Source organism: Marinicauda sp. Alg238-R41, from assembly GCF_947331485.1.
Taxonomy (GTDB): domain Bacteria; phylum Pseudomonadota; class Alphaproteobacteria; order Caulobacterales; family Maricaulaceae; genus Marinicauda; species Marinicauda pacifica.
The window spans coordinates 57,672-115,133 of sequence record NZ_CAMZOJ010000002.1; the positions used below are offsets into that span (position 1 = coordinate 57,672).

46 protein-coding genes and 1 tRNA gene (2 of these 47 running past the window's edge) are annotated in these 57,462 nt (G+C 63.7%); 23 read left to right on the plus strand and 24 right to left on the minus strand.

All coding sequences use genetic code 11. From position 1 onward, the window contains the following. A protein-coding gene (locus tag PGP17_RS08790) for a TonB-dependent receptor domain-containing protein (protein ID WP_270375048.1) crosses the window boundary here: on the plus strand, positions 1-1,133 show its end. 1,861 nt of this gene lie to the left of the window's left edge; 1,133 of the gene's 2,994 nt are visible here — the last part of the coding sequence; its start codon lies beyond the left edge, outside the window; it ends in the stop codon at positions 1,131-1,133. 1,030 nt (positions 1,134-2,163) lie between these two features. Here PGP17_RS08790 and PGP17_RS08795 read toward each other — a convergent pair. The 4 genes from PGP17_RS08795 to PGP17_RS08810 form a co-directional block, all read right to left on the minus strand. Next, positions 2,164-3,966 carry a hypothetical protein gene (locus PGP17_RS08795; protein ID WP_270375049.1) on the minus strand — a complete coding sequence of 601 codons (1,803 nt, stop codon included), beginning with the start codon at positions 3,964-3,966 and terminating at the stop codon, positions 2,164-2,166. Positions 3,967-4,224: 258 nt separating this feature from the next. After that, positions 4,225-4,301, minus strand: a tRNA-Arg gene (locus PGP17_RS08800). A gap of 76 nt (positions 4,302-4,377) precedes the next feature. Continuing rightward, positions 4,378-5,238, minus strand: coding sequence for an SAM-dependent methyltransferase (locus tag PGP17_RS08805; RefSeq protein ID WP_270375050.1), 861 nt, complete (start codon positions 5,236-5,238; stop codon positions 4,378-4,380). Further along, complete coding sequence (locus tag PGP17_RS08810; RefSeq protein WP_270375051.1) at positions 5,228-6,052, minus strand: glycine/sarcosine N-methyltransferase; 825 nt, start codon at positions 6,050-6,052, stop codon at positions 5,228-5,230. Before PGP17_RS08810 ends, PGP17_RS08805 begins: the two co-directional genes overlap by 11 nt. Positions 6,053-6,393: 341 nt before the next feature. Here PGP17_RS08810 and PGP17_RS08815 point away from each other — a divergent pair, with 341 nt between their 5' ends. Next, the gene (locus PGP17_RS08815) at positions 6,394-7,104 is read left to right on the plus strand and encodes a thermonuclease family protein (RefSeq protein ID WP_270375052.1); all 711 of its coding nucleotides are present in this window, start codon (positions 6,394-6,396) and stop codon (positions 7,102-7,104) included. A gap of 9 nt (positions 7,105-7,113) precedes the next feature. On the opposite strand, the gene PGP17_RS08820 is transcribed toward PGP17_RS08815, so the two are convergent. From PGP17_RS08820 to PGP17_RS08850, 7 genes are all read right to left on the minus strand, one after another. Next, positions 7,114-8,004, minus strand: a complete 891-nt coding sequence (locus PGP17_RS08820) for an RNA polymerase factor sigma-32 (RefSeq protein ID WP_270375053.1) — start codon at positions 8,002-8,004, stop codon at positions 7,114-7,116. Between the two features lie 168 nt (positions 8,005-8,172). After that, positions 8,173-8,691, minus strand: coding sequence for a CarD family transcriptional regulator (locus PGP17_RS08825; RefSeq protein WP_135944538.1), 519 nt, complete (start codon positions 8,689-8,691; stop codon positions 8,173-8,175). Between the two features lie 246 nt (positions 8,692-8,937). Beyond that, a complete protein-coding gene (gene fdxA / locus PGP17_RS08830; protein WP_135944536.1) occupies positions 8,938-9,276 on the minus strand; it encodes a ferredoxin FdxA in 339 nt (112 codons plus the stop codon). A 70-nt stretch (positions 9,277-9,346) separates the two neighbouring features. Then, positions 9,347-9,793 (minus strand): tellurite resistance TerB family protein, encoded by a 447-nt coding sequence (locus PGP17_RS08835; protein ID WP_270375054.1) that lies wholly within the window; start codon positions 9,791-9,793, stop codon positions 9,347-9,349. Positions 9,794-9,806: 13 nt separating this feature from the next. After that, positions 9,807-10,109: a S4 domain-containing protein gene (locus tag PGP17_RS08840; protein WP_270375055.1), complete on the minus strand. Its 303-nt coding sequence runs from the start codon at positions 10,107-10,109 to the stop codon at positions 9,807-9,809. Then, positions 10,106-12,805, minus strand: coding sequence for a helicase-related protein (locus PGP17_RS08845; RefSeq protein WP_270375056.1), 2,700 nt, complete (start codon positions 12,803-12,805; stop codon positions 10,106-10,108). Before PGP17_RS08845 ends, PGP17_RS08840 begins: the two co-directional genes overlap by 4 nt. A gap of 95 nt (positions 12,806-12,900) precedes the next feature. Beyond that, entirely contained in the window at positions 12,901-13,701 is an 801-nt protein-coding gene (locus PGP17_RS08850; protein ID WP_270375057.1) for a DUF3108 domain-containing protein, read from the minus strand. Between the two features lie 197 nt (positions 13,702-13,898). Between PGP17_RS08850 and rpmB the strand changes: the two genes are divergently transcribed. The 4 genes from rpmB to PGP17_RS08870 all read left to right on the plus strand — a co-directional run bounded on the left by rpmB (position 13,899) and on the right by PGP17_RS08870 (position 19,114). Then, a complete protein-coding gene (gene rpmB, locus PGP17_RS08855) occupies positions 13,899-14,189 on the plus strand; it encodes a 50S ribosomal protein L28 (protein ID WP_135944526.1) in 291 nt (96 codons plus the stop codon). A gap of 118 nt (positions 14,190-14,307) precedes the next feature. Beyond that, positions 14,308-15,999, plus strand: a complete 1,692-nt coding sequence (locus PGP17_RS08860) for an amidohydrolase (RefSeq protein ID WP_270375058.1) — start codon at positions 14,308-14,310, stop codon at positions 15,997-15,999. A 7-nt stretch (positions 16,000-16,006) separates the two neighbouring features. After that, positions 16,007-17,062, plus strand: a complete 1,056-nt coding sequence (locus PGP17_RS08865; RefSeq protein ID WP_270375059.1) for a histone deacetylase family protein — start codon at positions 16,007-16,009, stop codon at positions 17,060-17,062. A 576-nt stretch (positions 17,063-17,638) separates the two neighbouring features. Next, entirely contained in the window at positions 17,639-19,114 is a 1,476-nt protein-coding gene (locus PGP17_RS08870) for a sodium/proline symporter (protein ID WP_270375060.1), read from the plus strand. A 385-nt stretch (positions 19,115-19,499) separates the two neighbouring features. Here PGP17_RS08870 and PGP17_RS08875 read toward each other — a convergent pair whose 3' ends face one another. From PGP17_RS08875 to bfr, 3 genes are all read right to left on the minus strand, one after another. Further along, positions 19,500-20,021 carry a DUF3299 domain-containing protein gene (locus PGP17_RS08875; RefSeq protein WP_270375061.1) on the minus strand — a complete coding sequence of 174 codons (522 nt, stop codon included), beginning with the start codon at positions 20,019-20,021 and terminating at the stop codon, positions 19,500-19,502. Positions 20,022-20,068: 47 nt separating this feature from the next. Continuing rightward, positions 20,069-20,863: a ZIP family metal transporter gene (locus PGP17_RS08880; protein ID WP_270375062.1), complete on the minus strand. Its 795-nt coding sequence runs from the start codon at positions 20,861-20,863 to the stop codon at positions 20,069-20,071. A 137-nt stretch (positions 20,864-21,000) separates the two neighbouring features. After that, positions 21,001-21,480, minus strand: a complete 480-nt coding sequence (gene bfr, locus PGP17_RS08885) for a bacterioferritin (RefSeq protein WP_270375063.1) — start codon at positions 21,478-21,480, stop codon at positions 21,001-21,003. A gap of 134 nt (positions 21,481-21,614) precedes the next feature. On the opposite strand from bfr, the gene PGP17_RS08890 reads away from it, so the two are divergent. Next, positions 21,615-21,989 (plus strand): DUF4112 domain-containing protein, encoded by a 375-nt coding sequence (locus PGP17_RS08890; RefSeq protein ID WP_270375064.1) that lies wholly within the window; start codon positions 21,615-21,617, stop codon positions 21,987-21,989. A gap of 15 nt (positions 21,990-22,004) precedes the next feature. On the opposite strand, the gene PGP17_RS08895 is transcribed toward PGP17_RS08890, so the two are convergent. Continuing rightward, positions 22,005-22,196, minus strand: coding sequence for a (2Fe-2S)-binding protein (locus PGP17_RS08895; RefSeq protein ID WP_270375065.1), 192 nt, complete (start codon positions 22,194-22,196; stop codon positions 22,005-22,007). A gap of 183 nt (positions 22,197-22,379) precedes the next feature. Between PGP17_RS08895 and PGP17_RS08900 the strand changes: the two genes are divergently transcribed. The 3 genes from PGP17_RS08900 (at position 22,380) to PGP17_RS08910 (ending at position 25,854) form a co-directional block, all read left to right on the plus strand. Then, positions 22,380-23,108: a M48 family metallopeptidase gene (locus tag PGP17_RS08900; RefSeq protein ID WP_270375066.1), complete on the plus strand. Its 729-nt coding sequence runs from the start codon at positions 22,380-22,382 to the stop codon at positions 23,106-23,108. Positions 23,109-23,208: 100 nt separating this feature from the next. After that, a complete protein-coding gene (locus tag PGP17_RS08905) occupies positions 23,209-24,390 on the plus strand; it encodes an LL-diaminopimelate aminotransferase (protein ID WP_270375067.1) in 1,182 nt (393 codons plus the stop codon). 120 nt (positions 24,391-24,510) lie between these two features. Then, the gene (locus PGP17_RS08910; protein ID WP_270375068.1) at positions 24,511-25,854 is read left to right on the plus strand and encodes a TadE/TadG family type IV pilus assembly protein; all 1,344 of its coding nucleotides are present in this window, start codon (positions 24,511-24,513) and stop codon (positions 25,852-25,854) included. A gap of 93 nt (positions 25,855-25,947) precedes the next feature. Here the strand turns inward: PGP17_RS08910 and PGP17_RS08915 are convergent, their stop codons facing one another. After that, entirely contained in the window at positions 25,948-27,717 is a 1,770-nt protein-coding gene (locus PGP17_RS08915; RefSeq protein WP_270375069.1) for a M28 family metallopeptidase, read from the minus strand. A 162-nt stretch (positions 27,718-27,879) separates the two neighbouring features. Between PGP17_RS08915 and PGP17_RS08920 the strand changes: the two genes are divergently transcribed. Next, positions 27,880-28,815 (plus strand): bile acid:sodium symporter family protein, encoded by a 936-nt coding sequence (locus PGP17_RS08920; RefSeq protein ID WP_135944504.1) that lies wholly within the window; start codon positions 27,880-27,882, stop codon positions 28,813-28,815. Positions 28,816-28,883: 68 nt separating this feature from the next. Next, the gene (locus PGP17_RS08925) at positions 28,884-30,662 is read left to right on the plus strand and encodes an N-acyl-D-amino-acid deacylase family protein (protein ID WP_270375070.1); all 1,779 of its coding nucleotides are present in this window, start codon (positions 28,884-28,886) and stop codon (positions 30,660-30,662) included. 228 nt (positions 30,663-30,890) lie between these two features. Here PGP17_RS08925 and PGP17_RS08930 read toward each other — a convergent pair whose 3' ends face one another. The 3 genes from PGP17_RS08930 to PGP17_RS08940 all read right to left on the minus strand — a co-directional run bounded on the left by PGP17_RS08930 (position 30,891) and on the right by PGP17_RS08940 (position 34,919). Continuing rightward, positions 30,891-31,574 (minus strand): type 1 glutamine amidotransferase domain-containing protein, encoded by a 684-nt coding sequence (locus PGP17_RS08930; RefSeq protein WP_270375071.1) that lies wholly within the window; start codon positions 31,572-31,574, stop codon positions 30,891-30,893. A 235-nt stretch (positions 31,575-31,809) separates the two neighbouring features. After that, the gene (locus tag PGP17_RS08935) at positions 31,810-32,580 is read right to left on the minus strand and encodes an SDR family NAD(P)-dependent oxidoreductase (RefSeq protein WP_270375072.1); all 771 of its coding nucleotides are present in this window, start codon (positions 32,578-32,580) and stop codon (positions 31,810-31,812) included. Further along, the gene (locus tag PGP17_RS08940; RefSeq protein WP_270375073.1) at positions 32,577-34,919 is read right to left on the minus strand and encodes a penicillin acylase family protein; all 2,343 of its coding nucleotides are present in this window, start codon (positions 34,917-34,919) and stop codon (positions 32,577-32,579) included. Before PGP17_RS08940 ends, PGP17_RS08935 begins: the two co-directional genes overlap by 4 nt. 170 nt (positions 34,920-35,089) lie before the next feature. Between PGP17_RS08940 and PGP17_RS08945 the strand changes: the two genes are divergently transcribed. Continuing rightward, positions 35,090-35,845, plus strand: coding sequence for an EAL domain-containing protein (locus tag PGP17_RS08945; protein WP_270375074.1), 756 nt, complete (start codon positions 35,090-35,092; stop codon positions 35,843-35,845). On the opposite strand, the gene PGP17_RS08950 is transcribed toward PGP17_RS08945, so the two are convergent. The 3 genes from PGP17_RS08950 to PGP17_RS08960 are packed head-to-tail and all read right to left on the minus strand — an operon-like array spanning position 35,842 to position 40,218. Further along, positions 35,842-37,263 carry a coniferyl aldehyde dehydrogenase gene (locus tag PGP17_RS08950; RefSeq protein WP_270375075.1) on the minus strand — a complete coding sequence of 474 codons (1,422 nt, stop codon included), beginning with the start codon at positions 37,261-37,263 and terminating at the stop codon, positions 35,842-35,844. The two genes, PGP17_RS08945 and PGP17_RS08950, sit on opposite strands and share 4 nt — an antisense overlap. A gap of 13 nt (positions 37,264-37,276) precedes the next feature. Then, positions 37,277-38,884: a GMC family oxidoreductase gene (locus PGP17_RS08955; protein ID WP_270375076.1), complete on the minus strand. Its 1,608-nt coding sequence runs from the start codon at positions 38,882-38,884 to the stop codon at positions 37,277-37,279. Next, complete coding sequence (locus tag PGP17_RS08960; protein WP_135944489.1) at positions 38,881-40,218, minus strand: serine hydrolase domain-containing protein; 1,338 nt, start codon at positions 40,216-40,218, stop codon at positions 38,881-38,883. Before PGP17_RS08960 ends, PGP17_RS08955 begins: the two co-directional genes overlap by 4 nt. Before the next feature lie 305 nt (positions 40,219-40,523). Between PGP17_RS08960 and PGP17_RS08965 the strand changes: the two genes are divergently transcribed. From PGP17_RS08965 to PGP17_RS08985, 5 genes are all read left to right on the plus strand, one after another. After that, on the plus strand, positions 40,524-43,259 hold the full coding sequence (locus PGP17_RS08965) for a TonB-dependent receptor (protein ID WP_270375077.1): 2,736 nt from the start codon (positions 40,524-40,526) through the stop codon (positions 43,257-43,259). A 152-nt stretch (positions 43,260-43,411) separates the two neighbouring features. Continuing rightward, positions 43,412-43,867 (plus strand): hypothetical protein, encoded by a 456-nt coding sequence (locus tag PGP17_RS08970; protein WP_135944485.1) that lies wholly within the window; start codon positions 43,412-43,414, stop codon positions 43,865-43,867. Continuing rightward, on the plus strand, positions 43,851-44,804 hold the full coding sequence (locus PGP17_RS08975; RefSeq protein ID WP_270375078.1) for a sterol desaturase family protein: 954 nt from the start codon (positions 43,851-43,853) through the stop codon (positions 44,802-44,804). The genes PGP17_RS08970 and PGP17_RS08975 overlap by 17 nt, the downstream gene beginning before the upstream one ends. Positions 44,805-44,937: 133 nt before the next feature. Continuing rightward, positions 44,938-46,023, plus strand: a complete 1,086-nt coding sequence (locus tag PGP17_RS08980; protein ID WP_135944481.1) for a ferritin-like domain-containing protein — start codon at positions 44,938-44,940, stop codon at positions 46,021-46,023. Positions 46,024-46,112: 89 nt separating this feature from the next. Further along, positions 46,113-47,600, plus strand: coding sequence for a L,D-transpeptidase family protein (locus tag PGP17_RS08985; protein ID WP_270375079.1), 1,488 nt, complete (start codon positions 46,113-46,115; stop codon positions 47,598-47,600). Positions 47,601-47,773: 173 nt separating this feature from the next. Here PGP17_RS08985 and PGP17_RS08990 read toward each other — a convergent pair whose 3' ends face one another. Beyond that, entirely contained in the window at positions 47,774-48,355 is a 582-nt protein-coding gene (locus tag PGP17_RS08990) for a hypothetical protein (RefSeq protein ID WP_270375080.1), read from the minus strand. Between the two features lie 918 nt (positions 48,356-49,273). On the opposite strand from PGP17_RS08990, the gene PGP17_RS08995 reads away from it, so the two are divergent. The 4 genes from PGP17_RS08995 (at position 49,274) to msrA (ending at position 53,313) form a co-directional block, all read left to right on the plus strand. Next, positions 49,274-50,278: an N-acetylornithine carbamoyltransferase gene (locus PGP17_RS08995; protein WP_270375081.1), complete on the plus strand. Its 1,005-nt coding sequence runs from the start codon at positions 49,274-49,276 to the stop codon at positions 50,276-50,278. Between the two features lie 4 nt (positions 50,279-50,282). Beyond that, positions 50,283-51,647 carry an acetylglutamate kinase gene (locus PGP17_RS09000; RefSeq protein ID WP_270375082.1) on the plus strand — a complete coding sequence of 455 codons (1,365 nt, stop codon included), beginning with the start codon at positions 50,283-50,285 and terminating at the stop codon, positions 51,645-51,647. After that, positions 51,644-52,588: an N-acetyl-gamma-glutamyl-phosphate reductase gene (gene argC, locus PGP17_RS09005; protein WP_270375083.1), complete on the plus strand. Its 945-nt coding sequence runs from the start codon at positions 51,644-51,646 to the stop codon at positions 52,586-52,588. Before PGP17_RS09000 ends, argC begins: the two co-directional genes overlap by 4 nt. 83 nt (positions 52,589-52,671) lie before the next feature. Next, positions 52,672-53,313 carry a peptide-methionine (S)-S-oxide reductase MsrA gene (msrA, locus tag PGP17_RS09010; protein WP_174234995.1) on the plus strand — a complete coding sequence of 214 codons (642 nt, stop codon included), beginning with the start codon at positions 52,672-52,674 and terminating at the stop codon, positions 53,311-53,313. Here the strand turns inward: msrA and PGP17_RS09015 are convergent. Next, entirely contained in the window at positions 53,310-54,866 is a 1,557-nt protein-coding gene (locus PGP17_RS09015; RefSeq protein ID WP_270375084.1) for an ArnT family glycosyltransferase, read from the minus strand. The two genes, msrA and PGP17_RS09015, sit on opposite strands and share 4 nt — an antisense overlap. A 392-nt stretch (positions 54,867-55,258) precedes the next feature. On the opposite strand from PGP17_RS09015, the gene PGP17_RS09020 reads away from it, so the two are divergent. Then, positions 55,259-57,462 carry the 5' portion of a TonB-dependent receptor gene (locus tag PGP17_RS09020; protein ID WP_270375085.1) on the plus strand. The gene runs 1,051 nt beyond the window's last position, so 2,204 of the gene's 3,255 nt are visible here — the first part of the coding sequence; it begins with the start codon at positions 55,259-55,261; its stop codon lies off the right edge, out of view.

A 57,462-nucleotide genomic window follows, 5' to 3' on the forward strand; every position in this document is an offset into this window, starting at 1 on the left:
GCGTGACCCTGCCGCTGGCCCAGGAAGTCGAGTTCTCCGGCTCCTACCGCTATGTCGACAACTCGATCACCGAGGCGGAAAGCGTCTGGGGTGCCGGCCTGCGCTGGCGGGTCAATGACAGCGTCATGCTGCGCGCCTCGCGCAGCCGGAACTTCCGCGCTCCGACGCTGACCCAGCTCTTCGCGCCGACCAACACCGTCCTGTCCAACTCCGGTGTCGATCCGTGCGATGCCGACCGGATCAATGCCGGCCCGAACCCGGCCATCCGCCGCGCCAATTGCGAAGCGGAATGGGCGGCCAACCCGGCCTATGGCGATCTGGCCAGCTTCCAGAACCCGGCCGAGAACTTCACGCTCACCGAGGTGACCACGGGCGGCAATCCGGACCTGAAGAACGAGGTTTCGGAAACCTGGACCTATGGCTTCGTGTTCGAGCCGGAATTCATTCCCGGCCTGACGGTCACCGTGGACCGCATCGAGATCGACCTGACCGATGGCCTCTCGGCCTTCACCACGGCCGATTTCATGGCGACCTGCTATGACAGCGATCCCCAGCCGACCGACATCTGTTCGGCCTTCACCCGCCTGGCCGCGCCGATGAACGGCAACCCGGCCGGCACGGTGGTCGAGGGACGCACCACGACGGTCAATGCCGGCGAGATCCGCTTCGAGGGCGAAGTCTACCACGCCCGTTACGCGGTTCCGATCGATGCCTGGTTTACCAGCTTCGATCCGGGCTCGCTCGTGGTCGGCCTCCAGGCCACCCACACCAGCCTGCTCAGCACCTCGGCCACGGGTTCGACCTTCATCGAGACCCAGGGCACGATCCAGCAGCCCGAATGGGTCGGCCGGTTCGACGCAGCCTGGCAGCGCGGTCCGCTGCGCCTGACCTATCAGGCCTACTATCTCGACGAGGTGCTGGCCGCGCCCGGCGCCACCATCGAGAACAACCCGAATCCGGTTCTGGATGCGAACATCACCCACGACCTGTCGGGCATCTACGACGTGACCGAGGATCTCAGCGTGCGCGCGGGCATCGTCAACTTCACCGACGAGCCGCCCTCCTACCCCTCGCTCAGCCACGGCGACATCCTCGGCCGCCGTTACTTCGTGGGTGTGAATTACAGCTTCTAGGAGCATTTTCAGCGAAAGTGGGTACCGGTTTCGCGGTTCGAAAATGCGATAAACAAAGAGACTATTGCTTCCCCAAGGCAGCGAAAAAGGCAGGCGAGCGCACGCTCCCCTGCCTTTTTTGTGTTCCGGTGCGATCCCACCACATTGAAACTCCGGACGCCGAAGGCGAGCCGGGGCCCACAGCTTGCCTACCTCTCTTTCCTGACGAAAGTCAGGACCCAGGGATCGTGGAACGCAGGCATCCGATGACGGGCTCACCTCATGCAAATCTGCAACCGGTCCCGGGTCTGCGCTGCGCTCCGCCCGGGATTTCAGGATCTGTAATCTACTGAAACCCCGGACGCGCGAAGCGCGATCCGGGGCCCACAGCTTGCCTGGGTCTCTTTCCTGACTTTCGCTGGGAAAGAGAGATTTTGATCGTTTTCGAAAAACCCCCACACCCCGTAATCCCGGGCGAGTGAAACGAGACCCGGGACCTCGTCAGGGATGCACGCTCGCCCCCCGTCACCCGCACGAGACCCCGGATCGGCCTTCGGCGTCCGGGGTGACACGTTTCGATTTTTTCCCTGTCGGTCCAACCTCCACGCCTCTTTCCCAGCGAAGGCTGGGACCCAGGGGAGGACGGCACGGCGTGATCCGATGACACCGCTCCACGCTCTCTGGGTCCCGGATCAAGTCCGGGATGACGAAGTTGGTTGGGGTTTGAAATCTCTCAAACCTTCGTCATTCCGGGCGAGCAAAGCGAGACCCGGAATCCAGAGAGGACAGGGCGAGGCAGCTGGCTGAAATAAGAAGCTGAAACCCGGACGCCGAAGGCGATCCGGGGCCTTGTCCGAGAGGTACGAGTCTGCCCTCCGATGCTTCGAGGCTCGCTGCGCGAGCTCCTCAGCATGAGGGAGGTGGGATGGACGTCTGGTTTAATTAACCTATCGAAAACAAAGGCGAAATTTCACCCATCCCCCTCACCCTGAGGTGCGAGCCTAGCGAGCCTCGAAGGGTCGGATGACGGCCTCCCGAAGAGTGACGAGCATCACAAACCACACGCACTCGCGGGCACGCTCTCGACGCGGTCCCACTGATAGGCTTCGACCGTCTCGCCGCGCGGCAGATAGGTGACGGAGAACTCCTCCCCGTCGCGGCGCAGCAGCAAGGTCAGCTCGGCGTCCTGCTGGCCCTGGATGGAGTCCTGGGGCACGGGGCGCACGATCTCGTCGCCGTCCTGAACGCCGGCCCGGGCGGCGTTGGAGTCCGGGTCGAGCCCGCGCACGATGCGCACCGGCTCGGCCAGCACGGCCGGGTCGAAGCCCAGCTCGTAGCGGCGCAGCATGTCGGTCGTCCGGGTAAAGCAAGGCCCGAAGGCGTCGGAGGCCGGGACGGGCTTTGCCCCGTCGAGGAAGGCGCGGAACGCGTCCACCGCCGGCTCGCCCAGCTCGGCGCGCAGCACCTCCTCCCAGTCGGCCGGGGTGAGGGTCTCGCCCGCGCGCTGGCGGCGCAACATCTCCAGCATCAGATCGTCGAGCGAACGCGCGCCGTCCGAGGCGGTGCGCACGCCATGATCGACGGTCACGAAATAGAGCATGCCGCGATCGTAGGGCAGGGTGCGGATGCGCGTGTCGGCCCAGAAGCGGGCAGGGATCTCGCTATTGGGCGCCTCGGCCATGGCGCTGGTGTAATAGCGCGCCGCGTGCGAGTTCAGGTCTTCCAGGAAGTCCTCCGGCGCCATCTGGCCGAAGCGCAGCGGCAGGCGGCTCTGGTAGAAGACGGCAAGCCCCTCGGTGAACCAGGAGGAGGCGAGCCCGCCCGGCTCGTCCAGACGCGGCTGGAAGGTGTGGAACATCTCGTGGGCCAGCGTCGATTTCAGCCCTTGCGGCGTGCTGTCCTCGTCGAACGTGGTGACGAAGGAGCGGTGCAGCCCGACCCCGCCGCCGGCATTGACCGGATTGTGGCGCAGGAAGACGCCATAGGGGGGAATGTCCTCCTGCCCAAAAAACTCCGCATACTGCTCATAGAGGTCGCCGGACCAGGACAGGAGCTCGGCCGCGTCGAAGGGCGGCGTGCCCTGGACCGCGCCGAAGAAGCCGCCGCTCGGCACGTCCTCGGGCCAGGTCTCGATATCGCCGGCCATGTAGAAGCCGCTGCGGATCGTGTTTGCGGTCATCGCATCGCCGGCCTCGACCCGGCCTTCGCCCAGCGAGCTGACGGCGCGGCTGTCCGGCGTGGCCTCGCTCAGATCCCAGTCGATCGTGGTGCGGTATTGCGTCTCGCCCGGCGGCATCAGGATGAAGACATGACCGGCGGCGGAAACACCGCCCCCGTCCTGCAGGAAGGAATAGGGCGGGGCCGGCCCGCGCGGCGGCAGGGTGGCCTCGGCCGGGACGGAGTACTCGACCTCGATCGTGCCACGTGTGTCGCGGTTCGCGACCCATTCGCGCGCCTGCGCATCGTCGCCATACCCGTCTTCCATCGCCGGGGCGGCATCGCGCGCTTCCAGGCTCAGCACGCCTTCCTCGTCGCGCGCGGCGAGATCGCTCAGCACCGTGGCCACCGTGTCGACATTGCCGGTGACCAGCGGCAGACCGAGCAGGGCCTCGCCGGCCGGGACGCTCACGCCTTCGAGCCGCAGCGCCACGCGAACCGTCTCGAAGCTGCCCGGTCCGGCGGCAAGCGGGGTCAGCGTGATCGTCACCGCCGGGGCGGCCTGTGTCTGCGCGGTCTCTGCCCGCTCAGCGGCCGGCTGTTGTCCGGCGGGGGGCTGCGAACACGCCGCCAGGACCAGCCCGGTCGCGGCCAGGGTCAGAAGCGGGGCGAAAGCCGATGTCGCGAGGCGGGCCATGAGCAGATCCTTTCCAGCCAGAATAGCCCGGTCCGCACGCCCGGGGATAAATCGGACGCAACCGGGCGCAATCGGGCCGCCTCCGCCTCGAAATCGAGCCGGATCGCGGTCCAGTCGTCACATCGCAAATATTAGCGGAAATGCGCACAAAGTTGATGCGAACTTGACCGCACATAGCGGTCTTCGCGCATAGATTTACTGCCGGAATCGCAGCCAGTCGTGCCCACGCCTGCCGCGCAAGCCGATCCGGCACGAAACTGGTGTCCCCGACTGGATTCGAACCAGTGGCCCTCAGATTAGGAATCTGATGCTCTATCCTGCTGAGCTACGGGGACGCCAGGGTGCAGATGGCCAGTCCGGGCGCCGGAATTCAAGGATTTTATCACCCGGTCGCGGGCGAGTAAGCCCCTGTCAACGAACTTGGCCCGGCTTCTTGAACTGCATGATAGCCCAGGTCAGGCGGCCGGCATCGGCACCGTCGACCCAATGTTTCAGGCCCGCGATCATGCGGTCGATATAGCCCGGAGAAATCCGCCGGGAGAGCGTCTCGCGCTCCTCGGTCAGCACGGTGCGCACCTGGTTGTAATGGTTGCGAAGCTGGTCTGGGCGCGCGTCGATCGCGACCTCTTCCAGTCCGGCCTGTTTCGCCACCTCCCGGTAGAACGAGATGGAGCCGAGATCGGGCAGGTGGATGCGCTCGTAGATGGGCTGCAGCGCCTGGCGGTCGGCCTCGGTCTCGACGGTGTCGGTCTGCATCGGGTCGGTGAAGATAAGATGCCCGCCCGGGCGCAGCACCCGCGCGGCTTCGCCGATGACCCGGCTGCGCGCACCAGAGTGCAGGATCGCATCCTGGCTCCACACCACGTCGAACAGACCGTCCTCGAAGGGAATGTCCTCGAACGAGCCGTGCACGACCTCGATCTTGTCGACCAGTCCCTGAGCCTCGTTCAGCACGCGGTTTCGCGCATTCTCCTTGCCCGACAGGTTCAGGCAGGTGACGTGGCAGCCATGGGTGCGCGCCAGATAGCGCGCCGCGCCGCCATAGCCCGCGCCCAGATCCAGCACGCCGGTCTCGGGCGTCAGATCGGGCAGGCGCCCGGCCATATCGCGCACGGTGCGCGCGCTGGCGTCCTTGATGCTTTCGTCCGGAGTCTCGTACAGGCCGACATGGATATCCTCGCCGCCCCAGACGGCTTCGTAGAACGCATCCGCGTCCGGGCTGTCATAATAATCCTCGGCCGTCCTGGCGGCGGCACGATAGTCATTCGCCATAAGATTTCTCCGCAACGTGGATCAGGAAATCAGCGTCCCCGGTATCCTCGGTGAAGTCGCCATAGGTTTTCACGCTGGTGAAGCCGACCTGCTTCATCAGGCCGGTCGTGTAGTCCCGGCGAAGGGGAAACATGTTGAGGTGGTAAGCGGATCCGTCCGGGAAGCGGTAACAGAACCGCGCCAGGCTTTCGTCGACATATTCCGGCTCGGCGCTGACCTGGTCTCCGCAGTAATAAAATTTGTGCTTGGTGGAGAAGCCCTCGTCGAGAATCTTGTCGTAATTTCGCTGGTCCAGGATGAGGATGCCGTCATGCTTCAGCGCGGCATAGAACTCCGCCAGCGTACGCCGCCGGTCGCGCTCGTCGTGCAAATGGGTGAAGGAATTGCCGAGGCAGAGGATCGCGTCGAACTTGCCGGCCAGATCGCGGTTCAGCCAGCGCCAGTCGGCGTGAACGGTGTTCAGGATCAGACCGCGCTGGCGCCCGTTTTCGAAGGCCTTGGCGAGCATTTCCGCCGACCCGTCGCAGCTGGTGACTGAAAACCCGGCCTTGAGCAGCTGGACCGAGTGAAATCCGGTGCCCGTCGCGGCATCCAGAACGAGGACCTTGCCGCGCTTCTTGAGGAGATCGATGAAAAACCGGCCTTCACTCTTGGCCCGGCCCTCCCAGTCGATGAGTTCGTCCCACTTCTCCACGAAGGCTTGCACATATTCCTTCTTGTAGTGGTCGGTCCGGCGTATTTTCGCCGGATCTTCCGTCTCGTTTCGCGTGCCCGCAGGTGATCCGTCTGCTACGGTGGGTTGTGTGTCGGTCATAAATCTACGTCCTGCCCTTTTGCGAGACATTCGAGCGGAACCGGGCCGCACGAAGACAGCGCTGCGCTGGGTGCAGCCGGTCCCTCTCGAAGCCATCATCAATTGGATGGCTCGATCTTAGGCGAGGAGTCATGAAAATGAAAGCACGTGGTCGCAAATTCGCAATATGTAAGAAATATGTATTTCAACAAAATAAATATAGAAATATATTTCTATTTAAAATAGTTGGAATATAAAAAATTTTATTGCGGAAAATTTGATATATGTATTACAATTTTCGGGTGGTATTTACTTTTCTTATTTCGTTTTTCTTGTTCTCATGCGGTTCGGACAGCGTCCCCGTGTCGCCGACGCGGACTGGAGAGGGGCTGGCCACATACAGTCCGGTCTCCTTTCACCTTCAAACCATTGAGGGTTCGTTCGAAATCCGGCTCGCCGAAGTGGAGGCTCCCAACGATGAGGCCGCCCGCCGCAGAACGCGCGCGGCACTTGCCGCTCTGCTGGAGGAAGCGGGCGCAAATCTGGAGCTGATCGAGACCGGTACCGGGGAAGACCGCTATGGCCGGCATGTCGGTCACGCCGAGTTCGACCGCGTGGCCGGGCGGGTCTGGATCCAGGGCGAGCTGGTTTCAGCAGGCTGGCTGATGGCGGCCGGGCGCGCGGACAGCCGCGCGCGCATCGGGCGGCTACTCGAACTCGAGGAGCGTGCCCGGGCCATGCGGAGTGGATTGTGGGCGAGTGGGGAGCTTGTCGTGCGCGATCCCGATCCGAACGGCCTGGCTCAGCACCTGGACAGCTACCAGATCGTTCGGGGCCGCGTCATCGATACCGGCGCGGCGCGCAATGGGCGAGTCTATCTCAATTTCGGCCTGGACTGGCGAACCGACTTTACCGTGTCGATCAGTCCGGCCCACCTGGAGCGGTTCCAGGAAGCCGGGCTCGATCCGATGGCTCTGGCCGGACACGAAGTACGCGTGCGCGGATGGCTCTACCGGGAAAACGGTCCGATGATCGCGCTCGATCATCCCGAGGCCATCGAGCAGCTCGACTGATCGCTGCGATTATCCCGCCGGAATAAGCCCCGCGTCTGCCGGATCGCCGACCTTTTCCGTCAAGGCGTTCTTCAACCTGCCCAAGGCCTGATGCTCGATCTGGCGGACCCGCTCCTTGGAAATGCCCAGTTGCTCACCGAGTTTCTCCAGCGTCACGCTGTCCTCGCGCAGGCGGCGTTCGCGGATGATCAGCTGTTCGCGTTCGGACAGGGTCGAGAGGGCGTCCTGCAGCCAGGCCGTGCGCCGCTCGCCATCGCGGCCCTTCATGACCTCGGCTTCCGGCGTCGGCGATTCAGCCGGCAGCAAGTCCTGCCACTCGCCATCGCCTTCCTCGGTGAAGGGCGCGTTCAAGGATCGGTCGACCGCCGCCAGCCGGGCGGCCATCCGCTCCACATCATCCTCGCCGACCCGAAGAGCCTGGGCCACATAGGCGCGGTTTTCTGGAGTGAGTGCGCCAGAAGAGACGTCGTTGATCAGGGCGCGCAGCCGGCGGAGATTGAAAAACAACGATTTCTGCGACGCGGTCGTGCCGGTGCGCACGATGGACCAGTTGCGCAGCACGTAGTCCTGCACCGACGATCGGATCCACCAGCTGGCATAGGTGGAAAAGCGCACCCCGCGTTCGGGCTCGAAGCGCGCGGCAGCCTGCATCAGGCCGATATTGCCTTCAGAAACCAGATCGGGAAAGGGAAGACCGTAATGGCGAAACTTCGCCGCGACCGCGATCACGAGGCGCATATAGGCGGTCGTCAGCTTGTGCAGCGCGTCCTCGTCCTGATGATCTTTCCAGGCGGTCGCCAGAGCCAGCTCCTCCTCGCGTTCGAGCAGCGGCGCGTCCATGGCCGTCTTCATATAGCGGCGATCGGGATCGGCGGTACGGCGGGGGGAAGCGGATGGCATGGAAGCAGCTCCAGACAGCGATGACTTGCTTGTCCTCGGTCTACGCGCCGGGGCTGTCGCTGGTTCACCTTTCGGCCACAATTTCTTCAGACGGCGCGATCCGAACGCAAAACGCCCCGCCGGTGTGGCGGGGCGTTTTGTATCGGGCCGTGAAAATCTCAAATCAGATCAGGCTGCTTTCGACTGCAGCGTTTCGGACAGGATTTCCATCGCCTTGTCGCGATCGACTTTCTCGACGGCAGCCACTTCGCGCGCCATCCGGTCCAGCGCACTCTCGTAGAGCTGGCGCTCGGAATAGGAGGGCTCGGGCTGATCTTCGTGGCGATACAGGTCACGAACGACTTCGGCGATCGAGATCAGGTCGCCGGAATTGATCTTCGCTTCGTATTCCTGTGCCCGGCGGCTCCACATGGTCCGCTTGACCTTGGCCTTGCCGGTAAGGGTTTTCAGCGCGTCCTTCAGGACAGTGTCGCTGGCGAGCGGACGCATGCCGGAGGCGACGGCTTTCGCGGTCGGGACGCGCAGGGTCATCTTGTCCTGCTCGAACGAAACGACATAGACCTCGATGTCGAAGCCGGCCACGCTTTCCTTTTCCACCCCGATGACGCGGCCTACGCCGTGCGCCGGATAGACGATGTGATCGCCTTTTTTGAACTTCACATTATCGTTGGCTGTTTTCTTGGTCATATACACCCTCTCGTCCATCCCGGTTCGATTGCCGCTCTGACCGCACGCAACACAGCTGTCTCCCGCCCTTGGCAGGAAGGGCGAAAGTAACGCCGTCGAGAAAGCTGTCAGATCAAGAGCAGGTCCGTCTCAGGGTTCCGCACACGCGGGTTCGAAGACGATAAAGCTATCACAACACTGACAATATTTCAAATGTTGCCTGCTTTGCTCGCCTGGACAGGCCGGAAACCGTAAACCGCTGGTTATTCAGCCCTTGGGCGGTTCTGGCGAGAAATACTTCTCGAGCTTCCCGGTCTCGGTCTCGTATTTCTGGTAATCAGGGGGCGGGTCCTTCTTGACCGTGATGTTCGGCCAGGCTTCCGCATACTTGGAATTGAGGGCGAGCCACTTGCCGTCCGGATCATCCTCGGTGTCGGGGACGATCGCTTCCACTGGGCACTCAGGTTCGCACACGCCACAGTCGATGCACTCGTCGGGATGGATGACGAGCATGTTTTCGCCTTCGTAGAAGCAATCCACCGGGCAGACTTCAACACAATCAGTGAATTTGCAGCGAATGCACGCATCGGTGACGATGTAGGTCATCGGCCGGAACGGTCCTTGAACTGGGAGATCGAATTGGGCGCAGCGGACATGAGACCTGCGCTCGCGTTTGTCAATGCTGGCGGGCTTGCGCGCGGTGTCGCGCCTCGCCGCGCTCGCGGTCGGTAATGGCCAGAAGCGGTCCGAGACGGCGCATCAGGGAATCCTCCTCGGATGTGTTCTCGTCGTCGGCCAGGATGACGCACCACAAATCCTCGACGACTTTCAGCCGCTCGTCCTTGGGCAGGTTCTTGACGACACGCGTGAACTTGTGGTGATCCACCGCCGTGTCGGCCAGCGCCTTGGCGCGGTCGAGTTCCTGGCCCGCTTCCTGCGCGCTCAGGTCGAAACCGCTGGCCAGCAGCCGGCGAATGCGCGCTTCCTCGTCCTGGGTGAACACACCGTCCGCCATCGCGGCCTCGACCATCAGGGCGGCGGTGGCCGTCTGGGCCGATAGCGTCTCGTCGGCCGGTTTCTCTGCCGTGTCGCTCGAAAACAGCGACTTGAGGGAATCGAACATCGCGCAAAAATCCTTACATGGTCTGGTCTAGACGTTCATATAGGGCCTGAGCCTCGCGAGCGGGACCCCTGCGGTCAGCCAGATCTTCGACACGCAGGCGCAGCGCGGTCTGCCCGATGACGAAGATCAGGATATCCGCCGGGCGCACCGCGAAGCTGGCTCGCTCGATGCGCTGGATCTGGCCAAAGCGGTCGACGCGCACGTGTCCGGCATCGACAAAGCGGGTCGCCGCGGCTCTCGACTTGAAGAAGCGGGCGCGGAACAGCCAGAGATCGCACCGCTGGCTGCCCGGTTTATCAAGTCCCGCCTCACTCACGCCTTCCCGTCTCCGGTGGCCGGGCTGGATGCCGAGCGCTTGCGGGATCTGGGTTTGCGCGACGTCTTGCCTGGCTCCGCTTCAGAACCGGACCTGGCCGGCTTGGTCTTGGCCTTACGGTCCGACCGGGCCCGGGTTTCGCGCGCTGTCGCGGGCCGGTCGAGATCCAGTTCTGCGAGTTTGGCAAAAGGCGTGTCCGCGACCGGCGCACTTTGCGGCCGCGATCGCGGCGCGCGATCCGGCTTGCGCCGGGGACGACCGGCCCACATTTCGCCCTGGGCTTTCGCCGGATCGGCGCCCTTCTGAACACGCTTGTAGCCCAATGATTTGAGCACGCCGCGCAAGTCCTCGACCGAACAGCCCAAAAGACTGGTCATGGCCGGAGCGGGTTCGAACTGGCGTTTCGGATGAGCCTGACGGGCTTCGCGGATCAGGTCGGCGAGGCGTTCGAGAATGTCGAGGCGTACGGCCAGCGGACCGCAGCGTTGAAATCCGGCCGCCGCATAATCTGCATCGTCGATGCCGGGTTCGGCCGGCAGGGACATGCGTCCGGGCGCGGGCGAGAACGCACCCTGCGCGTCTCCGCGTGCGGTCGCCTTGAGCAGTGTGCTCAGCCGGGCCGGCCCGGGCTTTGTCAATGCGGGCATGAAGACGGCGTGCTCCCCGATGCGCACACCGGCACGGCGAAGCTGGCGCCGCTCCTGCACCGAGAGCTGGTCGATGTCCTCGGCCAGCGCCGTTCGCGGCGCGGCCCCTGCGTTCTCTACCAGGCGAAAGGCAATGCCGCGCGCCAGCCCGCCAAGTGCGCCTGTACTGCCTGCATCGCGCTTGAGCGCCAGAAGCGGGCCCAGCATGCGCTCGGCCTCGGCCGCGGCGAAGCGTTCCAGCCTGCGCTCGGCCCGTGCCTGGGCTTCGGATGCACCCAGCTCGCCGCCGATCAGCACCGCTGCCGGCGCATAAGGATCGGGCGACGGCGCCAGGCGTGCGATGCGTTCGCCCTCCCATTCGATCACGCCGAGATCGGTCAGGGTCAGGGCGGCGTCCTCAGCGCGAGCGAGTGCGCCGAGCCGCCGGTTGACCTCCGGCCGTACGGCTTTGAGGGCCGCGTGAGCGACGGCGCGCTGGGCGAGCGGTCCGCCGGAATGGTCCGGCTTGAAACTGAGACCGGTGAGGCGGCCGACATAATGACCCTCCACCGTCACCTCGCCCTGGGCATCCAGGCCGGATTCCAAGGAATCCTTCTCGCGCAGCCCCTTCATCAGGCTGGTCGTGCGCTTGTCGATGAAGCGCCCCATCAGCCGCTCGTGCAGCGCATCGGAAAGCTGGTCTTCCACCTCGCGCGTGCGTGCGCGCCAGAATTCGGGATCGCGCGTCCAGTCCGGCCGGTTGGCTGCGTAGGACCAGGTGCGCACATGGGCCAGTCGCTGTGAGAGCGTGTCCACGTCCCCCGCCGTTTTGGACACCCGCTCCAGCTGGCCCTCCAGCCAGGCCCCGGGCAGATAGCTGTCTCCGCTGGTGAGATAGTGAAATATGCGCGAGACCAGCCTTGCATGCTCGTCGATCGTCACTTTGCGAAAGTCCGGCGTGCGGCAGACATCCCAGAGCCGCATCAGGTTAGGACGGTTACGAACCCGGTCGCGGACATCACTGTCACGAGCGAGGATATCCAGAACCTGCTCGTCGCTGGCGGTCACAACACGATTGAGAACCGGGTCGGGGCTTGGCCGGTTGAGTGAGTTGCGCAGCGCATCGAGGTTGGAGAAATCCAGTTCTCCATTGCGCCAGGTCAGGCGCCGGACCGGCTCGAATTCGTGGTTCTCGACTGCGTGCACGATCTCGGCATCCAGCGGCCGGGCGTCGGCGGTTTCTCCGAACGTACCATCGGAACGGAAACGGCCGGCCCGCCCGGCGATCTGGCCGATCTCCTGCGGGTAAAGCCGCCGGCGCCGGCGACCGTCGAATTTGGTGTAGCTGGCGAACGCGACGTGATCGACATCCATGTTCAATCCCATGCCGATCGCATCGGTCGCGATCAGATAGTCGACTTCGCCCGACTGGTAGAGTTCGACCTGCGCGTTGCGCGTGCGCGGGCTCAGCGCGCCCATCACGACAGCGGCGCCACCGCGCTGGCGCCGGACCAGCTCGGCAATCGAGTAGACGTCCTCGGCCGAGAAGGCGACGATCGCCGAGCGCCTCGGCAGCTTGGCCAGCTTCTTCGAGCCGGCATAGGTCAGTTCGGAGAAGCGTTCGCGAAAATCGTGCGTGGCCTCGGGCACCAGTCGTTTCAGGATCGGAGCCATCGTGGCAGCCCCCAGAAACATCGTCTCGGCGGTGCCGCGTGCATGCAGCAGGCGATCGGTGAAGATGTGTCCGCGCTCCGGGTCGGCGCACAGCTGAATCTCGTCGATGGCGACGAAGGCCGGGCGCAAATCCATCGGCATGGCCTCGACGGTACACACGAAATAGCGGGCCTTGGGCGGCACGATCTTTTCTTCGCCAGTGACCAGGGCTACGGCGCCTTCGCCCTTGACCTTGACGACCTTGTCGTAAATCTCGCGGGCCAGCAGGCGCAAAGGCAGGCCGATCACGCCCGAGACGTGCGCCATCATGCGCGTCAACGCCAGATGCGTCTTGCCGGTATTGGTCGGGCCGAGCACGGCCGTGATCTGGCCGGGCTCTGTATTGAGGCGAGCCATGGGCGGCCTCCTTGAAGGAACCGGGTCAAGACTAGTCCAGTTGCGCGTCGTGTTCAGCGGCGCGCTGCATCTGGCGCTTCACCGCGGCGTCGAGGCTACCGAACCGAGATCCGTGTGGCCTGGATGTTGATGGATCCGATCTGGGTATTGGCGCGGAAGCGGACCGGCACGTAGATGCCATCATAGTCTGCCAGGTAGATGACGACCGGGCGCCGGGTTTCCTCTTCGCTCGGTCGGTCTCCGGGGTCATAGCCGGAGATGGGCTCCAGATAGGCCTCGCAGACCAGCGCGTCGCCACTCCAGGCCCGCGTGCGGACCCGCTCGGTGCCAGCTTGCTCGAAACGAAGATCATAGCGTGCCTTGCCATCGAAGACGGGCAGGCGTCCGCTGCAGACGCCCGGCGTGTCCACCGGCATGCCCAGGGTAAGACCCAGCATGGCGGAGATGGGGTCGAGCGCGCCGGCGCGCTCTTCATCATCAGCGGGCGGCTCGCCCATCGAACCGAAGGGCGGCTGGACATCCGGCGTCGCGACGGCATCGGGAAAATCGATCCCGACCACGCGTCCCTTGTTGCTGGCATGGTTCACGTGGCTGTAGCGATAGGGCTGAAGGCTCGACCCGATGCGATAGCCGGTCACCCCGGCCTCGATATTGGTGTCGTCGAACCAGCGCAGCAGTCCCGCGCTCTCAAACTGGGCCGAGGCTGAATACGTGCCATCGGGATAGATTGCGTTGACGGCAATCTCGGCCACGGGCAACACCCAGACCGACCCGGAATAGTTCAACGTGATCTCTTCGGGCACGCTGACCGGCGCGGCCGCGTCGGCGGCATGGGCCGGCGCGGTCTGGGCGGCAAGCGCGGCATGAAGCGCTAGGCTGGCGATCGATGCGAACATGGAACTCTCACATATCTGGCCGCGATGCGGCTTCTGCAACTCTTCCATATGGGATAGGTGTGTTGATGGCTGCAACATGAACGTCGCGTGCTTGACTGTATATACGCTCTCCGGTAACACGCCCGCTCTCGCGCCGTGGGGACGCATGTCCACCGCGGCGTTTTGAAGTTTCGTAAGACCGATACAGGAACGAAGCCATGTCGCGCCGCTGCGAACTGACCGGGACGGGCCCGGTGTCCGGGAACAACGTATCCCACGCCAACAACAAGACGAAGCGCCGCTTCCTTCCCAATCTGTGCGAAGTGACGCTGGCGTCCGAGCAGCTCGGCCGGTCTTTCCGTCTGCGCGTTGCCGCCAAGGCGCTGCGCAGCGTCGACCATGCCGGCGGGCTGGACGCCTTCCTGCTGAAGGCCAAGAATGATGTGCTGTCTCCGGCCGCGCTGAAGATCAAGCGTGAGCTGAAAAAGGCCGGCGAAGCCGCCGCCTGAGCTTCCACCGACGATCGTCCCGACCGATTGCGCCCGCTGGCTGAGCCAGCGGGCGTTTTCATTTGCTCCGGACCACGCTAGCGTCCCCGCCAACGATGATCATACCGGGGAGGGCGCAATGCGCTATTGGGGTTTCGGCGCGGCAGCACTGCTTCTGGCGGCCTGCTCGCAAGATACGGCATCTACCGCGCAATCGGCTGATCCAGTCCCGGCCGAGACCGTGATTTCCGGTGGCACTATCTACACCGGGGTGGAGACCGCCCCTCAGGTCGAGCTCGTTGCGGTCAGCGATGGCCGCATCGTTTTTGCCGGAAGCGCCGAGGACGGCTCCGGCTATATCGGTGAAACGACCCGTCAGATCGACCTGGACGGCACCGTCATGTTCCCCGGCTTCACTGATGCGCACGCCCATCTGATGGGGATCGGTCAACGGGAGCGTTCGCTCAATCTTGAAGCCGTCACGTCGATTGCCGATCTGCAAGCCCGTCTGGGGGCCGCCGCGCAGGACAGCGAAGGCCTGATATCCGGGCGGGGCTGGATCGAGACACACTGGCCTGAAGCCCGTTTCCCCGACCGCCAGGACCTGGATGCGGTCGTGAGCGACCGTCCGGTCGTGCTGATGCGCGCCGACGGGCATGCAGTCGTCGTCAACTCAGCCGCGCTGGAGGCGGCCGGTATCAGCTCTCAGAGTGAGGCCCCGCAAGGCGGTGAAATCCTGCGCGATGCCGACGGCGAGCCGACGGGCATGCTGATCGACACCGCCATGGGGCCTGCCATGGCCCTGGTCGGGGAGCCGGATGCCGGCACTCAGCGGGAAATGCTCGAACTCGGCGCCGAGGTGATGGCGTCCTACGGCTGGACCGGCGTTCACGACATGAGCGTCGGCTATGACACGGTTGCCATGATGACATCTCTGGCCGGCTCGGACCGGTTTGCGATCCGCAACTATGTCGCGGCCAATAGCGAAAATTATGACGACGTCGCCGCTCACCTCGACGCGTATTCGGCGGATAGCCGCGTCATCGTCCGGGCGGTGAAGTTCTACGCGGACGGGGCGCTCGGCTCTCGCGGCGCAGCTCTTCTGGAGCCCTATTCGGATGCCCCGGAGTCCCGCGGCCTGATGATCGCGCGTGAGGAGGAAGCGGTGTCGATGATGCAGGCGGCGCTGCGCGACGGTGTGCAGCTGGCCATTCACGCGATCGGTGACCGGGGCAACCGGCTCATCCTCGACTGGATGGAAACGGCCTTCGAAGCCGTCCCGCCAGATGAGCGCGCGATCGCCGATCCGCGCTGGCGTATCGAGCATGCCCAGATCGTAAATCCTCAGGATCTGCCCCGATTTGCGGCGCTTGGCGTCATCCCGTCCATGCAGCCCTCCCACGCCATCGGCGACCTTCATTTCGCGCCTGACAGGCTGGGTGCGGAGCGCCTCCACGGCGCGTATGCCTGGCAGTCGATGATCGATAGCGGAGCCATCGTGGCCGGCGGATCGGACGCTCCGGTGGAACGCGGCGAGGCACGCATCGAGTTTTATGCCTCGGCGGTCCGTCAGGATCTGGACGGCTATTCGGCCGAGGGCTGGCATCGCGAAGAAGCCGTGAGCCGCCAGGATGCGTTGAAGATGTTCACGATCTGGCCGGCCTACGCCTCCTTCCGCGAGGACGAGCTCGGGACGATCGAGGTCGGCAAGCTGGCCGACTTTTCTGTCTTCGATCGTGATCTGATGACGGTGCCTGATGCCGAGCTGCGCGAGGCCCGCCCGGTCATGACGATCGTCGACGGCGAAGTCGTCTGGCAGGCCGGAGACTAGAGGTCGCATGCGCGTTCTCTACAGCCGCGATGTGCTGGCTCATGTCCCGCGCTCTGAAATGAAGCACGGTGGCATGATACCGGCACGCGAAAGTCCGGCGCGCGCCGAGCTGGTCCGCGACGCGCTGGCGGCTCAGGGCAGCTTCGTCTTCGAGGAGCCGTCCAGGGCGGTCCCGTCCGCTCTGGCAAGGGTCCACGATAGCGATTATCTGGCTTTCCTGGAGGGCGCGTGGCCGCGTTGGGAGGCGCATATCGGCGCCGGCAACGGGGGCGAGACGCCCGACGCCTTTCCGCTGATCTTTCCGGTCCGGACGCTTGAAGATGTCAGGCCATCCGTCATCGACGGTGAGTTGTCCTACTATGCCATGGACACCGGGACGCCCTTGACCGCCGGAGCATGGATGGCCTCGCTCGCCTCCGTGACGAGTGCGGCGCAGGCCGCGACCTGTGTGTCTGGCGGGGAGCGGGCGGCTTTCGCCCTGACGCGGCCACCCGGTCACCATGCCGCCGCTGGCAAGTTTGGCGGATACTGTTTCCTCAACACCGCCGCCGTCGCCGGCCAGACCTTGCTGGACTCAGGCGCGCGCAAGGTCGCTGTCCTCGATATCGACTATCATCACGGCAATGGCACGCAGTCGATCTTCTATGAGCGCGGCGACGTGCTGGTGGTCAATATCCACGCCGATCCCGATTACGAATTTCCCTTCTTCCTCGGCAGGGCCGGAGAGACCGGGCGGGGCGCCGGCGAGGGCGCAACGCTGAACCTGCCCCTGGCACGCGGCACGGACTGGAGCGGGTATTCCGCCGCGCTGGGTCAAGCCTGCCGGGCCATCGCGAAATTCGGTGCGCAGGCGCTCGTCGTGTCGTGGGGCTTTGATACGTTCGAGGGCGACCCGCTCTCCACCTTCCAGATCTCGCGCGATGATTTCGCCCGGATGGGCGAGCGGATCGCCGGGCTGGATCTGCCGACGGTCATCGTTCTGGAGGGCGGCTATGCCACGGCGAGCCTCGGTGAGAATGTGCTCGCCGGCCTGGCAGGTTTCGCTGCGGGTGGACGAAGCTAGGCGCCGGGGGTGGCAGAACGGCTCACGGCCTCGCCCCGGGGAGAGGGAGAGGCCGCGAACGCAGGGATCGAGCGAGGGATATCTGAGCCGTGAGGCTTTCGATGAGCAGCGATAGAGGAGGGGGCCTCATGTCTGCGGGCCAGAGGGGGAGGCCGACCCGCATCCTGCTGCTTTTTAGGCGATGACGCCGGACATCGAGGCAAAGATGCCTGCCGTGACGGTAACCACGAGGGCGACGTTGAGCACGACCGCACCCAGGCTCGAACCGGTATTGAAAAAGGACCTGACCATTTCTTGTCTCCATAACGAGTGTTTCGACCAACCGTGGCGCCGGTCCCGGTTTTGGGGAGTGGGCTCTGGCGCCGGTGAGCGGGGCTCTTTCTGGCCGCCGTCTCGAGAATTTATGTAGCAAGGGCGTTATCGGTTTGCAATAAGAATTTATCGAAAAACAATATAAATTTTTGGCAAGGTCACCAATTTACCGGCTAACAGTATGATAGATCGGGACTTTTCTCGGCGCTGGTGAGATGCTCGCGGTCGTCCGAGGAGAGGGCTGCAAAAGGGGAGGCAAGGCAGATGGACACGATTGGCGCTCAAGGCTGGGTCATTCTGGCGACGCTGGCCGCCTATAAGCTGGGGCTGATCGCGATCGGCATCTGGGCGGCGCGGCTGAACCGGGATGAATCCGACTTCTTCCTCGGCGGCCGCGGCCTGGGCCCCTGGGTCGCCGGTCTCTCCTATGCCGCGTCGACCAGCTCGGCCTGGGTCCTGCTCGGCTTTACCGGATTTGTGTACACGGCCGGGGTGTCCGCGCTGTGGATGGTTCCCGGCGTGTGGGCCGGCTATGTCGGGGTCTGGCTCTGGTTTGGCCCGCGCCTGCGTGAAGAGACCGAGCGGCGCGGCCATGTCACCGTGACCGATTTCATGACCGCAGGCACTGGCGCGGCGGCGCGCTCGGTCATCGCGGTTCTGGCCGGCGGCCTCGTCCTGTTTACCTTCGTGTTCTACATCGCGGCCCAGTTCGGCGCGGCCGCCGTCGCGTTCGAAAGCCAGCTCGATTTCGGTCACACCGAAAGCGTCCTCTTTGGCGCGATCGTGATCCTGATCTACGCGCTTTTGGGCGGCTTCTGGGCCGTCTCGCTGACGGACACGCTTCAAGGCGCGGTCATGGCGCTGGTCGCCGTGATCCTGCCCATCGGGGCTTTGATGGCGGCCGGCGGCCCGGGGGGAGTCTGGCAGACGTTGTCAGCGACGATGCCGGATGCATACCTGCACCCGACCGGAGGCCGCAGCCTGGTTCCTTTCCTGGCCTTCGCCTTCGGCATAGCGGCCATCGGGCTGGGCACGCTCGGCCAGCCCCACCTCATGGCCCGCCTGATGGCGGTGAAGGACGAGCGCGCAAGGAAGGCCGGCTTCACAATCGCCATGAGCTGGGGTGTGCTCGTCTTCACCGGCATGGCGAGCCTGGCGCTTTCGGCCCGTGCTCTGCTGGCGCCGCTCGAGGATCCTGAAGCGGTGTTTTACGCGATGGCTACCGCGCTGCTGCCGACCGTGCTGGCGGGCATCGTGATCGCCGCCATTCTCTCGGCGGTCATGTCGACGGTCGATTCCCTCCTCATGGCCGCATCCGCCGCGGCCGCGCACGACCTGCGCCTGACGCGCGTGCTGCCGGGCCGGGAAGTGCTGATCGGGCGTTGCGTTATGGCCCTGATCTGCGGTTTGGCGGTGATTTTGACGCTCACTGTGGACAATACGATTTTCGACCGCGTGCTCTTCTCATGGTCCGCGCTGGGGGCGGCCTTCGGACCGGTCATCGCCGCCCGGGTCTGCAAGGTCGAGCCAGCCGGCGGATCCATCATTGCGGCAATCGTGCTCGGGTTCGGACTGACCGTGATCTTCTACTCGTTCGGCCAGGCCGACCCGGCCACCGCCGGCGAGGGCCTGCGCGGTTTGCTTGTGCGCCTGGCCGCAATTCCCGGCGACCCTTTCGAGCGGATCGTACCCTGGCTTCTGCCGCTGCTCCTGGTCTTCAGCTGGCGTCAGCGCGCATAAAAAACGGCCGGTCCTGAACAAAGGACCGGCCGAGAGTGGGTCTGCGGTTTGGTGGGACTCGCTTCGGTGTCCGCGCTGGCGCCCATCGCCCCCCTCAGTGCGAAGAGTGTGCCGCGCCGGAACACACGAAGCGAGCCCCGGGTCCGATGACGCAAGTAGCGTGCAATACGTCACCGGGAGACAGGAAGTCAGGCTGCGCGGGGGCCAGGTGCAAGGGGAGCCATGCCGGCCCCCGCGCAGTCGGCCGGAGCGTTTTCGACGGGAAGAAGAACCGCCCCGACGAGTCTCAAGATGAGGTTTGAGCACGGCTATATTATTGCCGTATCAAGGCAATTCTGCCGTGGATGCGGCTTCGCAGCGGCGCGTCCGTTCAGCCGGCGTTCAGCTAGCCGCCTGGCCGGTAGGGGCTGAGAGAGGTCAGTTCCAGCGTGTAGGCCGCGTCGCCAAGATCGTTGTCCTCGCGCCGGGTATGCAGCACGCCCTCGGCGTAAACCGGGTCCCACATACCCTCCAGCTCGACCGCGGCGTCTGTCTCGACATAGACCAGCTGGTTGGGCGGGGGCGGCGGAACATGGATGCACGCGCCGACATAGGGCACGAGCAGAAAGCGGGTCACTTCGCCGGGACCGGTCATGTCGAACGGCAGCACATAACCGGGGATCCGCACGCGTTGCCCGTCGAGGGCATCGACTGTGTTGAATGTCTGGATCTGGGGCATGGAGGAGGTGCCGAAATGGTCAAAGCCGCTTTGGCGTGCCTGCATCTCCATGAGCCGCGAGATGTTTGCCGCCTCGCCGTCTGGCAACAGGTCCGACCAGGTGAGTTCCTGATAGCCGGGCGACTGTGCCTGAACCGGTGCGGCCATAACAGACAGGATTGAAGCGACGATCAGGATCAAACGGGTCATGGCAGGACGGCGAAACCTTGTCGGCAGCTTGGTCGGGCGCCCAAACGCTAGGGCGAGGGCTCAATGAAGGCGATAGTAGGCTTGGCAAGTGGGGCATGAACATGACTTCCACTGCTCTGGAATGTCGTGATCAGCAGACCGGTCAGCGCGCCGGCGACCAGCACCGGGCTGGCCCTGCGCCAGCCGGCCTCTCCGGCATGGGTGAGCAGATGGGTAGCGCCGACATGCAGCATGATTCCGGCGACCAGGGCGAAGAGATTGCCGAGAACTGCGTCCGGCACGGTCGCGGCAACCGGCGCGGCAATGGCCGCCGCGACCAACGTTGTCAGCCCGGCAGCGGCGAAGGCAAACAGAAACGCTCTCGTGTCGCTGAGGCCGGCGCGCTGGAGTAGCACGAAGCAGATGATCGCTTCGGGAAATTCGTGCACCATCAGACCGAGCGACGCTGAAAGGCCGGTGAAAAAGTCCACGGAAAACGTCACCGCATAGACCAGCCCGTCGACCATGGAATGCATGCCGATCGCGAGCACGGGGGCCAAAGCAATTGCCATCCCGGGATGCCCGGCGGCGGTCTTGGCCGGCCAGCTTTCGATCCCGCGCTGGATCGCAAAGCCGACGCCGAAACCGGCCAGGACCCAGACGGGAGCGCGCTCGCTCATCTGCACCGCTTCTGGAACGAGATGAAGGATCGCCATGGCGATGACGAGGCCGGCTGCAAAGGCTGCAAAGAGCGGCTCGTTGGCGCGCGTGAACCGGCTGGCAAACCGGACGCCGAGCAGCGCGATAAGGCTGATCACGGCGGCGCCCACGCCGAATGCGAGAGTGTAGAGAATTGCGGTCACGGCGTTACGATCCGGCCCAGGGTGCGATGGCGGGAGCGCCACGGCTGCGAGACGTTACACTATAACGCTTCTTAGCTGTGTCCAGCTAACGCTTCACAGGCGTAAAGGCAAGGGTCTTCTCGCCCGGAATTGGCCGATCAGTCGTCGCTGGCTTTTATCTGTGTCTGCATGTAGCGCTCGTGACCGATCTGTTCGGCGAGCTCAAGCTCGGTCTCGAGAAAATCGATATGCTCTTCCTCCGATTTGAGGATGTGTTCGAGCAAATCGCGCGAGCCGTAATCGCGCACCTTCTCGCAATACTCGATGGCATCCAGATAGATCGGGTGCGCGCGCCGTTCGGCTTCGAGATCGCATTGCAGACATTCGATCAGGGTTTCCCCGATCATCACCTTGCCGAGATCCTGAACGTTCGGAAGGCCGTCGAAAAACAGAATACGGTCGATCAGCATGTCGGCATGCTTCATCTCGTCGATGGATTCATCGTACTCGATCTTGGCAATGCGCTGAAAACCCCAGTTCCTGAACATGCGCGCATGCAGGAAATACTGGTTCACCGTGGTCAGCTCGAGTTTGAGTGCCTTGTTCAGGTGCTCGATAACGCCAGCATCGCCCTTCATCGACAAAGTCTCCGTCGCTCGCTTCATAGTGTTACATTTGGCGAGCATACGGAAATGTGCAGACGGGCCAAGGCCAAAGCGCTTAAACGCGATGAACCGGGAACAGGCGGGCGTGTCGCGGTGTTGGATTGACCATGGCAAGACCCGATCCCGGCCCGCCGACCCGTCAGCACAATACGCCCGCCGAGCTGCACCGCGCCCGGCAGTGGGCTTACTTGCTCGATTCCCGGTTCAAGATCGCCAATTTCCGCTTCGGGCTCGATGGTATACTCGGGCTGGTTCCGGTCGCTGGCGATGCGGTGACCCTGATCGGCGGAGCGTTCATGCTGTTCACCGCCCATCGTCTGGGCCTGTCCAATTGGACCAAGCTCAAGATTACGTTTTATACCGCAGCTGATGCGGTCTTCGGGTCGATTCCGCTGATCGGTGATCTGTTCGACTTCGCGTTCAAATCGCATTTGAACAGTCTGAATGCGATAGAGAAAGAGATCGAGCGCCGCAAACGCTGAACTCGGGCGACCGGCCTATTCGGCGGCGACCGCCATCGCGTCGGCCTGCACGGCGCTGGCCATGGTGCGCGCCGCTTCTTCAAAGCACTGACCGCAACGAGGCTTGGCTCCGCAAGCCTTGAACGCGCTGGGCACATCGCGCGCTCCGGCTTTCGCAGCGTCCTTGAACTGACGGCATTTCAGAGCATTGCAGAGGCAGACATACATCGCGGGCTCGTCACTGTCGCAAGCGGGTCGGAAACGGCGCCGCAAAAGACTCTGCTTTTGGCAACTCGTTCGCAATTGCATATGTCGCCTTTGCGAACGATTGTCAATCGCTTGTCTCAGAGCCTGGCTCTCGAATGATTTTCAGGGAAGAGAACAGGCGCCCGTCCTGCTAGCCTTCAGTCCATGGAATCGCGCAGCATCATCCTCTCCGGCAGAACCGTCGGCTACACGCTGAAGCGCTCGGCACGGCGGCGCACGATCGGGTTTCGCGTCGGGTCGGACGGGCTGTGCGTGACATTGCCGCGACGGGTCGCGATCCGCGAGGCAGAGTCGGCGCTGCGAGAGAAAAGCGGCTGGATTCTGTCCAAGCTCGACAAGTGGACCGAGCGTGCCTCCATTCCCGAGCTGACTGGTGCCGACGGGGAGAGTGTCGGCTATCTCGGCCGAGCCCTCACGCTTCGTGTGGTGGGGCACAGCCGGGCGCGTACACTCATCGTGCCCGAAGCGAACGCGCTTGTCGTGCACGTCGATAGCGGTCTCTCCGGTTCCTTGCGCGACGCCACGGTCAAGCGTGCTCTGGAACGATGGCGAAGGCGAGCGGCGTTGGAGCTTATGGCGCCGCGCCTGGCCCGTTTTGCCGCAGAGTTGAACAGGCCTGCGCCCGCAGTCAGCATCCGGGTGAACGCCAGCCGCTGGGGCAGTTGTTCGAGCGACGGATCGATCCGCATGAATGCGCGCCTCATCGCCTTTGACGAAGCCCTGGTCGACTATGTCTGCGCGCATGAGGCCTGTCATCTGATCGAAATGAATCATGGGCCTCGCTTCTACGCGCTGCTGGACCGGCTCATGCCCGATCACCGGTCTCGCTCGGCCGCGTTGAAGGCCGCGGTCGCGCCCGGACACGTCTTTTAGGCTTGCCGGCCGCCGCGCCGCACAATTTCTTGCTTCTGCCCCATTGACGACAAAGCCGGCGGCTTCGATAGGCTAATGGTTTGATCGGAGTAGCCTTGAGATGACCGAGTTGACCGCCTTCTACCGTGAACGCCGCCTGCCGCCCTACGTGTTCGCCGAGGTAAACCGGATGAAGCTGGCCTATCGTCATGAGGGCCGCGACATCATCGATTTCGGCATGGGCAATCCCGATCTGGCGCCGGCGCCCCATATCATCGACAAGCTCAAGGAAGCCGCGTCCGATCCGCGCGCTCACCGCTACTCGGCGAGCCAGGGTATTCCCGCGCTCAGAAAGGCGCTGGCGCGCTATTACGCGCGACGGTTCGACGTGTCGCTGAATCCGGACCGGGAAGTCTGTGTCACACTCGGGTCGAAGGAAGGCCTCGCCAACCTGGCCCAGGCCGTCACGGCGCCCGGCGACGTGATCCTGGTGCCCGATCCCTCCTATCCGATCCACATGTTCGGCTTCATCATCGCCGGCGCGGCCGTGCGTCCGGTCGCGTTCGAGAACCCGGAAAATTTCCTGCGTGAAGCCGCCCATGCCTGCCGGCGCTCCATTCCTGCGCCCTCCGCGCTGGTGCTGAACTTTCCGTCCAACCCGACGGCCCAGGTTGTGGATCTCGATTTCTATCGCGAGGCCGTCAAGCTGGCCAAGGCGAACGACCTGGTCCTCATCTCCGATCTGGCCTATTCGGAGATCTGGTTCGAGGGCGACCCGCCGCCCTCCATCCTGCAGGTGCCCGGTGCGCGCGATGTCGCCGTCGAGTTCACCTCGATGTCCAAGACCTATTCCATGCCCGGCTGGCGGATCGGCTTCGCGGCCGGGTCGGCGCGTCTCGTCGATGCGCTCAAACGGGTCAAGTCCTATCTCGACTACGGCGCCTTCACCCCGGTTCAGGTGGCCGCCATCGCAGCGCTCGACGGGCCTCAGGACCATGTGGAAAAGGCGCGCGGCATCTATCGCGTGCGCCGCGATGTGCTGGTGGAGAGCTTTACCCGCGCCGGTTTCCCGATTCCCGCGCCGCCGGCAACGATGTTCGCCTGGACACCGATTCCCGAACGCTTTGCCGATCTCGGCTCGGTCGAGTTTTCCAAGCTCCTGCTTGAGAAAACCGGCGTTGCCGTCGCGCCCGGCCTGGGTTTCGGCGAACGCGGCGACACCCATGTCCGCCTGGCCCTCGTCGAGAATGAACAGCGGATCCGCCAGGCCGCCCGCCAGCTCAAGCCCTTCTTTTCGGCCTGACAGGAGGGTGGCGTTAACCGCGCGTTTACCAATAACTCATTGTTAATTAATGACTTTTTCAGTCGATTGGCGTATGGAATGCAGTGATCCCGGCAGTTTTGCCATTTTGGAACATTCGCCATGCGCATCAATCTCGGCTTTTCGATCAAGGCGCTGACGTCCGGCCCGGCCCGCGTCATTTCGGCTGTGACGCGGCGTTTGGGCGCGTTTCCGCGCGCGACCGCTGCCAATATCGCGATCAGCTACGCCCTGGCGCTCGCCCCGATCACCACCGCGATCGGCGGCGCGCTCGACTATACGCGCGGGGTGATGCTCGGCACCGAGATCCAGAATGCGCTGGACTCAGGCGTGCTGGCTGCGGCCTCCCTGACCCAGGACCGCGACCCGGACACCGTCGTTCGCGCCTATGTCGAGGCGGCCCTGAGCGACCATCCCGCTCTGGTCGAGGCGCTCCGGCTCGATGTCACCTCGTCGACCAGCTTCAATTCGCGCCGCGTGCAGGCCACCGCCTCGGTGGACACGCCAACCCTCATGCTGGGTCTGATCGGCGTGAAAAATCTCACCATCTCGCGCACCAGCGAAGCGGTCGAGGAAGTCCGCGATATCGAGATTTCCCTCGTGCTCGACGTGTCCGGATCGATGGGGGGCTCGAAAATCTCCGCCCTGCGCGATGCGGCCAGCGAGTTCATCGACGTCGTTCTTGACGACTCGCGCCAGGAGCGGACGAGCGTTTCGGTCATCCCGTATAATGGCGGGGTGCGCCTGCCGGACTACGTGAATGAGGAGCTGAACGAGGATTTCGACGAGTCCGGCTGCCCGGACATGGGCGAGGACCATTCGCAGGTCATTCCGTATGGCGACCTGCCGACGATCAATCCGCTGGAATGGACTGGCGAGGAGATGACGGGCCATCGCAGTTCGAGCCATTGTCCGCAGCGCCACATGGAATCCATCTTCCTGCGCAATTCGCCGGGTCAGCTCAAATCGCTGATCGGTGGCCTGGATGCGAGCGGGAATACCGGCCTTGATGTCGCCACCGGCTGGGGCGTGCGGGCCCTTGATCCGAGCTGGCGCGGCCGTCTCGGCGGCCAGTTCGGCCCGCGTCCTGTCGACTTCGGCGATCGCGACACGGTCAAGGTGCTGGTTGTCATGACCGACGGTGCCGCCACGGCTCAGCAAAGAACTGAACTCACCCGCAGCTGGTGGAGCTGGAGCTGGTCGGCCTACGAGCTCTATTCCGCCCGCACGGCCCGCGAGAAGATGATCGAGGCGTGCTCCTACGCAAAGGATCGCGGTGTCGTCGTCTACACCATCGCCTTCCAGCTCAGCGGAAATACCAATCGCGATCTGATGCGCAATTGCGCCTCGCGCGCGGAGACCTTCTACAACGTGGAGAACACCGACATTCAGTCCGCGTTTGACGCGATCGCTTCCGACATCAACCAGCTGCGCATCGCGCGCTAGCCCTCGCCCCCCCCCCAAGCGACCCCGGCAGAGAAAAGGCCGCGCCGGAGATCCGGTGCGGCCTTCTCATGTCCAGACGGGTGAGAGAAGGGGCTAGCCTTCGCTCTCGGCCATCATCTCGTCGCGAAGGCTGCGGAACTCGTTGCCTTCATACCAGTTCGGCCAGCGATCGCTGTCAGCCAGCTCACGCGAGACACGATACATCAAGGTTGCGTCTTCGACGAAACCGGACAGGTCCCAGCTTTCGTCATACTCGTCGGCCGGCTTGTGGTAGGCGTCCGCACGATACGCCGCCTCGATCTGGGCGACATGGTCGGCGCCGTGTTCGGCCGAGACCGAGCCGCCGTCCGCGTACAGCATCGGCACGCCCTTGCGGGCGAGCGAGACGTGGTCGGAACGGTAGAAATAGCCCGCTTCCGGGTTCGGGTCCGGGCTCAGATAACGCCCGTCCGCGGAGGCTTCCTGTTCCAGGATGTCCTCAAGCTCGGACGCGCCATAGCCGATGACCACGACGTCTTCGGTCGGTCCCACCGGCAGCATGCCGTCGAAGTTGAAGCCGCCCACGGTCTGATCCAGCGGAACCAGCGGGTTGTCAGCGTAGTAGGCCGAGCCCAGCAGGCCTTGCTCCTCGGCGGTCACCGCCACGAAGATCACGCTGCGATCGGGCTGCTCTTCGGCCGTCGCATAGCGCTGCGCGATTTCCAGCATGGCTGAAGTGCCCGACGCGTTGTCGACCGCCCCGTTATAGATCTGGTCCTCGCCGGAGAAGTTCAGCCGCTCGCCGATATGGTCCCAGTGGGCCATGAACAGCACGTGCTCTTCGGGGCGCTCGGTGCCCGGAAGGCGGCCGGCGACGTTGCGCGACACCGTCTCTTCGAACGTCTGGTGAAGCTCCGCGCTCAGCGTGGTGTTCTCCAGCGGCACCGCTTCGAAGTCGGCATTGGCGGCCGCCTCGTAGAGCTCATTGAAGTTCAGGCCGGCGCTTTCGAACAGCCGCTCTGCGACGTCGAGCTGGACCCAGCCCTGAACGTCGACGAAGTCGTAATCTTCCGGCGGCACCAGACCCGATTGCGCGCCGGTCCAGCTGGAGAAGACCACTTCCCAGGGATAGGAGGCCGGCTCGGTCTGGTGGACGATGATCGCGCCCTCCGCGCCCTGGCGGGCCGCCTCTTCGTATTTGTAGGTCCAGCGCCCGTAATAGGTCATGGACTCGCCGTTGAACAGGCCGCTATCGGGGTCGGCAAAGCCGGGATCGTTGACCAGGATGACGACGGTCTTGCCCTCGACATCTACGCCCTCATAGTCGTTCCAGTCATACTCCGGCGCCACGATGCCGTAGCCGACGAAGACCACGTCGGACTCGGTCAGCGAGACTGTCTCTTCGGGGTTTTGCGACCAGTAGACCGCGTCCGCACCGAGCTCGAGCCCCATCGGCTCTCCGCCGACGCTGACGTCGAAGCTGGAGGCCTCCTCGTCGAGCGTGATTTGAAGCAGGGGCACATCCTGGAACCAGGTGCCGTCTTCGCCGGCCGGCTCAAGGCCCATCATGTCCATTTCTTCGGCGATCCAGTCGGCCGCGGGCTCTCCGCGTTCCGATCCTGGGCCCCGGCCGCCAAACCGGTCATCGGCCAGCGTGGAGATGCGGTAGGCGAAATCGGCCTCGGTGATGGCGGGTGCGGTCTCTTCATGGACCGGCCATTCGCCGGCATCGCTGCCGTTCGCCATCGCGCCGGTCGCGGTCTGCGATTCGCCGGTCGCGGCATCGGTGGTGCCGGTGTCGGTTTCGTCCGGTACAGGTTCACCGCATGCGGTCAAAGCCAGACCGGCAAGCGCAGTGCCTGTAAGATAGAGCAAGCGTTGCATGAAATATGTCTCCCTCAAGGATCGTGTATGCGCGCTACTGTGCAGGTCGGGCGCGTCAACGCAAGGCTCGCGCTCGCGTCACCGCGTGATGGGGGTCGACACGCGCCCTCGCGCCTGTTCACAATGACCATCTTTCACACATCGCGAAGGCCGCATCTGCCCATGGATATGACCACCCTCGACAGCTGGCAGATCTCCCTCGATCCGCGTTTCGACATCTTCATGCCCATCGGGCTCGTCACCATGATGCTGGCGGTTGCCCTGGCGCTGAAGGTCGAGGATTTCGCCTTTCTCAGGCGGTACCCGGCCCGGTTCGCAGGGGCGGCGGCAACCCAGATCATCGGCCTGCCGCTGATGACCCTGATACTGGTCCATATCCTGAACCCGCTGCCATCGATCGCCTTCGGCATGATCGTCGTGGCCTGCTGTCCGGGGGGCAGCACGTCCAATTTCCTGACACATCTGGCGCGCGGGAATACGGCGCTTTCGGTTTCGCTCACGGCCACATCCAGCCTGGCCGCGGCTCTGGTGACGCCGATTTCCATCCTGTTCTGGTCAAATCTGTACGCGCCTGCCGCCGGGATCGTGAATGCGGTGGAGATCGAGGCCGGACCGTTCATCCTGGGGATGGGTGCCTTGCTGGCGCTGCCGATCGCGGCCGGAATGACATTCGCCCATTATCACCCGGTCTGGGCGGCGCGCATCCGGCCGGTCTTCATGGTTGCGGCCCTGGCCATCATCATCGTGCTGGTGGCCTCGGGCGTCGCGCGCAACCCGCAAATCTTCATGGCCACCGGCCTGGTCGTGCTCGCCATTGCCGTCGGGCACAATGCGCTCGCCTTTCTGCTCGGCTACGGGGTGGGACGCGCGCTCGGCTTCGATGACAGCAGCCGCCGCGCCATGACGTTCGAGGTCGGTATCCAGAATGCGGGCCTGGGCCTGATGATCGTCATCGCGGTGTTCGGCGGTGCCGGCGGCGCGGTTGCGATGACCGGGACGTGGTCGATCTGGCACCTGGTCAGCGGGCTCACCCTGGCCGGAGCGTTCCGCGCCTGGGACGGGCGCAAGGCCCGGGCGGCGCTCAAGGCGGCCGAGTAGGCCGGGCCCCGCCTATCAGACCGGCAGCACAATGCCGGCAAGACTAAAGAGAATGGGAGGAGACAGGCATGTATGATCTGAAGATTACCGGCGGCACGATCTATGACGGCTCTGGCGCGGAACCCTTCACTGGCGATGTCGCGGTCCAGGGCGGGCGGATCGTCGCTGTGGGGGAGGCGCCGGGAGAGGCGCGCGAAACCCTTGACGCGTCGGGCAAGATCGTCACGCCCGGCTTTCTGGACGTGCACACGCATTATGACGGTCAGGCAAGCTGGGACGACCGGCTGGAGCCCTCCATCCGGCACGGTGTCACTACGGCCGTAATGGGCAATTGCGGGGTCGGCTTCGCTCCCGTGCGCGAGAGCGATCACGAGCGTCTGGTTCGTCTCATGGAAGGGGTGGAGGACATTCCCGGCACGGCACTGACCGAAGGCCTGACCTGGGACTGGGAAAGCTTTCCAGATTACCTCGACGCGCTGGAGAAGACGCCGCGCACCATGGATATCGCGGCCCTCATCCCGCACGACCCGCTTCGCGTCTACGTCATGGACGAACGCGCCAGCTTCGACGCGCAGGCCAGCGACGCGGAGATCGCCAGAATGCGCGATCTGGTACGAGAGGGACTGGAGGCGGGAGCCATCGGCTTTTCCACCGGGCGTTCGGACCTGCACCGCACGGCGGACGGGGAATGGACCCCGGCCAGCGAGGCCACCGCAAAGGAGCTCGCCGGCATCGCGTCCGCCTTCCAGGGTATGGGCCACGGCGTTCTTCAGGCGGTCTCCGACTTCGATCTCGAGCGCGAAGGCGACCGCTTTCCGGGCGAGTGGGAGGTCATCGAATCCTATGTGAAGGCGGGAGGCGGCCGTCCCTTCTCGATGTCGCTGATGCAGCGCGATTTCGCGCCCGACCAGTGGAAGAAGATCCTCGCCGGGATCGAGGACCTGAACGCGCAGGGCTTCGATGCTCGTGTCCAGGTCGCCCCGCGCGCCATCGGCGTCTTCCTGGGCCTGCAATGCACCTTCCACCCGTTCATGGGCTTCCCGGCCTACAAGGAAATCGCGCACCTACCGCTCGACGAGCGCGTCGCGGTGATGAAGACGCCGGCCTTCCGCAAGACGATCCTGTCGCAGAAATCGGACAAGCTCGCCGGTCCCGGCTCCAGCGTCCCGCCCATCGCCGACCTGCTCGTCGAGAACATGGAATTCGTGGCGGAAAAGCTCTTCACCCTGTCCGAGGACCCCGATTACGAGCAGCCGCCCGAAGAGAGCATTGCTGCCAAGGCAAGGGCGCGCGGCGTGTCGGTCTGGGAACAGCTCTTCGATACGGTCATCGCGCGCGACGGGCGGGAAATGATCTACCTGCCCATCTATAACTATACCGAACTCAGCTACGACAACGTGCTGACCATGATGAAGCACCCCAACGCCATTCTCGGCCTGTCCGACGGCGGGGCGCACGTGGGCACGGTGTGCGATGGCAGCTTTCCGAGCTATTTGCTCGCCTACTGGACGCGCGACCGCACGCGTGGTGAGCAGATTGCCCTGCCGCGCGCGATCCAGATGCTCACCGCCGATCTCGCCGACTATCTCGGGCTATCCGATCGCGGCCGCATCAAGCCTGGTCTAAAGGCCGACCTTAACGTCATCGACTATGACGGCCTGAAGCTGGAACCGCCCCATTTGGTGCAGGATCTCCCCGCCGGCGGACAACGCCTCCTTCAGGGGGCCCGGGGCTATATCGCAACCATCGTGAACGGCGAAATCGTGGTGCGCGACGATAAGATCACCGAAGCCCGCCCCGGCCGGCTCGTGCGCGCGGGCCAGGAGGCAGCACTGGCGGCGGAGTAGGGGGCTCTTTGCGGCAGGTATTCGCTGGCCTGTCCGAAACCACAAAACAATCTCTTTCCCAGCGACCGCTGGGATCCAGAGAGCGCAAGGCGCCCCGTCCTCCCTGGGTCCTGACTTTCGTCAGGAAAGAGACAAACGTGCTGGCGCACAAAAAGGCCGCCACCCAAGCCGGGCGGCGGCCTTTTCTGGTCAGGGGGATGACCGGAGCGCGTCAGGCGCCTCTTCTGGCTAGGCAGTCTGCAGTTTGCCCAGCAAAGTCAGGGCCGCGTCGGAGGACGAGGCGGGGTTCTGGCCCGTGATCAGAAGGCCGTCGGCCACGACATGAGAGGCCCAGTCGCCGGCCTTCGTGTAGTTTCCGCCCTTGTCCTTGAGCATGTCCTCGACAAGGAATGGCACGACGTCGGTGAGGCCGACCGCTTCCTCTTCGGTATTGGTAAAGCCGGTGACTGTGCGGCCTTTGACCAGCGGTTCGCCGTCTTTGCCTTTGACATTCTTGAGGACGCCGGGTGCGTGGCAGACGAGGGCGACCGGTTTGCCGGCATTGAGCGCGCTCGAGATCAGGTTCGCCGAATGGTCGTCCTCGGCCAGATCCCAGAGCGGACCGTGTCCGCCGGGATAGAAGATTGCGTCGTAATCGTCGGTCGAAACCTCGGACAGCTTCTTCGTGTTGGCCAGCGCGCCCTGGGCTGCCGCATCGCCCTTGAAGCGGCGCGTGTCGTCGGTCTGCGCGCTTTCGTCATCGCTCTTGGGATCGAGTGGCGGCTGTCCGCCTGCCGGCGACGCCAGGGTCAGTTCGGCGCCGGCCTCTTTCAGCCGGTAATACGGCGCGGCGAGTTCTTCGAGCCAGAAGCCGGTCTTCTCTCCAGTATCGCCCAACGTGTCGTGCGAGGTGAGAACGAGGAGGATTTTCATGGGTGGGGTCCTTTGCGGGAGCGGAAGTTCGAAGTCCTCAGGTGTGGACGTCAGCTCCGAAAGCAACCGCAAAGGCTGAATTTCTTTATTCGGCTTTCCCCGCCCGTATGGCCAGGTTCTAAAGTCCGCAGGTCGTATCACCTCGTCGAGGGAGGCCAGGCTGGCTCTGTGCGTCCTGGGTGCTCGTGATAGTCGTGGTAGTAGTAGGAGGTGGCCCGGATTTCAGACCCGAGTCTCACCGCACGTAGCTGGCACCATTCACGTCGAATGTCGCGCCCGTCGCGGAGGGGCAGGCGCCCGATAGCAGAAAGGCGGTCAGGCGCCCGATTTCCTCTGGCGCGGCCATTGCTCCCAGCGGCACTTCGGCCAGCGCCCTGGCCCTGGCGTCCTTGCCCTGAGGGGCCATCTCAGTGTCGATCCAGCCGGGCGAAATCGCATAGGCCAGCAGCCCCCGGCCCGACCAGGCGCGCGCAAACGTCTTTACGGTCGCGATCAGGCCGGCCTTGGCGGCCGCGTAGGCGGGGTGCTCGGCATCGTCACCGCGATGCGCCGCCCGGCTGGCTACCGCCACAAGTGCACCGGGCGTTCCGGTGTCGACAAACGCGTTCGCCGCTTCGCGCATCAGGTCGACGGCGCTTTGCAGATCGACTTCCAGGACGCGCGCCCAGCTGGTCCGCCAGGTGTCGTAATCCTCCAATGCCGGGGAAGCGTCGAAAATGCCGTGATTGACCACCAGGCCGTTCAGGCGCCCGCCCGCGATCCGGGTCGCTTCATGCCAGGCCTGCGGGGCCGCCCCCGGCTCGGCGAAATCGGCCTGCACCATTCCGGCGCAGGCTTCGCCCAGCTCCGAGGCCAGGGTCCGGGCCTTGTCCGGCGAGGCACTGAAGTGAAGCACGACCCGCGCGCCATGGCTGGCGAGCGTGCGCGCAATAGCGGCACCGGTCCCGCGCGAGGAGCCGGTCACGAAGATGGTCTGGCCGGTCAGTCCACTGGCGAGGTCTGTCATCGGTTGCGGCTTCCTTCAAGGATGAGGGTGCGGCTTCCGTCCGGCGCCGTGTCCGGCGTCCAGTCGGTACGGATTTCATAACTGTCGCCGGCCGCCCAGCGCTCGGCCAGATCGCTGTAGTGACGCGACCACGGATGGCCGGACTGGCCCGGTGCGTGGATGAACCGGGAGGCGTCCAGATCGGAAAGGTCATACACCGCGCGCAGGGAGGGCCCGTGATAAACCGAGTAATCGTCGCTGCGATAGCTGAAGTGCGCGACGTTCAGCGTCGATCCGTCTCCACCAACCGGGGTCCGCACTGTGAACCAGTCGCCCACGAGCGGGACGCCGGTCAGAGGGTGATCAAAACTGGCCTGGTGAAGCTCGCCCCAGTTCCAGAGCGACGGGTCCGGACCATACAGAACAGCGAGTTCGTTCATCGCGGTGTCCAGCGCGAGCCCGGCCGTCACGGCACAGCTTTCGCGGCTCTCGGTCTCGACGTTGTCGCACCAGCTTGAGGCGTCGCCGGTCAGGACGTTTTCCAGGAAGAGGCGCCGCGGGAAGAAGAAACGCTCGAACTCTCCGCCCAGCTCGTCCGCGTAGATTGCGTGGCTGAGCGCCTTGACCCAGGCCGAAAAGATAAGCCCCTCGGGTCCGTCCACCGACAGGTCGCCCGTCCATCTTTCCATGATGGACAGCGCTTCGAGCCCCAGATCGGTCTCGGGAGTGGCCGAAATCAGATCTGCATGAATGCGCCGCGCGAACTCGGAGGTCACATCCATCTGCATGGCGTTGAAACTGGCAAGGCTATGGGACGGTGTTTCATCGAGCAGCGCTTCGATGCGCGGCGCGCGATAGACACCGTAACTGCCCGGTAGCGGATAAGGGTAGGCATCGCCGGCGACGAGATTGTTGCCCGAGGCGATCGAGCCGCCCTGCGGGTTCGCGATCCGGGGCAGTTCGTCGAAGGGCACAAACCCGGTCCAGTCGCCGGTCTCGTTGCGGATCGGCAGCAGGCCTGCGGTCGAATATCCGATCGTTCCGTCAACCCCGGCATAGTGCATGTTCTGCATCGGCGCGGTCCATCCGCGTGTGGCTTCCACGAAGCTGTCCCAGCCGGTCGAGTGCATGATGCGATGCGTCGCGTCGGCGACATCATTACCCGGGTCGGTAACTGTGGAGCGCAGGATCACGACGCGGTTCGCGGTATCGAAACCGTCCAGACTGAAATAGGCCGGATCCAGCACCGGGCCGAGATCGCTCTCGCGCACGACCAGCTCGACGTCGTCGCCGCCTTTCACCCGGATCGTTTCGGTCCGCTCGGTGAGGGTCACACTGGCCGAGTCGCGCTCGACATAGTCGATCACGTCAAAGCCGGTATTGGTGAAGCCCCAGGCCCCATAGGCGTTACGGCCGAGAATGACGAAGGGTGTCCCCGGTGTGGAAGCCCCCACGACCGGCGTGTCTTCCAACTCAAGCCTGACCATGTACCAGATTGACGGTGCACCCAGGGAAAGATGCGGGTCATTGGCCAGGAGGGGCGAGCCGGAGACAGTGCGCGAGCCATCGACCACCCAGGCATTGGAGCCGGGAAGGTTGTCGGGTTGGCTTAACGCATCTTCGAAAGGTGTCTCGTGGATGATCGCTGGAAGCGGCACTTGCTGGATGTCGCCGAAAGCTGCGTTTACGTCCTCGTCCTTGAGCGTCGTAGGCCCCCAGGCTGGATACTGGCTGCGAAACTGGTCGAATTGCTCTGGCGTAAGAAGCTCGCGAAGCGAGGCGCGCTCGACATCTTCGGTCGTTCCTGCTGCCAACGAATCTGCCAGATACAGCGTCAGCGCCGCCGTGTCTGCCGCCTGCCAGGGCTGGGGCGCCGCGCGAAGGATCGTGTACTCGGGCGCAGGCGTGCCGGATTCGAGCCGCGCATTCACGCCGGCAACATACGCATCCACCGCGCTACGGGACTCGTTCGACAGATTGGCAAGGATTGCTTGGCTGGCCTGCGGAAAGCCCTTGATGCGCGCCTGCGCGTCGGCGCGCAGGGCGCGTTCACCGAACAATTCGGACAATCTGCCTTGCACAAATCTGCGGGCCAGATCCATCTGGAAGAAACGTTCGCTGGCATGGGTATATCCGAGCGCGAAGTACACATCCTCGTCGCTGTCCCCGAAGATGTGTGCGGTCGCGTTCTCGTCGCGGACAACCCAGGCCCGGCCGTTGAAAGCCTCCAGCTGTACCTCTCCGGTCTGCTGGGGCCGGCTGGACTGGAAGCGCCACGCTACCCAGCCTGTTCCTGCTGCAGCCGCCAGAAGCACCAGAACGAGCGCGCCAAGAACGACACGAAAGATCCATTTGATCACGATGCAGCCTCCCCCGAGCTAAGACCATAGGCAGGGTATCAGCAGTCGGTGAAAGGACGCTACCCGCCCCTGCCGCTGGACCGGGGACGGCGTCGTGTTGGGTGAAGTCCGTTCAACGGAGGTTTACTTATTAAAACTATATAGGAATTTCGAAACTGCGAGATTTGACGATGCAAACTCCCGAACTCAAGAAATGTGCGTGTGCGCAGCCTTTTCCCGTTAAGTTGAAATTCGCATTTCAGCCAATCGTGGATATCAGCACCCGCAGCGTCTTCGCGCAGGAAGCCCTGGTGCGTGGAGAAAACGGCGAGAGCGCCGGGAGCATTCTTGCGCAGGTCGACCAGAACAATCTGTACGCCTTTGATCGTTCCTGCAGGATCGGTGCGGTGAAAGCGGCTTCGAGGCTGATGCAGGCGGGCACCGAGCTCCTTTCAATCAACACGATGCCGAATTCTGTGTACGACCCGCACACGTGTCTGCGAACCACGATCGCTGCCGCTGAGGCATGCAGCTTTCCGGTCAACCGGATCATGTTCGAGATGACCGAGCATGAAGCGATCAACAATCTCGATCATTTCGTCTCGATCGTCAAAACCTACAAATCGATGGGTTTCGTCACCGCAATCGACGATTTTGGCGCGGGCTATTCCGGGCTAAGCCTGTTTGCGCGCGTGATGCCGGATGTCATCAAGCTGGACCGCGCCTTGATTGATGGTGTCGGCGGCAGTGCGATTCAAAAAGCCATCGTCGGAAATCTGTTTGACCTCTGCAGCAAGTTTGACATCAAGGTCATCGCCGAAGGGGTTGAGACAGAAACAGACTACCGAGCGCTGGCGGCGCTCGGAGTCACCCTGTTTCAGGGTTATTATTTTTCTCGGCCGGTCCTTGGCGCCCTTGCCGGGCAGGACTTTCTCGATGTGGCCTAGCCTGACTGCAGTTTCTTGAAGAATTCAAACATCTTGCCGTAGGGCGGCCGGATGAGACGGCTGGGATGCCAGACTGGTGCCTCGAACACGGCGCGCTGGTGCGTGAACGTCAGAAAGCCTTCCTCTCCGTGGTAAGCGCCCTGGCCTGAAGCGCCCACCCCGCCGAAGGGCAGGTCGGGTACGGAAAGATGAAGCATCGGAATATTGACCGAAGCGCCTCCGGACAGAGTTCTCGAAAGGAAACGCCGGGCCGTATCCTTAGCCTTTGCATAGACGTAAAGTGCCAGAGGCCGGTCACCGGAATTGATGAATCTCGCTGCATCTGACATGCCGTCATGACCCAGAATGGGCAAGACAGGGCCGAAAATCTCTTCCTGCATAAGACGGATATGTTCAGGTGGATTGAGCACCAGCGTTGGCGGAAAAACATGCAAACCCTGAGGCGGAGCCGTATCGAACTCCGCCTGAAGTACGGTCGCACCCGCTTCGCGGGCCTCTTCGACCAGACTGCCGAGACGTTGATGGTGGCGTTCGGAGATAATGGACGTGTAGTCGGCGTTATCGCCGGCGTCGGGCCAGCGTTCGCGAACTTCAGACAGCACGGCGTGGGCAAACGCCTCTTCGCGTCCCTTGGGGAGCATCACATAGTCGGGAGCCACACAGGTCTGGCCTGCATTGAAGAACTTGCCCCAGGCAATTGTCTTGGCTGCTTCGTTTACATCGAAGTCCGGGGCAATGACCGCAGGCGATTTGCCACCGAGCTCAAGGGTGACCGGCGTCAGGTTTTCCGCCGCCGCTTTGGCGACGAGGCGGCCGACCGACGTCGATCCCGTGTAGAAAAGATGATCAAAGGGCAGGGAGCAGAAAGCCTCGCTCACGACCGGCCCCCCGGTAATCACGGCGACATGACTTTCGCTGAACAGTTCGCCAAGAACCTGCCTGATCAGCTCGGCCGTGCGCGGGGTGTATTCGCTGGGCTTGATCATCGCCCGGCACCCGGCAGCGAGCGCTGCGGTGAGGGGCGCGAGCGCCAGCTGCATCGGGTAATTCCAGGGTGAGACGATGCCCACCACGCCCTTGGGTTCACGCCGGACATAGGCATTTCCCGGTTGCAACGTCATCGGTACCGCCTTCTTGCGGACGCTCATCCAGCGAGGCAGATTCTTTCGCGCATGCTTGGCATCGGCAATCATGAAGCCGACTTCAGCGATTGCCGTTTCAGCCGCTGAGCGCCGGCCATAGTCGGCGCTGATCGCCTCGATGAAATCGCGTTCACGACGTTTCACCATCTCTTCGAGCTTTTTCAGATCGACCCGGCGTTCTTCGAGGGTGCGATGGCGCTCGGCATCGAAGGCGGCACGCTGCTCTTTCAGGACAGACTTCATGCGTTCGATCTGGCGGGTCTCGATCTCACTCATGGCAGGTCTCCTTTCAGGAGGTCACAGACTGGATCATGTCGGCGGCCCGTGTCGCGATCATGATCGTGGGGGCGTTGGTGTTGCCGCCAACCAGGCGGGGCATGACGGATGCATCAACCACTCGGAGCCCCGGGACGCCGTGTACGCGGCACTGCGGATCGGTGACTGCAAGCTCGCCAGTTCCCATCGCGCAGGTAGAGGTTGGATGGTAGAGCGTTTCGGCCAGGTCAGGCACCTCGTCAGCGAGCTGACTGCGGCTGCCTGTCGCGGAACTCGGTAGCTCAAGCTCAAGCCGCTCATCGTTAAAAACGTCGCTCATCAGGAGGTCGCGCGCAATCTTCAGGCAGTCGATCATCACTTCCATGTCACGACCGCCATCTTCCAGATAACAGGGATCGATAAGGATATGATCGGAGGGGTCGGCGCTCGCCAAGCGCAACCGGCCCCGGCTTTCAGGATAAAGATTGCAGGCATGAACGCTCATGCCATGACCTCCCATTGTGCCCTCGCGCCCGTGCGGGCTCGTCAGCGCAGGAATGAAGACCAGTTGGATGTCTGGCAAATCCCCGGCCTGGCTGGATCGGATGAAGCCCGATCCCTGGACCGGATTGACGGTGAAGCGGCCCTTTCCGGTCAGAGCCCACTGCGCGATGTCGAACGCATTCTCCGGCAGCTTCTTCCAGGAATAGCCCATGGAGGTTGTCGAACGGGTGCGCGCTCGCGCCATCACGTCGAGATGGTCTTGCAGGTTGGCACCGACGCCAGGCAGGTCGTGTTCGATGGAGATGCCATGTTCGCGCAGATGATCGGCCGGTCCGATGCCGGACAGCATGAGCAGGTGAGGTGAGTTGACCGCCCCTCCACAGACGATGACCTCGCGGCGGGCGGTGATCTGCTTCCGCTCCCCCTTGTGGTCGATCTCGACCCCGGTTGCTCGGCCACCTTCCAGCACGATCCGGCGGGCCATCACCTCAGTCAGGACTGTCAGATTCTCGCGGCCAAGTGCTGGCCGGAGGAATGCGTCGGCTGCCGAGCAGCGTTTGCCGTCCTTCTGTGTCACCTGGTAGGTGCCGAAGCCCTCTTGGCGAGTCCCGTTATGATCTTCATTGGAGGGGATCTGGCGCTGTCGGCAGGCGTCGAAATATCGTTCGGTCAGCGGATTGACCGGGGCGATGGTCTTGACGTTCAAAGGGCCTGCCTTGCCGTGCCAGGGCTGTCCGTGGTTTTCGTTGTGCTCCACGCGTGTGAAGGCTTCAAGCGCGCTATCCCGGTTCCATCCGGCTGCTCCATAGACGCTTTCCCACTCGTCGTAATTCTCCCAGGCACCGCGCATGTAGTGCATGGCGTTGATTGAGGACGAGCCGCCCAGCGTCTTGCCTCGTGGCCAGTAGAGTTTCCGATCTCGCAATCCACGCTGGGGCTCGGTCCAGTAGTCCCAGTTGATTGAGGGGTTGCTCAATGCGAACTGGAGCAACATCGGCGTACGGATTGCCGCCTTGTTGTCCTTTCCGCCGGCTTCCAGGACGCAGACCTTGATATCCGGCCTCTCGCTCAACCGCCCCGCCAGAACCGATCCTGCGGAGCCCGCTCCTACGATAACGTAGTCGAACGCTTCGCTCATTGCGGCGGCTCTCTAGGCTCGGAGGCTGCCGGGTTCGAATCGATCGAGGACTCTGGCTCCGGCCCGGCCTGATCGCCGTCGGCTGCCCCGATGGGCTCTGCGTCCGGCTCGCCCTCTGACTCGTCCGGCGGAGCGACTGACTGAACAATCGCCCTCATCAGTGCGAACGCCTCTTCTTCGCGTTCGCCCCAATCGGGATCGCCAGCATTCATCGCGACCACGACCCCGCGGTCGCGATCAACCCAGACGTACTGGCCATAGACGCCGGCCATGAAGAATTCGCGCTCTGCATCGGGCGGGATCCAGAAATGAAGGCCATAGCCTCGCGGCGCATATCGCGCTTCCGGACCCGGCTCCTGGAACGGAGCGTTGGGCCGCGTCGCGCGCTCGACCCAGCCTTCTGGGACCAGACGCTCATTATTCCAAACCCCGTCCTGAAGATAGAATTGTCCGAAGCGGGCAAAGTCGCGTGTCGTCGCTTGCAGGCAGCAATAGCCGACTTCGATGGCCCGCTCATTGTCAACATTGGTGAGCCACGTCGCATCAGACGTCATACCGAGCGGCGTCCAGACTCTGTCCTCGACGATGCCGGCGAGCGTATCGTCGAACACGTTGCGCACGACGGCAGAGAGAACGTGCGTATTCGGGCTGACATAGTGCAAATCTCGACCCGCCGGGCGGTCGCGTACGATTTCTCCTGCCATGACGTCGACATCGCGGCCTAGAATGAACGCGTTGAAAAAGAAGGGTCGAATATCGCTCTCGCTATCCTCCGAATATTCTTCGACGAATTCGACACCTCCCGACATCATCAGCAAATGGCGCAGGCTGGTCTCGCCATAGGCGGTGCCTTCAAAGACAGGCGCATATTTCGCCGCGTTGTCGTCAAGGCTGTCGATCAATCCCTCTTCCATCGCCATTGCGATCAAGGTGGCGACGAAGCTCTTGGCCACCGACCATGAGGTGAAGCGGGTTTGGGCATCGGCGCCCTGGCCATAGCGTTCGCCGACGACGACGCCGTCGCGAAGAGCGACAATGCCGAGCGTTCGCGCCGAGCTCATGAAGTCGTCGATCGTGCGTGTTTCGCCGTTGAAGGAATAGGTGGCGTCCAAAGGCGCGAGCTCTTCGGGAAGCGGTTGAGGATCGACCGCTTCGATCCGGCGCGATGGAAGAATTTCATCCATGCGCTGAAAGGTCTGCGCGAACTCTTCGGGATCATCCAGCGCGGTGATTCGCGCCGGCGAGTAGGGCGACCAGGGGCGATAATACCAACCGGCCGCAATAAGGGCGATGATCAGAACGAGAGCCGCCAAGGCCCCTATGATACGTCCCATGGACGTCCTCCCCTGTAAAAGTCGGTACCGTCTCTCTGGCCCGGGGGCACTGGGACGGACTCGCCTAGCCTGCCGTTTAGTGAACACCGTTCTTAAATGAATGACCAGCCGGTTCTTGCGGCCGGCATCCAATAGTGTCCATTGAGGGTTTTTGCGCCAATCGGGCGGTGTTGCTTCTTTGTCACTTAGCCCGGGGCCGATTGCGAAGCTGAGATGACAAACCTGCAGAATGCTGCCTACAGTCGGCTTTGAAGAGATGGCCGGACCATAAGAGCCATCCTCAATACATAGGGGGAGGAGACCCGATGACCCGTTTTTCAAAGGCCGCTCTGCTTGGTGCGAGCGCGCTTGCCGTGAGTCTGACTTCGGCGACCGCCGTCGCTCAGGTCGACGTCATTACCGTTACTGCCCAGAAACGCGAACAAACCCTGCAGGAGACCCCGGTCTCCGTCTCGGTGGTCAGCGACATCGCGATCCAGCAATCGCAGGTCCGCGACGCGGCGGATTTGCAGATTCTGGCACCCACGCTGACGGTCTCGGAGTTCGCCGCCTCGACGAACACCCAGTTCACCCTGCGCGGGGTGGGCACCAGCTCGTTCAACCCGGGCCTCGAGCCTTCCGTCGGAGTCTTCATCGACGGCGTCTACCGCCCGCGTGTGGGTGCCGCGATCAACGATCTTCTTTCGATTGAGCGCGTTGAGGTGATTCGAGGTCCGCAATCGACCCTGTTCGGCCGCAATACGCCGGCCGGTGTGGTCAGCTTCATCACCAAGGAGCCGGAATTCGAGTTTGGCGGCGATGCCGAACTGACGGTCGGCAATTACGGGCAGTTTGTCGCCAAGGGCACGATTACCGGCCCGCTCACCGATACCGAGACCTTGGCGTTCCGCCTCGATGCGACGACCCACACCAATGACGGCTATCTGGAAAACGTCTCGCCGGTCGGCCAGATCGACCAGGTCAACAATCGCGACCGCCAGAATTTCCGCGCCCAGCTGATGTGGTTGCCGACCGACCGCACCGAGGTGCGCCTCATCGGCGATTACGGCACCATCGACGAGAATTGCTGCGCCGCGCCGTTCGGCTACTACGACCCGATCGACCAGGGTGCGATTCTGGCGTTGGGCGGAACGGCCCTGCCGGCCGATCCTTTCGACGAACGCATTGCCGTGAACGGGTTGGTGAACACCCAGCTCGACACGTCGGGCGTGTCGCTGCAGGTCGATCACGAGTTCGACAATTTCACGTTCACCTCGATCACCGCCTACCGGACGTATGACGAGGCTCAGCGCATCGACGCGGACTTCTCCGACATCGACCTGATCGGCAACCGCGACATCGATACCGATTACACCAGCTTCACCCAGGAATTCCGCCTCACCTCGACCGGCGACAACTTCGTCGACTGGATGACTGGCGCGTTCTTCTACGACAACGATCTGAACTTCCAGCAGAATGTGGATCTGGGTTCGGATTCCAAAGCGTTCTTCGATATTGCCTCCGCGGGCCAGGTTGCCCCGATCGTGGCAGCGATCAACGGCGCCGCGCCGGGCACGCTCCCGCCGGGCACCGGTGGCGTCTCGCTTCTCGAATTCCTCGTCGGCGCCAACAACATGCTCGGCGTTCCGGGGGTACCGGCCCTGCCGGCTGAAGGCTATATCGCCGAGAACCATGGCGTCGTGCTTGAGGACTACGAGTACAACACCCTGTCCTGGTCGGCCTTCGGTCAGGTCGATTTCAATCTGACCGACCGGTTCACCTTCACGGTCGGCGCGCGCTATACCGAAGAAGAAAAGGACATGACGACGTCGATCAATATCGACGATCCACTGTCCGCGATCAGCTTCGCCGAACTCGGGTCGAACCTGCGTTTCCCGGCGTGCAGCGTGCCCGGTAATGTCGCCAGCTGCCCGTACGCAGTGACTGCCATCCTCGCCGGTCAGGCCGCCGGCGGCGATCCGGCAGCCCAGGCTGCGCTTGCCCAGATTGCCAACGCAGTGGGCATTGCGCCCAACAACCCGCTTCTGCTGGTCAATCCGACCGCAGCCTCGCTGATCGCTAACTCCGAGGCGAACTTCCTGAACGGCTTCACCGCCTTCCAGAACTTCTCTCCGGCGAACCCGTCGCAATATCCGACCAACCGGACCGATGACAATCTGTCCTACTCGCTGATCGCCAGCTATGACGTCTCCGACACGCTGAACGTCTACGCGAGCTATTCCACCGGCTTCAAACCAGGCGGGTTCAACCTGTCCTACGAAGCGGTGGAGACCGGAATCTTCGAGTTCCAGGAAGAGAATGCGTCATCCTGGGAGATCGGTGCCAAGGGCAGCCTGCTCGACGGCGCGATGGTCTACGCGCTCACCTATTTCAACCAGGAAATCGAGGACTTCCAGTCCGAGAACTTCGTCGGTCAGGGCTTTGCGCTGGACAATGCCGGCTCCATCGAGGTGAGCGGAATCGAGTACGATATTCAGTGGGCGGCGACCGACCGGCTCTTCTTCACGTTCGGCGGTACGTATCTGTTCGAAAGCATTTATGGCGAGTACGAATTCGCCCCTTGCCCGGACAGCTCGCCGCTCTTCGGCCCGGTCTACGATCCCACCGATCCGTTGTTCGCCGCCTGCGCCACACCGCGCACCAACGATGCCGGCGTCACGGCACGGTTCAACGATCTGTCGGGCCGCGATCGCGGAAATTCTGAGCTTGTCTCAACGCTGACAGGTACTTACACGCAGCCCATCGGCAACAATCTCGAGATGTTCCTGCGCGGTGAGGCCTACCACCGTTCCGAGTATTCGCTTGTGACCGGGCTGGATCCGCGGCCGGTGGCCAATCAGGACGCCTACACCCTGTTTAACGCCTCCGTCGGCCTGGGTGCCGCGGACGGGGCCTGGCAGGTGCAGGTCTGGGGCCGCAATCTGGGCGAGGAAGAATACAAGAAGGGCGGCTTCCCGTCCGTCGGCTATCTCGGCTCCTCGTTCAACATCTATCCGGGCGATCCGCGCACCTATGGCGTGACGCTTCGGGCGTCCTTCTAGGGCGGCGACAGCGCCCTCGCAAACGACTGGAAAGGCGTCGGGTTTTCCCGGCGCCTTTCTTGTTTGCAGCGGGCATTTGCGCGATGGCGCGGAATGGTGAACACTGTTCGTGATTGTCGGCCCTGCATGCCGCAGACCTGTGAAGACGAGCCATGAACGACCCTCTCATCCTCATCCTGGTGCTGATCGCCTCGGCGGTCTCGATCACCGGTCTTGTGCTGCTGAACCGCTGGCTCGGCGGATGGCAGCCGGCGCGCCTGGAGAGCCCGGCCGGGGCTGCGACCTGTCTTTCCAATGACATCGTCGGATTTCGTGCCGGCGAGACCGCGCTGTTCGACCAGGGCACCGGCGCATTCGTGATGGAGCAGGGCGGCGATCGCCTGGGGCTGGTCTGGACGCGGGGAGCTCGTTTCGTGACGCGTGTCCTGTCCGATGGAGATGTCGCCAGCGTGGATCGCGAGGGTCGAACCTTGACGCTAAAGCTTTGTGATTACACGTTTTCTCGAATGGAAGCGGTGATGGCCGATGAGGCTGAAGCCGAACTCTGGGCCGAGCGCCTGAATGGATTCCTGCGCGCCGAAGGAGGCCGCGATGCCCAACCTGCCTGATCCGATCCTGCTGGCGATTCCGGCCTTCATCGCGCTGATCGTCGCCGAAATGATCTACGCCCGGGTGACCGGGAAGGCCCAGTTCGAGCCCGGCGATACGGCTGCCAGCCTGACGATGGGGCTGGGGAATACCGTGTCGGGACTCGCGCTCGGTTTCGTGGCCGTGGCCTGGTTCACCTATCTGGAACGCTTTGCCCTGCTGGAAATCGGCTATGTCTGGTGGGCGTTTGCGCTGGCCTTCGTGCTGGACGATTTCGTGTATTACTGGGCCCATCGCATGGCCCATACGGTGCGCTGGTGGTGGGCCGACCATGTCGTTCACCATTCCTCCCAGCACTACAATCTGAGCACCGCGCTTCGCCAGCCCTGGCTGAGCCCGCTGACGCTGAAATTCATCTTTTTCGGCAGCTGGTTAGTGCTGATCGGCTTCCCGCCGGCCATGGTCGCCTTCGTCGGCGCGCTGAACCTGGTCTACCAGTTCTGGATCCATACCGAGGTGGTCAAACGCCTGCCTTATCCCGTGGAAATGGTGATGAATACTCCCTCACATCACCGCGTGCACCACGCCACTAACCCGTGCTATCTCGACAGTAACTTCGCGGGCGTTTTCATTATATGGGACAGGTTGTTCGGTACCTTCGTGCCGGAATCCGCTACTGAACCATGCCGGTACGGTATCGTGAAAAATCTCGGCACTCACAATCCGATGGTGATCTGCCTGCACGAGTGGTGGGGGATTGTGAAGGATGTCCGCTCGGCCAGATCGCCGCGCGAAGTGATCGGTTACTGGCTCGGCCCGCCGGGCTGGTCGCCGGACGGAAGCCGGGACTGCTCGAAAACGATCAAGAAAAAATGGCACGCCCTGCAAAGCGCTCAACCTGTTGATGTGGATGAGCAATCTGAAACGGGACCGGAACAGGCCGCCCCGGCGGAATAAGGCCTCTCTGGACAGGACGCGGTCCGGGCCTCATTATCATTTCTCGAACGTCGTTCATGAGTCCGCGCCTGGTGCTCCAGGGCTCCAGACGCGCGGACCGGAAACGGCGGCGTGATCTGGAGGAGTTTGACCCATGACGGCCCTGCGCGACCTGTACCCGATGCCCGGCATCGACGACCACTGGCACGTGCCCCAGGAATTCGACGCGGTCTTCGACTGGCGGTTCGACGAAGGGCGCACGACGCTGATGCACTTGTACCAGAAGGGCAAGGACATGCAGTGGGACGCCATGGCGCGCATCGACTGGGACCAGGAACTCGATCCGGAGAACCCGATGGAGATGCCCGACGAGGCGGTCCCCATCTATGGCTCGGACATCTGGAACAAGCTGAACAACAAGGAGAAGGCCGAGCTGCGCCGGCACGGGCAGGCCTGGAATATCTCGCAATTCCTGCAAGGCGAGCAGGCCGCGCTGCTGGCCGCCTCCAAGATCGTGCAATCGGTCCCCGATCTCGATTCCAAATTCTACGCCGCGACCCAGGTCATGGACGAGGCCCGCCATGTCGAGGTCTACCGTAACCTGATGAAGAAGTTCGGCGTCGCCTATCCGATGACCGATCCCTTGCAGGACCTGATCAACGACGCCCTGCGCGACAGTCGCTGGGATATGACCTATCTGGCCATGCAGGTCGTGATCGAGGGGCTGGCGCTGGCCGCCTTCGGGACGATCCGCGACATCGCGCAGAACCCGCTGGCCCGGATGGTCAACGCCTATGTCATGGAGGACGAGGCGCGCCATGTGGCGTTCGGCCGGCTCTCCCTGCGCGACTACTACCCGCAGCTGACCCAGGCCGAGCGCGACGAGCGCGAGGAATTCCTGGTCGAGGCCTGCTACCTCATGCGCGACCGCATGACCCAGAGCGGGGTGGTCTACGAAACGCTGGGCCTGCCCGTGGCCGAGTGCGAGGCCTTCACCCAGCAGTCTGAAATCGTGAAGCTCTACCGCACGCTGCTTTTCCAGCGCATCGTGCCGATCGTGAAGGATATCGGCCTGTGGGGCCCGAAAATCCGCAAGGCCTACGAGGATATGGGCGTGCTGCACTTTGCCGAGCTGGACCCCGACCTCCTGCAACAGCAGGACGAGGAGGTCGCGCGCGGCATCGACGCCAACAAGGCGCGCGCCGACTATATCTCCGCGGTCGCCGCGCACGCCGAATAAAACCGCACGGCCGGCCCACCAGAGATTGCCGCGCCGCCCCGGCCGCTATAGTTTCCCGAACGTTAATAGCGGCCGGGCGGGGCGGGCCGATGCATCGCATCTTCGATAAATTGCGGGCGAGGGCGCTGGGCTTTCTCATGGCTGTGCTGGCCAGTCAGGCGGCGGCGTTCGCGCAGGCGCCGGCGTGGGACGACGCGGCGGTCGAGAGTCTGTCCTTTGCCCTGTCTGAAGCGTGGACCCATGGCCTGGACCCGCGCGACTATGGCGATGCGAACCGGTTGCTGGAAGAGCCGCCCGGTCCGCGCCGCGACGCCCTGGCCTCCGGTGTCTTCCAGACCTATGCCAGCCACCTCGCCTTTGGCCGGGTGGACCCGCGCCGTCTCGACGGCGACTGGACCGCGCCGGTGCGCGACCAGGATATCGACGCCTGGATGGCGCGCGCCCTGTCGACCGGCGACGTCTATGGCGCGCTGGAGGCGCTGGCGCCCCAACATCCAGACTATGCCGCGCTTCGAAGCGAGCTCGTCTACCGCATGGCGGTCACCGAGCCGGAAACCCTTATCGCCCGCGGCCCGACACTGGGGCTCGGCGATTACGGGCCGCGCGTGGATGCGCTGCGCACGCGCCTGGCCCAGCTTTCCATGCTGGATGCGCCGGCCCCGGACGGCACGCCGTTCGACCAGCGTCTTCAGACCGCGCTGATGCGCTTCCAGGCCCGTCACAATCTGGCCGGTGACGGGCGGATGGGCGAGACGACGCGGCGCGAGCTCAATGCCGGGCGCGACCGCCGCATCGACCAGTTGCGGGCCAACCTGGAACGCTGGCGCTGGCTGACCGCCGATCTCGGCGCGCGCCATATCCGGGTCAATATCGCCGACTACCGGCTGGAGGCCTGGCAGGACGGCGAGATGGAGCGTGTCCACAACATCATGATCGGCCAGCTTTATTCGCGCACGCCGATCTTTTCAGAGACGATGAGCTATATCGAGCTCAACCCGGTCTGGTACACGCCCGGCGGGCTCGGCGCGCGCTGGGTCAGGACCTTTCGCACCAACCCGGCCTATGCCCTGTCGCAGGGCTACCGCCTTGTCAGCCTGGATACCGGGCGCGTCGTCGATCCGTACTCGGCCGACTGGAGCCATGGCCGCTATCGCGTGATCCAGAGGCCGGGGCCGAACAACGCGATGGGGGAGGTGAAGTTCATGTTCCCCAACCGGCACAATGTCTACATTCACGATACGCCGCACCGCGCCCTGTTCGCCAACAGCCAGCGCGACGATTCCTCGGGTTGCATGCGCGTGCAGCACCCGGTCGACCTGGCCTGGTGGGTGCTCGATGACGAGCCGGGCTGGTCGCGCCTCCAGCTCGATGAGGTGCTGGCGACCGACGATACGCGCCGGGTCTATCTCGATGAGCCGATCGAGGTTCACATCCTCTACTTCACGGCGGTGGCGGACCGCTTCGGCGAGGTCCGCTTCATTCACGACGTCTATGGCCGCGACGACGCGGTAATTGCCGCGCTGAACGGGATCTATCCCGCTCTGCCGGAAGAGGACGCGCTGGCGGCGCTGGAGTAGGGGTGGCACGGTTTCTCTGAGCTAATTGGTTTGAGCTCCAAGTTCATTTATCGCTCGGCCCCTCAACTTGCTAAAAGAATTACATCCTAATTATATAGATAACTAAACAGACACATGATCGAGGACAAAGAGCTAGCGGAGATTTAGGTCACGCCTGAGATGTCAACGTCCGATTAATCCGTTTTTGAGCTATGCTCTGCAGCCAGTGCTTCAAGCAGCACTGGCTGCAAGCCGCTGTAAATCTCTAGTAGAGTTTGCGAGAGTGTCATGCACTCTTGTGAAAAAGTTTGAATGTTTTTTTCGGACATCCAGTCGCGTGGAAGCATGCCATGTTTCTCGCGCCATTCATTGTTCTTGAGTAGCTCAAAGAAGCTCTTTCCCCAATATGGCGCGAAGATGGTTTTATGTTTGTCGATTCCAGCTGCCGTGATTTTTCCAACGTCAGTGACGGAGCCGTGGGCAAGCTTGTTTCTGCTCTTTAGGAGGCGAAGCGCATCGCCTGATGCGTTGTCCCATTTGGCAATCGATTCAGGCGCGCGCTCTTGCAACGGTTTGAGTATGGCACCGGTCATCGCAACGCGCGCCTCGAAACTTACAACTGCCCAATAGGCGTCTTGCATGAAGCCGTTGCGTGATAGCGATCCAAGGCAAAACAAGAGGCAGAGGTTGTGCTCGATACGAGCGAATTGCGTCAGTGCACGTCCGACCGCAAGATATAGGCGATCATGTTCGCTAAGTTCAGGATAGTCAGACATGTCGGACAACCGTGAAGAAACTGACGAAGAGCGCTACAATCGGGCACTATAGCGGATGCTGAACACGCCGCCGAAGTCACACAAGCCCAGACGCGAGGATTAGGGCGAGTCAAAAAAAAGAGGCGCCCGGCGACTAGCGCCGGGCCTCCCCATTTGGGCGTGCTATGCCGCGCGCCAATTTGGGTCGCGTGGATCGTCCGGGAACGGAAGCCCCTCGTTCAACTGAAGGCACTTGAGCAATGAAAGAAGATACATCGCGTTCCCACGATCGATCGTCATCGAGCGCGGTTTGCCATCGACCTCGTAGTGAAGGTCAATTCCAGCGAACTCCCCTTTCACGCGTCCAACGCGGCATCCGCGTATATGACTCGCGTGCTCTGTAGGGATCGTTACCGTCGGGTCGATGAAGAACTCACCGTATACGTTTTCGGTCGTCACAATGAAAGGGCCTCCTAGCCCGATCTATGATCTGGATCGAGCTTGACACCGGACGCCCCGTTCATAAGGTCAGGCTTCCCACCGCCGAGCGCTCCGCACCCGATCCAAGGAAGCGCGGAGACGCGAAAGCAAGCGACCGCCGGTGTTGGCGCACCGGCGGCTTCGCAATTCGCGCACATGCTCAGTAGGGACTCAGGATTGAACTACTGTCAATAGTGCCTGTTCCTGATTGGTTCACGCTACATCTTGTGCTTTGCCACTTCGCGGCCCGCCCCGTCATGGGCAGTCCGTGATTTCGGCAAGCCAACTATTGGTGAGGCAGCCACATAACGGTGAAGGGGGTTCTCGCCCGTTCGGACCCTCCATGCGCGCAGGGCCGACTTTGAGCATCTACTCCAGTCAACTCCCGCCACTTCGATTTGCATTGATCTGACGGGCGTCTTAAACGCGTTAGCCTTGTGCCACGACAGGGTCAGAGCCATGCGTCATTTCCTCTCCACCGAAGACTGGTCGCGCGACGAGCTGCAAAGCCTGATCGACCGGGCGCGCGCCTATCGCGAGAGCCCGCTGGGCGATGCGCTGAAGGGCAAGTCGATCGCGCTGCTCTTCTTCAACCCGAGCCTGCGCACCCGTACGTCCTTCGATCTCGGCGCCTACCAGCTGGGCGGTCACGCCATCGTGCTTGATGCGCGCGGGTCGACCTGGCCGGTCGAGTTCGAGGAAGGCGCCGTCATGGATGACGGGCCGGAGGAGCATGTGAAGGAAGCCGCGCGCGTGCTGTCCTCCTACGTGGACCTGATCGCGATCCGGGCATTCCCCAAGTTCGAGGACTGGGCGGCCGAGCGCGAGGATCCGCTGATCCAGGCCTATGCGCGCCATGCCACGGTGCCGGTCATCAACATGGAGACCATCGTCCATCCCTGTCAGGAACTGGCGATGATGATGGCGATGCAGGACCGCATGGGCGATGTGCGCGGCAAGGACTTCCTGCTGACCTGGGTGCCCCATCCCAAGCCGCTGAACACGGCGGTGGCCAATTCGGCGATCCTGATGGCGTCCAAGTTCGGCATGAATGTGCGCATGCTGGTGCCGGATGAGGCGTTTGCCCTGGACCCGCGCTATATGGGCGCGGCGGAGCGGTTCTGCGCCGATGCCGGGACGCAATTCTCCCTGACCACCAACGTCAAGGAGGCCTATAGCGGCGCCGATGCGGTCTATGCCAAGAGCTGGGGCGCGCTGCCCTTCTACGGCAAGTGGGAGGAGGAAGCCCCGCTGCGCGCCAAGGGCGCCGGCTTCATGATCGACGACGCGAAGATGGCGATGACCAATAGCGCGGTCGTCAGCCACTGCCTGCCGATGCGGCGCAATGTGAAGATCGCGGACTCGGTCGTGGATTCCGATGCCTTTCTGGGTCTTCAAGAGGCGGAAAACCGCCTGCACGTGCAGAAGGCGCTGATGGAATCGCTGGCCGGGGCGGAGCGCTGAACCGATGACGAAGTCCCATTCGAACGCGCCGGAAGCCGGTCCGGCGACCGCGCCTGTGCGCTCCGCCATCGTGCAGCTGCTCTCCCACATGCGCGACGGCAAGGAGATCCGCGAATATCTCAACCGCTTCTCCGAGGTCGACCAGGAGCGCTTTGCCGTGGTCAAGGTCGGCGGTGCGGTGATCGAGGAGGAGCTGGATGCGCTCGCCAATGCGCTCGCCTTCCTGCAGACGGTGGGTCTGGCGCCCATCGTGGTCCATGGCGGGGGACCGCAGCTGGACACGGCGTTGAGCGCGGCGGGCATCGCGACCGAACGCAAGAACGGGCTACGCGTGACCCCGCCCGAGGCCATTCCGGTGCTGCGCAAGACGCTGACCGATCTCAATGTGCGCCTGGTCCAGGCGGTGCGCGATGCGGGCGGGCGTGCGGCGTCCATCCCCTCCGGCGTGTTCGAGGCCGAGATCGTGGACGAGGCGGGGCTGGGCCGGGTCGGCAGCCCCTCCCATATCCGGATGGATCTGGTGGCGGCGGCGGCGCGCGCGGGTCAGGCGCCGATCCTGGCGTGCCTCGGCGATACGTCCGACGGCCGGCTGGTCAATGTGAACGCGGACGCGGCGGTGCGCGCGCTGGTTCACGAATTGCAGCCCTACAAGGTGATCTTCCTGACCGGGACCGGCGCCCTGCTCGATGAGAGCGGACAGCCTATCTCGGCGATCAACCTGACCACCGACTATGAGGACCTGATGCGGGCCGAATGGGTGGCCGGCGGCATGCGCCTGAAGATGGAGGAGATCAAGCGCCTGCTGGACGATCTTCCCCTGTCCAGCTCGGTCTCGATCACGCGTCCCGACGCGCTGACCAAGGAGCTGTTCACCCATGCCGGGGCCGGCACGCTGGTGCGCCGGGGCGAGAACATCCTGTCGATCTCCAGGCGCGAGATGCTGGACGAGGCGCGGACCCGCAGCCTCATCACAGAAGCGTTCGGACGCGCGCCCGTGGTGGACTATTTCGACCGGCTGGGCTTCGATCATGCCTTCGTGAGCGAGAGTTACCGCGCGGCGGCGATCACGAGCCGGCTGGACGACGTGGTCTATCTGGACAAGTTCGCCGTGCTGGACGAGGCGCGCGGGGAAGGCCTGGGCGGCGCGGTCTGGCGCAAGCTGGTCGAGTATGCGCCGCGCCTCTACTGGCGTTCACGCGCGGACAATCCGGTCAACGAATTCTACTATGCGGTGTGCCACGGCGCGGTGAAGTCGGGCCGCTGGATCGTGTTCTGGCGCGGCGAGGACGATCTGTCGCGCATTGCCGAGCGGGTCGCGCGCATCGCCGCCCTGCCGCCCACGCTGGAAGAAACCGGGAGCGCGTCATGAAACGGATCGGCCTGGTCGGCGCACGCGGCCATACCGGACGCGAACTGATCCGCCTGCTGTCGCGGCGCCAGGATATGGGGCTGGTCTTCGCCTCCTCGCGCGCCATGGCCGGAGAGAGCGTGACGACGCTCGCCTCCGAGGCGCCGCGCGAGCTGCGCTTCGAGGCGCTGGACGCCGAGGCCGTCGCCGCCAAAGGCGCGGATGCGGTGATCCTGGCCATGCCCAATGGCGAGGCCGCGGCCTATGCCGACGCGATCGCGCAGGCCGCACCCGGAACCGTGATCGTGGACCTGTCGGCCGATTTCCGCTTCGACGAAAATTGGCTTTACGGCTTGCCGGAAATCCATGGCCGCGACCGGCACCGGGGCGCGACGCGCATTTCCAATCCGGGCTGCTATGCCACCGCCGGTCAGCTGTGCGTGGCGCCGGTGCGCCACCTTCTGTCCGGTCCGGCCCATGTCTTCGGCGTGTCGGGCTATTCGGGCGCGGGTACCACGCCGAGCCGGAAGAACGACACCGAGGCGCTGGCCGACAATCTGATGCCCTATGCGCTCGCCGGTCATATCCATGAGCGCGAGATGAGCCGGCATCTGGGGCAGGACGTGCGCTTCTCGCCCCATGTGGCCGCCTTCTTCCAGGGGCTGATCGCTACCGCGCAGCTGGAATTCCGCGAGCCGGTGACGCAGGAGGCCTTCAAGGGGGCCTATCTGGACGCCTATGCCGACGAGGCGCTGATCGGCTTCATCGAGGCCAGGCCGCCGGAAATCCGCGACGGGGCGCATTCCAACGGGGCGAGCGTGGGCGGCTGGACGCTGAGCGAGGACGGGCGGCGCGGCGTGGTCGTGTGCGCGCTCGACAATCTTCTCAAAGGCGCGGCGGTGCAGGCGATCCAGAACCTGGCCCTGGCGCTGGAGCTGGACGAGTTCGAAGGGCTCACCTGAACCTCACTGCGTCGTGACTTGGGAAAAGCGCGCGCACGGTCCAGTTTCTCCAGGGCGACCCAAGCTGCCCGTTGGAGACATTCATGCGTATTGCCGCTCTTGCCGGCCTGGCCTTTCTGCTGACCGCTGCCGCCTGCGCGCAGGAGGAAAGCGGGGCGCAGGCCCAGACCAGCCCGCCCGATCCGGACCTGCCTCAGGGCGCCGAACAGGCGATCTTCGCGTCGGGGTGCTTCTGGTGCACCGAGGCCGATTTTGAAAAGCTGGACGGGGTGATCGAGGTCGTGTCCGGCTATACCGGCGGCAGCGAGGCCGACCCGAGCTATCAGGATGTCGTTGGCGGGCGCACCTCTCATGTCGAGGCGGCGCGCGTGGTCTACGATCCCGGCGAGGTGGGCTACGAGGCGCTGCTCGACCATTACTGGCGCAATGTCGACCCGTTTGACGCGCAGGGCCAGTTCTGCGACCGCGGCGCGAGCTACGCGCCCTTCATCTTTCCGGTGAACGAGGCGCAGATGGCGCTGGCGCAGGCCAGCCTGGATGAGGTGCAGGCGCGCTTCGATCGCGAGATCGAGGTGGAGATCGAGGCGGCGGGCGCGTTCTGGCCGGCCGAGGCCTATCACCAGGACTATGCGGAAAAGAACCCGGCGCGCTATCAGCGCTATCGCTTCGGCTGCCGCCGCGACCAGCGCCTGCGCGAGGTCTGGGGCGACGAGGCGCGCGGCTAGTCGGAGGAGGAGGCGCGTTCGCGTTCGATCTGCGCTTCGTACTCCGGTGAGCGCGCCACGCGCCGATAGTCTTGCGCCAGGAAGAGATCGTAATGGCGCCGGCGGTCGCCGCCGAGTTCCACGGTGATCTCGCCGAAGGCTTCGAAGCGGGCAAAATCACGCTCGATGACGGGGATTTCCTCCGGCCGTTCCGAGGCGATGAGCACCGGCGCGCCATAGCCATCGGGCAGAGGCCAGCCTTGCTCGGCATGATTGAGCGCACCCTCATGGCGCAGCCACATGTAGAGCGCCTCGCCATCGACCGAGCCATAGCGCTGCATCTGATGGAAATCGTTGCGGTTGTCGAAAACGAGCGCATCGGCGCCCGAGCGCTCGAACGCGGCCGACAGCTCGGCGGTCGACTGGTCCCAGCCGCGCACGCGCTTGAACGCATTGGCGACGCCGGCCGCTTCGGACAGGGGCACGGAGGCGGCGAGCACCATCATCGAGATGCCGACGAGCGCGTGCAGGCCGACAGAGCCGTACAGGGCATAGCGCCGCCAGGCCGGTCCGCTCAGCAGGAAGGCGACGGTGAGAACCAGCCCGGTCGCGTAGGCCGAGGCCGCCCAGTTGGCGTGAGCGCGGCTGATGAAGGCTTGCAGGCAGACAATGACCAGGATGGGCAGGCTGTAGAGCGCGAGCATGAGGCGCGGGCGGGCCGGACCGGACTGGCGCGCGCCGCGCACGGCCTGCACGATGGCCACGAGCAGGACCGGGAAGAAGACCGGTCCGAACACGGCGAGCTGGTCGACCAGGAACTGGCCAAGCTCCTCGAAATTGAACAGGTTCGAGCCCCAGTTGGCGTTCGCCGCCGTGTGGGTGACGGTGGCAAAGTCGTGCGCCGAATTCCACGCGAGATTGGGCAGGATCAGCACGGTGGCGAGCGCCAGCGCCGCCGCGCCCTTCAGCGTGAGGAGCGCCTGGCGCGCGGGCTGGTCCACCACGAGCGCGAGGGCCGTGCCGAGGAAGAAATAGATCATCGCGTATTTGGACAGGAAGCCGAGCCCCGCCGCGAGGCCGAGCCCGAGCGCGCTGGGCCAGCCGCCGCCCTGGCGCAGCCTGACCAGGCAGTAGAGGCCGGCGCTCCAGCTCGTCATGAGCACGCCATCGGTCGTGATGACGGTCGCCGAGAGCCAGACCGAGGGCAGGGTGATCCAGGCGATCGAGGTCCACATGCCGGTGCGCGCGCCGAACAGGCGCGCCGCCGTCAGTCCGAGGAAGACCGCCGTCGCGGTGTGCAGGAAGGGCGCCGCCAGACGCACCGCCCAGTCGGCCTGGCCGAAGAGCGAGGTGGTCAGCGCGATGATCCAGGCAATCATGGGCGGCTTGGAGAAATAGCCCCAATCCAGATCGCGCGACCAGATCCAGTACTGGGTCTCGTCGGCATAGAGCTGGCCCGGATCCAGGGCGATTGCCGCGATTCGCGCCACCAGAAGCATGAGCAGGACGCCTGCCGTGGCGGTCAGCTCGACCCGGCCGGAGTGCAGAGCGGGATTGTCGGTCATCACGTTCATGATCCCGGTGTGTCCTAGATGTGCGGGCGGCTGTCAAAGCCTTCGAGCGTCCGGCCGCGAACCCGTCGCAAAACAGGCGTGGCCGGAATGCAACGCTGCACCTGCGAAGCGCAGGGTTTCGTTAAGGCCTGCGGCGGTTTTCCCGCCGCCGCGCCGATCGGACTCGGCTGCCTGCCTGGGCAGGCGGGAAGGGCAAACCCCCCGCATATAAAAGCGATACAACCGGCGGCGGCTTCGAAGTTGTGTCAGGGCACGGAAAATGTGCGCGTTGACGCCGACACAAAACCTTCACACTTGTGTCACCGAACCGTGAAGGGGGGCTCGTAAGCGACCGGCAGTACACAGGCGCGTTGCCTGTGACGCAATCGGTCGATTAAGGGGGACCAACACCCATGGCTTTCTTCAAGAAGCTCGCTTACAGCACGTCTGTGGCCGCGCTTGCGGCAATGGCCGCGACGTCTGCAGTTCACGCCCAGCAGACCTCCGCGTCGCTGCGCGGTGAAGTCGTCGACGCCAACGGAAACGGGATTTCCGGCGCCACCGTCACCATCATTCACACGCCGTCCGGCACCGCATCGCGCGCCGTGACCAACGAGTCGGGCAACTTCTCCCAGTCCGGCCTGCGCGTCGGCGGCCCGTTCACGGTCGCAGTCAACGCCCCGGGTTTTGAAGGCGACGTCATCGACGGCCTGAACCTGGCCCCCGGCTCCCAGCCGCCCCTCACCCTGACGCTGAACCCGCAGGCCTCCGACGTGATCGTCGTGACCGGCCAGGCGATCAACCGTCTCGACCTGAATAACGGCGTCGGCTCGGTCTACTCCGCGCGCGACATCGCCAACCAGCCGTCCGCCAACCGCGACGTGCTGCAGACCCTGACCCGCGACCCGCTGGCCTTCTCCAGCGGCGAAGGCCAGCTTTTCGTGGCCGGTACCAACCCGCGCTTCAACGGCCTGGCCATCGACGGCGCCCTGCAGCAGGACGATTTCGGCCTCGGTTCGAACACCTACGCGACCGAGCGCTCCCCGATCTCGCTCGACGCCATCGAATCCGCCTCCCTGGCCGCGTCCGACTATGCCGTGACCGTGTCCGGTTTCACCGGCGGCCTGGTCAACATCACGACCAAGTCGGGTACCAACGAGTTTGACGGTTCCGCCTACTACTACTACCAGGACGAAGGCTATTTCGGCGACGAGACGGACGGCCAAGCCTTCACCGTCGCGCCGTTCGAGGAAAAAGAATACGGCTTCACGCTCGGCGGCCCGATCATCGAAGACCGCCTGTTCTTCTTCGTGGCCTATGACGAGTTCGAGTCCGGTTCGGGCCAGAACTTCACCCAGGACGACATCGACGACGATATCGACCCGGCCTTCTACGACGCGTTCAACACCTACGTTCAGAACCAGCTCGGCTACGACATGGGCGGCCGCTCGTCCGTCGTGTCCCTGCCGGTGACCTCCGAGCGTCTGCTGGGCAAGATCGACTGGAACATCACGGACAATCACCGTGCGTCCTTCACCTACCAGTCCACCGAAGAAGGCGGCACCTCGGTCGACCGTCAGGGCTTCGAGAGCTCCTGGTACGACATCCCGGTCGAACTGACCGCCTATACCGGTCAGCTCTTCTCCGACTGGAGCGACAGCTTCTCCACGACGCTGCGCGTCAACTACAAGGAATTCACCCGCGGCCAGATCTGCCGCGCCGGGACCGACCAGCCGGCCCTCGAATTCCGCCTGAACGAAGCCGACCTGGCGGGCTCCCCGCTGGCCGGCATGATCGATGGCTCGAGCGACGAGTTCTTCACCGGCGGCTGTGACCGTTTCCGTCACGCCAACGAATTCGAAGACGAGCGCCTGCAGCTCTTCGCCTCGGGTGATTACTCCTTCGGCGACCACCTGCTGACCTTCGGTGGCGAGTACGAGAACTACGAGCTGTACAACCTGTTCGTTCAGTCCTCGAACGGCTACTTCATCTACGACGATCTGACGGACATCCAGAACAACACCCCGACGATCAACTACTCCAACTCGCCGACCAACGATGCCAACGACGCGGCGTCCGCCTTCGCGATCGCCAAGTGGACGGCCTTCATCCAGGACACCTGGCAGGTCAGCCCGTCGCTGTCGGTCGATTACGGCCTGCGCTACGAGTACTTCTCCCAGGACGACACCCCGCCGCTCGACGCCAATCTCGACGCCACCTACGGCGCCGGCACCAGCGGTCAGAACCTGGACGGTCTCGACCTCATCCAGCCGCGTGTCAGCTTCCGCTGGGACGGCCTGGACCGTACGACCGTGACCGGCGGCTTCGGCCTGTTTGCCGGTGGCGATCCGAAAGTCTGGATCTCCAACGCCTTCCAGGGTGCGACCGCATCTGCCAGCCAGTCCGGCGTGGCCATCTCCAGCTTCGACGTTCCGGCTGCCCTGCAGGCCGACGTCGCAGCCCAGTCCGGCCGGGTGATCGACGTCGTCTCCTCTGACTTCGAAGTTCCGTCCGACTGGAAAGCCTCGCTGCGTGTCGACCATTCGTTCGATGCCGACTGGTTCGGTGTTGACCTTGGCGACGACTACATCGTGTCGGCCCAGTACCTGTTCTCGAC

Excerpts from the sequence above, each read along its gene's own strand:
- PGP17_RS08795 (WP_270375049.1), bottom strand. The coding sequence starts at position 3,966 with ATGGCCCGCCTCGCGACATCGGCTTTCGCCCCGCTTCTGACCCTGGCC.
- PGP17_RS08805 (WP_270375050.1), bottom strand. The coding sequence starts at position 5,238 with ATGGCGAATGACTATCGTGCCGCCGCCAGGACGGCCGAGGATTATTAT.
- PGP17_RS08810 (WP_270375051.1), bottom strand. The coding sequence starts at position 6,052 with ATGACCGACACACAACCCACCGTAGCAGACGGATCACCTGCGGGCACG.
- PGP17_RS08820 (WP_270375053.1), bottom strand. The coding sequence starts at position 8,004 with ATGCCATCCGCTTCCCCCCGCCGTACCGCCGATCCCGATCGCCGCTAT.
- PGP17_RS08825 (WP_135944538.1), bottom strand. The coding sequence starts at position 8,691 with ATGACCAAGAAAACAGCCAACGATAATGTGAAGTTCAAAAAAGGCGAT.
- fdxA (WP_135944536.1), bottom strand. The coding sequence starts at position 9,276 with ATGACCTACATCGTCACCGATGCGTGCATTCGCTGCAAATTCACTGAT.
- PGP17_RS08835 (WP_270375054.1), bottom strand. The coding sequence starts at position 9,793 with ATGTTCGATTCCCTCAAGTCGCTGTTTTCGAGCGACACGGCAGAGAAA.
- PGP17_RS08845 (WP_270375056.1), bottom strand. The coding sequence starts at position 12,805 with ATGGCTCGCCTCAATACAGAGCCCGGCCAGATCACGGCCGTGCTCGGC.
- PGP17_RS08850 (WP_270375057.1), bottom strand. The coding sequence starts at position 13,701 with ATGTTCGCATCGATCGCCAGCCTAGCGCTTCATGCCGCGCTTGCCGCC.
- rpmB (WP_135944526.1), top strand. The coding sequence starts at position 13,899 with ATGTCGCGCCGCTGCGAACTGACCGGGACGGGCCCGGTGTCCGGGAAC.
- PGP17_RS08860 (WP_270375058.1), top strand. The coding sequence starts at position 14,308 with ATGCGCTATTGGGGTTTCGGCGCGGCAGCACTGCTTCTGGCGGCCTGC.
- PGP17_RS08865 (WP_270375059.1), top strand. The coding sequence starts at position 16,007 with ATGCGCGTTCTCTACAGCCGCGATGTGCTGGCTCATGTCCCGCGCTCT.
- PGP17_RS08870 (WP_270375060.1), top strand. The coding sequence starts at position 17,639 with ATGGACACGATTGGCGCTCAAGGCTGGGTCATTCTGGCGACGCTGGCC.
- PGP17_RS08875 (WP_270375061.1), bottom strand. The coding sequence starts at position 20,021 with ATGACCCGTTTGATCCTGATCGTCGCTTCAATCCTGTCTGTTATGGCC.
- bfr (WP_270375063.1), bottom strand. The coding sequence starts at position 21,480 with ATGAAGGGCGATGCTGGCGTTATCGAGCACCTGAACAAGGCACTCAAA.
- PGP17_RS08890 (WP_270375064.1), top strand. The coding sequence starts at position 21,615 with ATGGCAAGACCCGATCCCGGCCCGCCGACCCGTCAGCACAATACGCCC.
- PGP17_RS08895 (WP_270375065.1), bottom strand. The coding sequence starts at position 22,196 with ATGTATGTCTGCCTCTGCAATGCTCTGAAATGCCGTCAGTTCAAGGAC.
- PGP17_RS08900 (WP_270375066.1), top strand. The coding sequence starts at position 22,380 with ATGGAATCGCGCAGCATCATCCTCTCCGGCAGAACCGTCGGCTACACG.
- PGP17_RS08905 (WP_270375067.1), top strand. The coding sequence starts at position 23,209 with ATGACCGAGTTGACCGCCTTCTACCGTGAACGCCGCCTGCCGCCCTAC.
- PGP17_RS08910 (WP_270375068.1), top strand. The coding sequence starts at position 24,511 with ATGCGCATCAATCTCGGCTTTTCGATCAAGGCGCTGACGTCCGGCCCG.
- PGP17_RS08915 (WP_270375069.1), bottom strand. The coding sequence starts at position 27,717 with ATGCAACGCTTGCTCTATCTTACAGGCACTGCGCTTGCCGGTCTGGCT.
- PGP17_RS08920 (WP_135944504.1), top strand. The coding sequence starts at position 27,880 with ATGGATATGACCACCCTCGACAGCTGGCAGATCTCCCTCGATCCGCGT.
- PGP17_RS08925 (WP_270375070.1), top strand. The coding sequence starts at position 28,884 with ATGTATGATCTGAAGATTACCGGCGGCACGATCTATGACGGCTCTGGC.
- PGP17_RS08930 (WP_270375071.1), bottom strand. The coding sequence starts at position 31,574 with ATGAAAATCCTCCTCGTTCTCACCTCGCACGACACGTTGGGCGATACT.
- PGP17_RS08935 (WP_270375072.1), bottom strand. The coding sequence starts at position 32,580 with ATGACAGACCTCGCCAGTGGACTGACCGGCCAGACCATCTTCGTGACC.
- PGP17_RS08945 (WP_270375074.1), top strand. The coding sequence starts at position 35,090 with ATGCAAACTCCCGAACTCAAGAAATGTGCGTGTGCGCAGCCTTTTCCC.
- PGP17_RS08950 (WP_270375075.1), bottom strand. The coding sequence starts at position 37,263 with ATGAGTGAGATCGAGACCCGCCAGATCGAACGCATGAAGTCTGTCCTG.
- PGP17_RS08955 (WP_270375076.1), bottom strand. The coding sequence starts at position 38,884 with ATGAGCGAAGCGTTCGACTACGTTATCGTAGGAGCGGGCTCCGCAGGA.
- PGP17_RS08960 (WP_135944489.1), bottom strand. The coding sequence starts at position 40,218 with ATGGGACGTATCATAGGGGCCTTGGCGGCTCTCGTTCTGATCATCGCC.
- PGP17_RS08965 (WP_270375077.1), top strand. The coding sequence starts at position 40,524 with ATGACCCGTTTTTCAAAGGCCGCTCTGCTTGGTGCGAGCGCGCTTGCC.
- PGP17_RS08970 (WP_135944485.1), top strand. The coding sequence starts at position 43,412 with ATGAACGACCCTCTCATCCTCATCCTGGTGCTGATCGCCTCGGCGGTC.
- PGP17_RS08975 (WP_270375078.1), top strand. The coding sequence starts at position 43,851 with ATGCCCAACCTGCCTGATCCGATCCTGCTGGCGATTCCGGCCTTCATC.
- PGP17_RS08980 (WP_135944481.1), top strand. The coding sequence starts at position 44,938 with ATGACGGCCCTGCGCGACCTGTACCCGATGCCCGGCATCGACGACCAC.
- PGP17_RS08985 (WP_270375079.1), top strand. The coding sequence starts at position 46,113 with ATGCATCGCATCTTCGATAAATTGCGGGCGAGGGCGCTGGGCTTTCTC.
- PGP17_RS08990 (WP_270375080.1), bottom strand. The coding sequence starts at position 48,355 with ATGTCTGACTATCCTGAACTTAGCGAACATGATCGCCTATATCTTGCG.
- PGP17_RS08995 (WP_270375081.1), top strand. The coding sequence starts at position 49,274 with ATGCGTCATTTCCTCTCCACCGAAGACTGGTCGCGCGACGAGCTGCAA.
- PGP17_RS09000 (WP_270375082.1), top strand. The coding sequence starts at position 50,283 with ATGACGAAGTCCCATTCGAACGCGCCGGAAGCCGGTCCGGCGACCGCG.
- argC (WP_270375083.1), top strand. The coding sequence starts at position 51,644 with ATGAAACGGATCGGCCTGGTCGGCGCACGCGGCCATACCGGACGCGAA.
- msrA (WP_174234995.1), top strand. The coding sequence starts at position 52,672 with ATGCGTATTGCCGCTCTTGCCGGCCTGGCCTTTCTGCTGACCGCTGCC.
- PGP17_RS09015 (WP_270375084.1), bottom strand. The coding sequence starts at position 54,866 with ATGAACGTGATGACCGACAATCCCGCTCTGCACTCCGGCCGGGTCGAG.